The organism is Paenibacillus sp. UNC496MF, from assembly GCF_900113915.1.
Lineage (GTDB): Bacteria > Bacillota > Bacilli > Paenibacillales > Paenibacillaceae > Paenibacillus_Z > Paenibacillus_Z artemisiicola.
Genome location: NZ_FORE01000012.1, coordinates 1 through 57,671, shown reverse-complemented (window position 1 = coordinate 57,671; position 57,671 = coordinate 1). Strand labels below are relative to the sequence as shown.

The following is a 57,671-nucleotide window of genomic DNA, read 5'->3' as shown; positions in this document are numbered from 1 at the left end:
CACATGGACACCGCGACGGACTTCACCGGCGCCGGCGTCAAGCGCCAGATCGTCGAGAACTACGACGGCGGCGACATCGTGCTGAACCGCGGGCTGAACATCGTGCTGTCGCCGCGCGAGTTCCCGGAGCTGGTTACCTACAAAGGCCAGACGCTCGTCACGACCGACGGCACGACGCTGCTCGGCGCCGACGACAAGGCGGGCATCACCGAGATCGTCACCGCCATGGCGTATTTGGTCCAACACCCGGAGATCAAGCACGGCCGCATTCGCGTCGCGTTCACGCCGGACGAAGAGATCGGGCGCGGCCCGCATAAGTTCGACGTGCCCGCCTTCGGCGCGGACTTCGCCTACACGATGGACGGCGGCCCGCTCGGCGAGCTGGAGTACGAGAGCTTCAACGCCGCCCAGGCGGTCCTGACGTTCAAGGGCGTCAACGTGCATCCCGGCACGGCGAAGGGCAAGATGATCCATTCCGCCAAAATCGCCATGGCGTTCCACGACCGCCTGCCCGCGGGCGAAGCGCCGGAGTTTACCGAGGGCTACGAAGGGTTCTACCATCTGATCTCGCTTCAGGGCAACACGGAACAGACGAAGCTCGTCTACATCATCCGGGACCACGACAAGGAGCTCTTCGCGCACCGCAAGGCGACCGTCGAAGCGATCGCCGATGAGTTCCGCCAGACGTACGGCGAGGACCGCATCGTGCTCGACCTGAAGGACCAGTACTACAACATGCGCGAGAAAATCGAGCCGGTCAAATACATCGTCGACATTGCCCACGAAGCGATGACGAACCTCGGCATCGCGCCGATCGTGAAGGCGATCCGCGGCGGCACGGACGGCTCCCAGCTGTCGTACATGGGCCTGCCGACGCCGAATATTTTCGCCGGCGGGGAGAACTTCCACGGCAAGTTCGAATACGTCTCCCTCGAGACGATGCAGAAGGCGACGGAGGTCATCGTGGAAGTCGCGAAGCTGGTGGAGCAGCGCGGTCAATAGCGGAAACGGCACCGCCGGCGACGTATGGCGCGTCCGGCGAACGCGCAAGGCTGCGAACGGCGGACGCGAGGCGCAATCGGCGAGCGCGTAAGGCCGACCGGCGGACGCGCGTCAAGACCGCGGATCGGGCACCACACACGCCACACACGCCATACACGCCATACACGCCATACACGCAAAAAAGATGCCGGGTCGCCTCCGGCATCTTTTTGCGTTTCACGCCTGCCCTGCCGAATCGCCGCTTGCGGGCGGCTCTGCGTCTTCGCCTTCGCCGTCCGGCTCCAGGCGCTCGCTCTCGTACGCCAGCAGCGCCCCGCGGCCGTCGTCCGGCACCGCGTACAGCCGGAGCCGGTCCCCCGCGCGCTCCAGGAAGACCGGGTTGCGCGTCAGCACGTGGCCTCCGGGCGAATATAGCGCGACCGGCACTTCATGGACCGCCGAGAGCGTATCCAGGTCGATCAGCGCCAAGCCGCCCAGCTCGTACGGCGCGGCCCCGGCTCTCGCAAGTCCCGGCGCCGGCAGCTCGGCGATGCCGCTCAGGAGCAGCTGCCCGCCGCCCGCGTAATGGCCGTCCTGGTAGTCGACGAAGTGGCTGCCGTTGGCTTTCGCGCGCAGCAGCCGCCCCGTCCGGTCCCACTCGTAGAAGACGCGCGAGCCCCAGCTATAGCCTACGAGCCGGCCGCTTCGGCCGTCGCAGGCCACGCCGCCGACGTGATCCGGCACGCGGAACGCTTCCTCCGCCGCCAGCGTGCGCGGATCCACGCGGTAGACGATCGCCCGGCTGTTCGGCCGGTACTCGGCGACCGGCACCCACAGGCTTTCGCCGTCGTAATCGAGGCCGCCCGGATGGTACTGGTCGCCCTCGCCGAGCGTCGTCTCCCGCACGAGCCGCCCCGCGCCGTCGAAGACGAACAGGCGGCCGATCCCCTTGCCCGGCGAACGGTCGTGTCCGTCCGCCCGGTTCGCCTCGCGAACGGGGACCTCGGTCAGCTCGACCGAGGACAAGTAATACAGTTCTCCGATCCGGATCATGCCTTGGGCGTGGCCGTTGTCGAACTGCAGGCCGATCTCGGCCCGCGCCTCCCAAGCCGTGCCGCGCGTCAGCTTCCGGAACAACGCGGTCAGCCGCGGATCCTCCATAAGCGTCCGTCCTCCCGATGTCGTATGTGCATGCATGCCTCGTTCGCCACCATTATAACCCGGCCGCGGCCGCGCGCCTACGGCCGCGGATACGCCAATTCGTACCGCGCGCCCGCGATCCAGGCGCCCCGCTCGAAGTCCCGGCCGCGCACGATGACGCGGTCGCGGTACACCTCGACGTCGTAGCCTTGGCTGCCTTCCTTGCGCTCGTCCGCGTCCGTCCACAGGTACGCGACCGAAGCGGCGTTGAACATCGGCGGCAGCGCCTCGTCCCCCGCGAAATGGTTATGCGCCGCTTCCATCTCCCAGTGCGTGTGGCCCGAGAACAGGATCGCGCCGCCGCGATGCCGGGCGAGCACCGCCTTCAGCTCCGCGTCCTGCACGACGCCGTGCCAGTTTTGCCCCGTCCGGGAGCCGGCCACCGTGTCCAGCAAGGGCTGATGCAGGAAGACGAACGCGGGCAGCCGCGAAGACGCGCCCTCGTCCAGCTTCGCCGCGAGCCAGGCGAGCTGCTCGCCGGACAACGACGCGTGCAGCTCGTGGTTCGTCTCGGTGCCGAGGAAAATAAAATGTACCCCCTCGATCCAATGGTCGTGATACGGCGCGGGCATCTCCGTCGCGGACAAGAAGTTCGCGATGCGGGATTCCCTCTCGCCCAGGCCGACATCGTGGTTGCCCATGGTCAGCCGCAGCTCGGGCAGCCGCGCCCGGTGCGCGTCCCAGATATGCCGAAACGCAGCGTATTCGTCCGGGAACCCGTGATCGGTCACGTCCCCGACGTGCATGATGCCGGCGCTGTCCGGCGCCGTCTCGGCGATATCCGCCAGCGCCCGCGCCAGGCGGCGATTGTAGAGATGGCCCCCGTCCGCCCGGACATGCGTATCCGTGATGACTTGAAACCGGAGCAGCCGCTCCTCGGACCGCGCGTCTCCTTGCGCTTTCGGACCGTTCGCTTCCATCGTTTCGCTCGCTCCCTTCGTCAATGCCCGTTTTGACTTATATTCAAGCCGATGACCCCGGCGACGATCACGCCGATCCAGAGCAGCGAGGACATCGGCAGCTTTTCCCCGAACACGAAATACCCGGCGATCGCGATGAGCACGATCCCGACGCCCGACCACACCGCGTATACCAAGCTGACTTCCAAGTAGCCGAGCGCGAAATTGAGCAGCGTAAAGCTCGCTCCGTAAAACAAAAACATCAACACGGAAGGCACGACGCGGGTAAAGCTTTCCGATAGCTTCATGGACACGGTGCCGGACAGCTCAAGCGCGATCGCGAGGCCCAGCAGCAGCCACCCCATGCCGTTTCCCCCTCTCATGATTCGCCTTCCAGGACGGCAAGCTCGCCGTAGGCGACGATCATCGCGTCCGCGTCCGCCAGCAGCTCCGCGTCCGCGCCGGCCGGCCCGGCAATGCCGATTGCAAGCGCCGCGCCGGCCGCCTTGGCCATGCGCATGTCGCCGTTCGTATCGCCGATGACCGCGACCCGCGAGCAGGGCAGCCCCAGCTTCCCGCACGCCAGCTCGACCATATCCGGAAACGGCTTGCCGCGTTCCGTCTGGTCCGCCCCGACGCAGACGTCGAAATAATGCCCGAATCCCAGCCAATCGAGATGCTCGAGGGCCGTCTCCGTCTCGTCCGCCGTCACGACGCCGAGCGCCAGGCCGGCGCGGCGGCATTGCGCCAGGAACGCGGCGACGCCTTCCAACGGCTTCACCGTCCGGGCCTGCGCCAGCCGCTCATTGGCGTACGTGGCGCATTCCCGGGCGAGCACCTTCGCCTCGGCCCAAGAGAGCCCCGACCGGTAGCCCTGCCACGTCAGCACCGCCAGCAATTCGCCGACCGTCCCCATCGCGAGCGGTCCGTTGCGGTCGTAATCCCTAATCTCCCCGTCCGCCGAGCGGCGGGTTCCCCATAATGTGTCCGAATCCACTTCGATCGGCCGCAGTTTCCTCGCTTCAAGCTCATGAGAGAACCGGGCGAGCAGCTGCTCGCTCCAGTTCCCCCACGTGTACACAAAGTCCAGCAGCGTGCCGTCTTTGTCGAACAAAATCGCTTGAACCGGAACCTCTGCGCCCGCTGCGCGCAATAGCGCCATGCGCGGGCCCTCCTTTTACTTGTTCAGTTTGTCCAGCTCGCGCTGGGCCGTCGCTTTGGCTTCCTTCAGGACCTTCTCCGCCGGCTCGCCCGAGATTTGCAGCTTGTCCGCCGCGACCTTGAGCGCGTCGGTGATTTTGCCGCCGGTCGGATCCTGGAACGGCTTGGACGCGTGCGCCGCCTGCTTGAGCGGAATCGTGCTCTGCGGATTCGCCTTGCTGAACGCGACGAACGCCGGATCGTCCAGCGCCGACTGGCGAACCGCGATATACCCCGTGTTCATCGACCAGAACGCCGTGTTCTCCGGGCTCATGAAGAACGCGAACCATTCCAGCGCCGCCTTCTGCTGCTCCGGGCTCGCCTTCGCCGGAATGCCCGCGAGGATGGCCTGCGCGACCGGCTTGCCCGGGCCCGCGCCTTCCCAGCCCGGCTGCTCCATCGCCGCCAGCTGAATGAAGTCCAGGTCGCCTTGGTCGCCGCTCGAACCGGTATAGCCGGCCGCTTGGCCCTTCATGACGTCGTCGATCGTCTGGTACCAATATTCCCAACCTTGGCCGCCGGAGTGGATGCGCATCGTCTTGTCGTCGAAGATCGCCTTGCGGAAGAAATCCCACGTCGAGATCCATTCCGGCGAGTCGATCAGGACCGTCTTGCCGTCGTCGCTCAGGATCTTGCCGCCCTTGCTGTACGCGGCGTCGATCATGTTGTCCGCGCCCCACATCGGCTCCCAGCCGTAGAACGTCGTCTTGCCGCCGCTCTTGACCGCCGTCTTGTCCGCCGCCTTCGCCAGCGCTTCCCACGTGGTCAGCTCCTCGGGCTTGATGCCGCTCTTCTCGAGCGCGTCCTTGCGGTAGTACATGACCTGCGTCGTGCCGTACATCGGCAGGAAATACTGCTTGCCGTCGACCTGGCCCTGCTCGAGGAAGGTCGGGACGACGTCGTCCTTATTGAAGTCCGGCAGCGCGGCGAGCAGATCGTCGATCGGGGCGTAATAGCCCTTGCGCGCCCAGTCGACGTTCGAGGACAGGACGGCGGCGGGCACGTCGCCCGACGCGATCGCGGCCTGCAGCTTCTTCTCCGTCTCGCTGTAGTCGGCCTGCACGACCGGCTTCACGATGACGTCCTGCTGGGACGCGTTGAACTTGTCGATCAGCTTCTGCATGTTCTCGCCCAGCTTGCCGCCGAGTCCGTACCAGAATTCGATCGCGACCGGTTCCTTGGCCGGTTCGGCCGCGTTCCCGGCGGATGCGTCCGACGACTCGTTCGCCGGCTGCGCGTTCGCCGCGTTGTTCGCCGGCTCCTGGCCGTTCGAGCCGGCCGCGTTGCCGTTCCCGTTCCCGCTCCCGGCCGAGCCGCATGCCGTCAGCACCAGAAAAGACGTTAACAAAAGACCCGCCGCTGTTGATTTCATCGTCACCATGTTCATTTCCTCCACCTTTTCTTTTTTCGGGCGCGTTTCCGATTCCCTCTTGCTTGCCTCTCACGCTCTCGGGTTTGCCGCTTGTTCCCGCTTGCTTTCGAACCTATCCTTTGTTTTCCGATTCTAGCCTTTGCTTTCGATTCTAGCCTTTGCTTTCGATTCTAGCCTTTGCTGGCGCCCGCCGACAGGTTGACGCTCTGGATGATCGTCTTTTGCGTCAGCACGAAGATGACCAGGAGCGGCGCGATCGTGAACGCGCTGGCCGCCATGATGAGCGGCCATTTCAATCCGTACGCACCCCCTTCCACGAAGAAGCTCCGCAGTCCGGCCGACACGAGCTGCAAATTCGGGTCCTTCGTGATGAGCATCGGCCAGAAGTAGTTGTTGTACTGCTCGATGAACGTGATGAGCGCCAGGACGGCGAAGGACGCCCGGGTCAGCGGTATGAGCACCGTCCACAAGATGCGGACGTGCGACGCCCCGTCGATCTGGCCGGCCTCGACCATCTCGTGGGATACCTGCAGGAACGATTGCCGGACCAGGAAGATCGAGAAGATGCTCACGCAGTTCGACAGAATCAATCCGCCGTACGTGTTCAGCAGATGCAGCTTCCCGAGAATGATGTAGCCGGGCAAATACACCGCCGTCGCCGGAATCATGTAGCCGATCAGAATGAGCAAGGTGAACGCGCCCTTCAGGCGGAATTTCATGTGCGTGAGCGCGTACGCCATCATCCCCGAGTTGACGACTTGGATCGCGACGATCGCGGCGGCGACGAAAATGCTGTTGCCCATGTACCGGGCGAACGGCGCGGCGGTCCAGGCGTCGCGGAAGTTGCTCCACATCGGGTCGTGCGGCCACAGGGTCGGGGGAAATCGAAAGATTTCGTCGTTCGTTTTGAGCGCGCTCGTGACCATCCAGTAAAACGGAAACGCCATGAGCAGCGCCAGCGCGGCAACGATCAGATAATGCGCGGATGCGCCCAGCTTCCTCCAAGCTGACATGCGAATGCTCCTCTCCTGTCCGAAAGTCGGATTAATCCTAATAATGAACGGCTCTGCGGCCGACCAAGCCGGAAGCGAGCGACAGCAGCGCGCAGCCCGCGACCAGCGTGATCGCGACGGCGGACGCTTGTCCGATCTGGAACGACGTGAAAGCCGACTGGTAGTATAGATAGAGCAGCGTGCGCGTGGATCCGGCCGGGCCGCCCTGGGTCAGGACGTTGATCTGGTCGTACGCCTGCAGCGCCTGCACCATCTGCACGATGATCAGGAAGAACGTCGTCGGCGAGATCAGCGGCAGCGTCACGTGCGCGAATTTGCGCCAGGCGCCCGCGCCGTCCAGCTCCGCCGCTTCCTTCAGGTCGTTCGGCACATTGCGGATCGCCACCAGGTAGAACACCATGGCCCAGCCCGCCGATTTCCAGACGGTCACGAGCAGCACGCCGACGAGCGCCCAGTGCGAATCTTCCAGCCAGCGAAGGCCGCCGCCCCCGAACGCCTTCAGCACGCTGTTGGCCAGCCCGACCTCCGGCTCGAAAATCCAGGACCACACGATCGACACCGCGACCGTCGGCGTGACCCAGGGCGAGAAGATCAGCGTGCGGTACACGGCGCCTCCCTTCAGCTTGCTCGTGAGCAGCAGGGCGAGGCCGAGGCCGATCGCGATGATCGGCAGCACGCTGCCGAGACAGAACAGCACGGACACGCGGAGCGACTGGTAGAACGCCGGGTCGGCGAACAGCCCGCCGTAATTGTCCAGCCCCACGAACGTCTTGGCCGGGCTCATGAAGTCCCACTCCATGAAGCTTAGGTACACGACGTACGCGAGCGGGAAGAACCAGAACAGCGCGAGCGGAATCATCGCGGGCAGCGTGAACAGCAGGGCCTTGCCCTCGGAGATAAAATATTTTTTTCGCATACAAACCTCCTATCGTTCAATAAATATTTAATAATTTGCGGAATAATGGTGTTTTATCGAACTAATCGTCTTATTTTCAAAAATTATTGTACGTTAAGTTTTTTCAAGAAAGGTTATCCCAACGTGAAATCGGGTTGAATTTTATGTAAAATGCAGGGTAGAGACGAACGGCTGGAGGAGGAACGATGAAGAAAGATACGGCAGGCAGATTGAACGATCCGGCCTCGTCCCGCGAGCAGCTTCGGGCCAAAGTCGTCGACGCCATCGCGCAGACGATGGACTTGTACGGCGTCAACTACACCTTCGGGCAGCTGTACGGCATCATGTTTTTCGAAGACCGGCCCATGACCCTGGAGGAAATGCAGGCGGACATGAAGATGAGCAAGAGCAACATGAGCTACGCCGTCCGCTCGCTGATCGAATCCAAGATGGTGTCCAAGCTTAAGGAGAAAGACGCGCGGAAAGACCTCTACGTGGCGGAGACGAACTTCTTCAAGGCGTTCCAGTCCTTCTTCACGACGAAGCTGCAGCGCGAAATCGACGTCATGAAGCACGCGATCGAGGAGGTCATCCCCTCCTTGTCGGAAACGATCCTGGAGCTGAACACCTCGGACGAGGAACGGAAGCTCTGTCTGGAGGATCTGCACAAGCTGAAGCACGCGTTAAGCTACTACGAGTGGCTCCAGCAGTTCGTGAACGACCTGGAGACGGGCGTTTATTTCGACGGGCGCCAGGAGTCCCGGTAACCGCGTTCGCGCAGCGCGCGAATCGATCGGCATCCCATCCGCGCGATACGCGCCGCCATCCTTCAAAAAATAAACCAAGAGCCCTCGCCCGATCAACCAAGGCGAGGGCTCTTTGATTTGAGGACCGTGGCGAAGCTGCCCTCGGCCGAAGCGCCGGTCCGAAGTCCCCGCTCCGAATTGTTCTAGACCAATTTACGCCTCGCCTAGCCGCTGCGTTCAATGAATCCGCCTTATAATCCGGCGTTTCGGGCTTTTCGCCCAAGAAATCCGGTCTATTGATCTAGACCAATTAATCGAAGCTTAACCTGCCGTTAGCATTCGCCGCACGTTGTTTTATTCCCGACTAACATTCGCCGCCTATGCTGGTAGCAGGCCGAGCATCCTCGGTTGCGGCCACGACAAAGGAACGAATGGAGCCCGCGATGGTAAACCGTTACGCAGAGATTTGCGCGATCCTCGGCAAAGAAATCGACCAAGGACTCTTCATGGAAGGCGAACGGCTGCCCACGGAGAGGGAGCTGAGCGACCGCTTCGGCGTCAGCCGCGAGACGATCCGCAGATCGCTGAAGCAATTAATCGAGCTTGGACGCGTCCATGGCATCCAAGGCTCGGGTTATTACGTCCGCCGGCAGGGTCAGCACATGAAAAGCACCATCAATCGCTTTTCCAGCATTACCGAGCTGATCCGCAACGCCAATCTGACCGAAGGCGACCTGGAGGTGCAGATTTTCAAACGCAAGCCCGACGCGCAGGAGATCCAACTGCTCGATCTCGGCAGCCAAGACGTCGTCTTCGTCATCGACCGAATACGAACGGCCGACCGCGAGCCGGTGGTGTACTCCAAAAACATCTTGCCCCAACGCATCGTCGGGGTCGATTTCCCGGAGAAGTTCGAGCCGGGCTCCCTGACGAAATGCTTGAGCCAGAAGTACGGCATTACGGTCGCGGAAGCGCTGATGGAGCTCTGCGCCGTGACCGACGAGGACATGCTGCCCTATCGGCTGAAAGTAAGCAACTCCCCCCTGCTTAAATTCATCCAAGTGCATTATGACGCCAAGGGGGCGCCGATCTTTCTTTCGTACGATTTCATGCGCAACGACAAGATCCGGTTCTTCGTCAGGCGCACCTGAATCGTCCCGTTCGGACCGCTCCGGAAACCGCTCGCCCAAAATTTAACCGTCGAGGAGAATGCCACGTGAACATCCAACCCGCGCTTCATTGGAAACGCGCCGCCGCCGCCGCCGCGGTGACCTTGCTGCTGTCCGGCTGCGGACAGGCCGTCCAGAATACCGCCGCCGACAATGCCCGCCAAGCGGAAAGCACCCAGGATCCCAATGCCGCCTCGGATATCGATACGGGAGGCACGAAGGTGAACGTCGTTTCCGCGGCGGACGATGCGGAAGTCGTGCCGATCGAGGTCATGACGCCCGATTCCTCCGCCCCGGCCAGGGCGAACAATTTCGTCAAGGCCGCCGACATGCTCAATGCCCAGCTGGAGAAAGAAAACGCCAAGCAGCGGGTGAAGGTCAACGCCGTCGTCAAGCCGCTGGCCGATGACGATTTCAAGCAAAACTTCATCTTCGCCTCGAAATCCGGCAACGCCGCCGATATCTATGCGACCACGTTCTCCAATATCGGCTGGATGGCGGACGGGGATTATCTGCTGAATCTCGACGGCATCGAGAAGGAAGCGGTATTCCGAAACCAGATCCCGGGCTACTGGGACGCGGTGACCTGGGATAAGCATATCTGGGGCGTCATTCAAGACACGGAAGCCCGCCCGGTCTATTACTGGAAACCCGCGCTGAAGAAGCTCGGATGGACGGACGAACAGATCGCGGCGCTCCCGGACAAAGCCGAGAAAGGCGAAATCACGATCGCCGACATGGACAAGATCGCCAAGGACGCCGTCGATCGGAAGATCGTCCGTAACGGCTTCGTGCCGACCACCGGCCAGAGCGACCTGGCCCTCCTCTACTACAGCCACGGCGTGGAGATGTACGACAAGGACAAAGCCGAATACGTGCTGGATAAAGCCCATATGACGGATACGCTTAAGTGGATCAAGGGCCTGCTCGACGCCAAGGTTCTGCCCGCGGCCGCGCTCTCCGCGCCCAAGGACGACAACCTGAAGGCGATGATCAACGGCGAAACCATGTTCATGGTCGCCGGCGTCTGGGACGAAGCGAAGTGGCGAACGCGCGGCATGGAGAAGACGCAGGGGAACGTGAGCACGGACTTCATCATGCAGAATATCGGCGTCATGCTGATGCCTCCCGCCGAGAAAGGCGGCAAGCCCGTCACCGTATCCGGTCCGTGGACGTACGTCGTCAGCAAGCAAACGAAGCACCCGGAGCTGGCCAAGCGCCTGCTGACCTACGTCAGCGCGCCGGAGCTGCAGAAGGAGCACGACGAGCAAAGCTCGCATCTTCCGTTTACGAAGGAAGGCCAAGCGCTGATCAAGGACGACGCCTGGCTGAGCGCCAACAGCTACCTGATCAACTATTCCAGATTCATTCCGAACGATCCCGACCAGCCCAAGTTCGCGAAGATCTACACGGATGCCATCAAGAACATCGCGACGGGCAAGAGTCCCGAGGAAACGGTGAAGTGGATGGAGCAGCAAATGAAGCTGAATCTCGATAAATTCACGGTAAAGTGACGTGGCCCGCATGAACGCGAAGCATAACGATACCAACAAGCCCTTCCCCCGGCAGCAACCCGGGGGACTGCGGGACAAGCTGAGGGAACACGGCGCCTCGGGTTTGATGCTGAGCCCGTTCCTGTTCAACCAATTCGTCTTGTTTGCCGCGACGGCCGTCATCGTGACCTTGATCGCCTTTACGTCGATGGACGCCGCGCTGCGCTGGGATTTCAACGGACTGACGAATTTTCGCAAGGCGTTGATCGATCCCAAGGTCGGGCTCATTATCGCCAATACGGCCTTGTTCGTCGTATCGACGCTGGTCATCCAGATCGCCTGGGGGTTCGTCATCGCGGTGACGACCACCCACTACGTGCGCAATCGGACGGTCGGCTCCGTGTTCCGAACGATCTGGCTCCTCCCCCGCGTCTCGCCGGGGGTCGTCGAAGCGCTGCTTTGGACCTGGATTCTCAGTCCCAGCAAGTACGGCGTGCTGAATACGCTCATGCACGCCTGGTATGGCTCGGAGCCCGTGGCCTGGCTCGACAAATACCCGCTCTTGATCAACATTCTGCTGTCCGGGGTGATGGGCTCGACGCTGTCGATGATCGTCTTCTCGTCCGCGCTGCAAGCCGTGGACAAATCCTATTTCTACGTCGCTCGCGTGGACGGCGCGACCGAATGGAGCATGCTCTGGAAGCTCATCGTTCCTTTCCTTCGGTGGCCGCTGACCTTCCTGGCGGTATGGCAGGGACTCGGCCTGCTCACCAGCTACGAATCCATCCTGCTGCTGACCGACGGCGGACCGGACAACCGTTCGGAGACCTGGGCGCTGTACGCCTTCCATACGGCGTTCTTCACCCTCGATTTCGGCTACGGCTCGGCCATCTCGCTGTTTATCCTGCCGATCATCGTCATCGCCATGGTCGTGTCGTACCGGTTGTTCGGCTTCCGCAAATTAATGGGCGGGGCCCGCTGACGGGCCCGGAAGGGAGGCATACGCATCATGCATGACAATACGGTCCGGATCGACGCCCTGCCGGTTCGGTCGGAGGGTTTTACGCCGCCGGCAAGAGCCGGACGCTTCAAGGGACTGCCCAATCTCCTGTCGATCGCGGCGCTTACCCTCGTGACGGTTCCGCTGCTGTTCATTTACGTCTGGCTGATTCTGATCTCGTTCGGCGACAAGATGGTCAACGGCATCCTGCCGCAGGGCTTCACCTTCCGGAACTGGAGCTTCCTCTGGTCGGAACTGACGGTCGACGGCATGGTCTACCCGAGCATCTGGGGCATTTTCGCCAATACGCTGATTATTGCCGTCGGCTCCTCCGTGCTGGAGGTATCCGCCGGCCTCATGGCGGGCTACGTCATCTCCCGCAGCCGCTTCCCGGGGAGAAACGGCCTGCTGCATTCCACGATGCTCACCCATGCGTTCCCTGCCGTGACCTCGCTCATCGCTTCGTTCTACATCCTGAACGAGCTCGGGCTGATCAACACGCTCGGCGGCATCATTCTGCTGAAGGGCTTTGCCGGGCTCGGCATGTCGACCTGGATCATCAAGGGCTTCTTCGACGACGTGCCGAAGGAGCTCGAATGGGCGTCCAGCGTGGACGGCGGCAGCCGGATCAAGACGTTCGCGGCGGTCTATCTTCCGCTCGTCTGGCCGGGCATCGTCGCCGTCTCCCTGTTCGCCTTCCTGAGCGGATGGGGCGAATACATCATGGTGTCGGTGTTCTTGTTCGACGACGACATCAACACGCTCTCGCTGATCGTCCGCAGCCTGTTCTCGGAGACGTCCACGGCCAGCTACGGCGTCGTCATGGCGGTCGGCAGCTTCTACATGCTGCCGTGCCTGATTCTGTACTTTTTCTCCCAGCGCGCGCTGATGAGAATGAAAATGTGAAGGAGGCTGCGCCATGCGCATTGAACTGCGGCACGTATCCAAACGCTACGACGCGGAAGCGCCGTCCGTCAACGATTTGAGCCTGTCCGTCCGGGACGGGGAGCTGATGACGATCCTCGGCCCGAGCGGCTGCGGGAAGTCCACCACGCTGCTGATGATCGCGGGGATCTTCCCGCCTTCGCAGGGCGATATCCTGTTCGACGGACACCGGGTGAACGGCGTGCTGCCGAAGGACCGGCGAATCGGCATGGTGTTTCAGAATTCCGCGCTGTATCCGAATATGAACGTCCGGAAGAACATCGAATATCCGCTCAAAAACATGGGCGTGCCCCGCAAGGAACGGGCGCAGCGCGCCGAAGAGGCGGCCCGGATGGTGCAGATGAGCGACTATATGCGGCGCAAGCCCGGCCAGCTCTCCGGCGGGCAGCGCCAGCGGATCGCCATTGCCCGGGCGGTCGTGAAGCGGCCGGGGCTGCTGCTGCTCGACGAGCCGCTGTCCAGCCTCGACGCCAACCTGCGGGGATCCATGCGCGAGGAAATCAGGCGCCTGCAGAAGGAGCTCGGCATTACGACGATCATGGTCACCCACGATCAGGAGGAAGCGCTCTCCATGTCCGACAAGATCGCCGTGATGAACGCCGGCGAATTGCAGCAGATCGGCACGCCCTTGCAGCTGTACGGCGTGCCGGCCAATTGGTTCGTCGCGAGCTTCCTCGGCATGCCCGCCATGAATGAACTGGCCTGCGCTTGGCGCGCCGGCAGCCTGCAGCTGACGGCTGCCGGCCAGGCGATTCCCCTGCCCGGCGCAGCCGCGAATGAGCTCGGGGCGATAAGGGAGGGCCACGCGATGCGTCTGGCCTTCCGGCCTCACCAAGCGTCGCTGGTCACGGATCCCGGCCACCGCCTGGAAACCGATTTGCGAGGCCGTGTCGCCGCGGTCGAATTCACCGGGAGAGAACGCCTCGTGCACGTCCGTATCGGCGATGCGACCGTCAAGGCGTATGCCGGCACGGCCGAATCGCTTGACGAACATCAGGAAGTCGCGGTTCGGCTGGCCGCCGACTATTACCTGTTCGACCGGGAATCGGGCGAGAACCTGCGGCTGCCCGCCGCAAGCGGACGGACGGAAATAAGCGAAACGGGAGACATGACCTTTGCTAAACAAGCCGCCTATTCCCGCTAACCGACCAAGCATTCCGATTCGCTGGATCGTCTCGGATTTGGACGGCACGCTGCTGGACTCCCGGCAGCGGATCCCGCCCGGACTCGTTCGGCGCATCGCCCGCTTCACCGAAGCCGGCGGAGCTTTCACGTTCGCCACGGGGAGAACCTTGCGCTCCGCCATGCCGTACATGTCGCAGCTCGGGGTAACCGCGCCCGTGATCCTGTTCAACGGCGCCCGGATCTACGACCCGGTTTCGGGCGCGTATTTGACCGAGCATTTGCTCGACCCCGCGGATGTTCGCCGCGTCATGCGCCTGCATGAAGAGGACGGCGCGGTGCGGCAGCTCGACCTGCTGCTGTTTCATCAAGAACGCATCTTCTGCGCCGCGCTGTCCGAGCGGGTACGGAAACAGATGGACAAAGACGGCGTCGTCGCGGAGACCGCTTCGCCGCAGCGGATGGCGTCCCTCGCCGGGCAGGCGACCAAGCTCATGCTCCTTGGGCCGGAGAACGGGCTGATCCGCTTCCGGCAAGCCGAAACCGCCGCCAAGCTCAACACCGTGCGGTCCGAAAGCGGGCTGCTGGAGGTGCTCCCGTCCGGCATCAACAAGAGCGTCGCCCTGTCGGCGATGATTCGCATGCTTGGCGCGGAACCGGACGATTTCGCCGCCGTCGGCGATAATTTGAACGATCTGGAGATGGTCGGCTCGGTTCGCAACGGGTTTGCCGTCGCGAACGCCGACCCGGCCGTCAAGGATGCCGCCGCGCATGTGCTTGCCCGCAGCAACGAGACGTCGGCGCTGCTCGACGTGATCGAATTCGCGGAGTCCACTTGGGCTTCGGGGCTCGGATTGCCCCGCGCCGACTAATTTTGAGGAGATGAGACCACGATGACCGCCAATGCCAATCATGCGATTTTAGCCGACTACGAGCTGCCTCCGGGCACGCTCTTCCCCGATTCCGCGCCGCGCTATCCCAATTTGTGGGTGCTGGTGCACGAATCGCTGGCGGACAGCTACCGGGCGGCGATTACGCTCGTCATGGAGCAGCTGGAAGCATGCACCGACATGTACAACGACTTCGGCTACGCGCATGCCGGCGAGGGCTGCGACGCCTTCGCCCGCAGACGCGGCCTGCAGCCGGTTCGTCTCGGACCGGACGGCTCGAGAAGCCACGATCACTGCGTCCATCTGCGGTTTTACTTCGCTCCGCTTCGCGCCGGCAATCCGGTCGAGACCGCGGAGGGGCGCTATTACCAAGTCGCGGCCAGCGTGCACTACGAAGTCGACCGTCCCCAGCGGTTCCATCCGTATATCGACGAATGCCCGCATTGCGGATGCACGGGCGAATACGGAGCCTACATGGGCGGCACGATCCGGGAGAAGAACGAACGCGTGCACGATCCGCTCGGCCTGGAGCTGATCCTGTACGGCACCGTCCGAGGCGAAGACGTCATCGCCTTCGACGGTCTGAACCGCCTGGCCGACCGGTTCGAGGTGCGCATGGCCGAATTCGTGCCGGGCCCGGACCGAGCCGACGTGACGACCGGCAAGGTCGGCCTCGTGTTCCTCGGCGCGCGCGGCTGAGTCTGCCCATCCATCATGGAGACAGAGATCAAGCGTGCCGGGTCTTAGACAAATTCAAGCCGAGGAGCGAATGCCCATGAAACGAAACCAAATCGCCGCCCAACTCTATACGGTGCGCGGCTTTACGAAAACGGCGGAAGAGCTGGACGCGGCGCTGGGCAAAATCAAGGCGATCGGCTACGAAGCCGTGCAGGTGTCGGGAATCGGCCCCATCGCGCCGGAGACCGTACTAGAGCTGTGCCGGCGGCACGGATTGACGATTTGCGCGACGCATGTTCCGTTCGACCGGCTGCTTCGCGATTTGGAGCAGGTGATCGAGGTTCATCGGGCCTGGGACTGCCGCTATGCGGGCCTTGGATCGATGCCGGAAGCGTACCGTACCGGCTTGGAGGGCTACCGGGAGATGGCCCGCCTGCTGTCCGGGATCGGGGCGAAGCTTGCCGAAGCGGGAATCGAGCTGATCTACCACAACCATAAATTCGAATTCGAGAAGATGGCGGGCAAACCCGGTCTCGAGTGGCTGCTGGAGCTGACGGACGCGCGGGTCGGCTTCGAACTGGACACGTACTGGATTCAGGCCGGAGGCGCCGACCCCGTGAAATGGATCCGCAAGGCCGCCGGACGGATGAAGGTCGTGCACCTGAAGGACATGGCCATCGTCGGCGACGCGCAGCGGTTCGCGGAGATCGGCGAAGGAAATCTGGACTGGCCGGCGATTCTCGAAGCCTGCCGCGACGCCGGGGTCGAGTGGTACGTGGCGGAGCAGGACGTCTGCCCGGGGGATCCGTTCGAAAGCTTGGCGATCAGCTATCGCGCGCTCCGCGAATGGGCGGAATGACGCGCGCGGGCGAAGGCCTGCCCCACGGCCGAGGGACGGGAATCGTCCGGAGAACGGACATGCCAAAAAACGGGACGAAGCCGGCATATGCCGGCTTCGTCCCGTTTTGATTCCCAGCGGTTCCGACCGTTAAGCTTGGAGAAGCCTTGACGCCTCCGCCGACCGGGCCGAGCAGGGCCAGTCTCGCCGGGGGAGCCGAGAGCCTCGAAGGCTCAGCCGATAAGACTGGGCGGGGCGGGGGTCTGTCAACCATTCGCGGACACACGTGCGCTTATTTATGCGAATACCTGCGTTTTTGCGATTTCGCGGCCACACGATCCGCTATTAGCCCCGCAGCCCCCGCTTTGGCGTCTGTTTTCGGCAAATTGCGTCGCTGGCGGCCGCTTCACTCGCGAAACCTGCTGAATCGCAATAATAGCGGAATCGTGCGGCCGCAGACGATAGCGAGAGCCGGCTCGGTTGCAGCCCCTGCCGCACGCCCCCGCTTTAACCCCGTCCGTCTTCCACCGCGGGACGAGCTATTCCCACCCCTTCACGATGCTCGACAGCTCCGCCGGCGAATAGCACAAATAATCCGGGCCCGCTTCGGCCAGCAGCTTCGCGGAGTCCCAGCCCCACGTCACGGCCGCGACCGGCACGTCGATCTTGCGGCAGGCCTCCACGTCACGAAATTCGTCGCCGACATAGAGCAGCTGCGATAGCTCGAGCCCCAAAGTGCGCGCCAGGCTGCGAATCGCCTTGTCCTTGCCGAATAGATTGGAGGCGGAATGGACGGCCTCGAAGAAATCCAGGCCGTTCGCCTCCAAATAATGACGGATGTTCTCGTTCGTATTCGAGGACAAAATCCCCAGCCGGCACCCCTGCTCCCGCAGCGCCCCCAGCGTCTCGCGCATCCCCTCCGCCAGCCGCAGATGCACGGACTCCTTGCGATAGGCGCGTTTGCCTTCCAGCGCCAAAGCGGGCAGCTTATACAACGGCACGTTCAGCGCCCGCAGGCGGTCGGGGATGGACAGGTCGGACAGGCGCCCGATTTCTTCCTCCGCGATCCGCCTGCCGCCGTATTTTCCCGCCAGATCGTTAAACAGCCGGACGGCCAGCAGTTTGGACTGCACGAGCGTGCCGTCGAAATCGAACAATACAAACGGCTTCAATGCGACTCCCCCGTCTCCGTTTTTGGAATAGTTTAAGCATGGCCCGTCCGCGCGAATCCCGCAAGCCGTAGCGGCGCCGTGGGAGGACGGGCCATCGCCTGCCGGTCACCTGCCGATCGCGCCTGCGCCTGCCGGTCGCGCCTGCCTCCCTCCCGCCCGCAAAAGAGCCCGAACCCGCCGTGTCCGGCAGCCTCGGGCTTCTCCATCCTTCGCGTCAAGCCAGCCCGTCGGCCCACCGGTACCGCGGCCGCCAGCCGAGCGTCTCCTTCGCCAGCGCGTTGCTGAACAGCGGCGCCCGGCCTTCGAACGGCTGCCGCAGCTCCGCCACCTCGGGATAGCACGCGCGCAGCAGATCCGCGGTCTCGATCTCGCTCAAGGTGTCGTCGCCGGTAATGTTCAGCGCCACCGCGCCGTCCACGTCCGCGCGCAGGGAGGCAACGCAGGCGTCGGCGGCGTCGCGGATGTCGACGTAGCTCCACAGGATCTTGGCGAACTCCTCCGCCTTGCCGGCGCCCCGCTTCAGCCGCGCGTATTCCTCGGGCGCCGCGATCAGCGAGAAGCGCAGGCTGACGACCGACATGCCGTTCCGGCGATGATACATCTCGGCGATCAGCTCGCCCACCGTCTTCGACAAGCCGTAGCCCTCCTGCGTCAGCTGCGGATGCGCCTCGTCCACGGGAAAATACCGCGGCGCGAACGGCTTGACCGCCCACGCGAAGCCGTAGCACGACGTGCTCGAGCTCATGACGACCCGGCGGATGCCGAGCAGCGACGCCGCCTCCAGCACGTTATAGCTGCCCATGACGTTGTTGGCGAAAATATCCGGCACCGGAAATCCGGTCGGCGACGGCACCGCCGCCAAATGAATGACGGCGTCCGCGCCCTGCATCGCGCTCGCCACCTGGCCGAGGTCGCTCGTATCCACGACGATTTGCCGGCAGGGCAGGCCGGCGGCGTGCGTCCGGTCGAGCGAGACGACCTTGTACTGCTGGCGGACCAGCTCCCGGACGACGTATTGCCCCAGCTTGCCGCCGCCTCCCGTTACCGCGATCGTTTGCATGTCGATTCTCCTCCTTCGGTTATCCGCGCGCCGTTACGGCCGCACCAGCGTGCCGTCCGCCTTGCGGTCGAGCTTGTACGGCTGATGGTAGCTCGCCTTGTTCCAATCTTCGCCCGGGAGCAGCAGCGCCTTCTCTTCGTCGAACTCGATCCCGAGGCCGGGCTTGCCTGAGACGTACAGATAGCCGCCTCTGCGCTCGACGAGTCCCGGGAACAGCTCCTGCTCCTCCGGCCGGAAATGATTGATCTCCTGAATGCCGAAATTCCATACCGCCATGTCCAGATGAACGGCCGCCGCCTGGTTGATCGGGTCGTTCTCCCCGCCTTCCTGCCACGCGGTCCGGACGCCGAACGCCTCCGCGAGGCCGGCGATTTTGCGCGCCGCGCTGATGCCGCCGACCTTGGAGACCCGCACCCGGATAAAATCGATCAGCCGCTCCGTGATGAGCGGCGTCCACTCCTGCGGGTTGGTGAACAGCTCGCCGACCGCCTGCGGGGTCGCGCTTTGCTGCCGCAGCTGGCGGTACCAGCCGACGTGCTCGGGCGGCAGCGCGTCCTCGAGGAAGAACAAATCGTACGGCTCGAGCCGCTTGGCCAGCCGGACCGCGCCGATCGGCGAGACATGCTCGTGCACGTCGTGCGTGAACTGCACCCCGCCGCCGAACTCCGTCCGCAGCTGCTCGAACATCGCCGGAATCGCCTGCAAATACGCATGCTCGTCGAAGACGGCTTCCTTCGCCCACGCGCTGTCGGGCACGTTCGCCTCGCCCGCGGGAATGAAGCCGCCGCCGCCGTAGCCGCCGAGCTGCGCGCGGATGACCGTATAGCCCTCTTCCTTAAAGCGGTGCACGTCCTCTTTCAGCTCGGCGATGTCGCGGCCGCCGGCATGGCCGTAGCACGGCACGGCCGCCCGGCACGCGCCGCCGAGCAGCTGGTAGATCGGCAGGCCCGCTTCCTTGCCCTTGATGTCCCACAGGGCGACGTCGATGCCGCCGATCGCCGTCTGCAGCACCGAGCCGTTCCGCCAGTACGAGCTGAGCTGCATCGTCTGCCAGATGTCCTCGACGTTCCCGGCGTCCCGGCCGATCAGCTGCGGCGCGAGCAGCTGCTCGATCACCTGCACGACCGCCTCGGGATTGTACAGATCGTTGGCGGAGCCGATGCCGTGGAGGCCGTCCTGGTCCGTCAGTACTTTCACGACCGTCCACGTGCCGTTCCTTCTCGTCCGGATGCACTTGATGCCCGTGATTTTCGCCATGCTTGAAGCACGCTCCTTCTTCATGGGATGGCCTCCCGTCCATAGCGGACGGGAGGCGCGGGTGGTACGATATGCCATAACCTCCGATGCCGAATCCAGGTTAGCTCATGTAAAGCCGGTAGAGCAGGACGGCGCTTTCGGCGCGGGTCAAGCTTCCCTTCGGGTTGAGCTTGCCGCCGCTGCCCTGCAGCAGCCCTGCCGCAATAAGCGCTTCGACGCTCGAACGGGCATATCCTGCCACGTCCGCGGCATCTTTGAAACCGGCGAGCGCGTCGTCCGAGCCGGCCGGAAGCGTCCGGCCCGCGGCGCGGAACGCCCGCTCGGCCAAAGCCGCCGCGTCCTGGCGGCCGATCGGCGCGTCCGGCCGGAAGCGTCCGTCGCCCGTGCCGTCCGCGATGCCGAGCGCGCTCGCGATCCGCGCCGCGTCCGCGTAATACGCGCCGGCCGGAACGTCCGCGAACGCCGCGCTTTGCGGGCCGCCGCCCGGCGCCTTCAGCTCCAGCGTCCGGACGAGCAGAAGCAGGAAGTCCGCCCGCGAGACCGCGCGGCCCGGCGCGAACGCGTCCGCGGACACGCCCTGCGCGATGCCTCTCGCCGCCAGCGCGTCGACCGCTTCGCGCGCCCACGGCGCGCCGGCCAAATCGCCGAACGCAGCCGGTTTCGCATAGGCCGCCGCGTACGTGCTGAAGTGCGTCGCGCGGAACGTCATCGCCTTCGCGGCCGCGTCGTACTTGCCGCCCGGAACCGGCACGGCGCTGCCGCTGCCGTCGATGTACCAGACCACGAGCCGTCCCGGCGCTTCCTGCGCCGCCGGTTCGTACGGCACGGAGACGGTCGCCGGCGCCGCGTCGTTGGCCCACGGCGACGGCTCGCCCCCGGAGAGAACGTACAGCTCGACGGCCGGGCGTTCGCCGATCGCGCCCTTGACCGCATCGCTCCACGCGCTGCCGTCCGCCGCCTTCAGCACGAACGTGATCGTGTCGCCCTGCGGCTTATCCGCGCCGAACATATCCGCGGATACCGTGATCGTGCCTTGCGGCGTCTTCATCTCGAGGATGCGGTTCGCGTCGCCGTCGAAGGCCGAGCCGGGCCATGCGACCGCATAGCCCGCCGCGCCCTGCACCGCGGACGCCTCGGCGCGCACCCGCTTCTTGCCGTCCTTGCCCGGCTCCGCGTCCGCGAGCGCCTGCTTCAGCGCCGCCGCGTCGACGGCCGCCGTCGCGAGCTTGCTCGCCGCGTCCAGCGACGGGGTCACCGGGAGCACGACGGCGTTGTTTCCGTTACCGCCACCATTGCCATTTCCGTTGCCATTACCATTGCCGTTACCGTTGCCGTTACCATTGCCGTTACCATTGCCGTTGCCGTTGCCATTGCCGTTACCGTTGCCATTATCGTCGCCAATCGCGTCCAGCTGCGCGCTCAGCGCCGTCCGGTCCGCCCCTGCCGGCAGCAGGTTGACGAAATTCCGCGCCGCGTCGATCGACGTCGCGTCCCGATCCGCCTTCGCCTTGTTCACGGCCGCCTTGGCCGCCGGCACTGCCCAGTCGGCAAACGGCGCGTTCAGCAGGTACAGGTCGCCGTACAGCGTGAAATCCTTGCTCGTGCCGATGCCTTGGTTGAATTCCATGTAGCCCGCGCGGCCCGCGCCGTCGTTCTCGTTCAGCAGCAGCGAGAAGCCGAGCGGACCCGAGCCCGGATCGAACGGCGCGTCCGGCCCATGCAGAATCGCGAACGGAAGCGCAATCGCGTAATGCGTCACGTGCGCCTCGTCGTCGCGCGTGATTGTCGTCTCCGCCGACGCGTCGAGCGCGCCCGCCGTCAGACCGTCCGGCGCCTTCCAGCGCCACTGCTGCATGGAGCCGTCGTCGTTCAGCGCGAAGCCGAGCTCGCTGACGTTACGGCTGGCCGCGCCGTCCTGCCGCGACAGGTCGAGGCCGATCTGAATGCTGTCGCCCTGCCAAATATCGCCGCCCTTGAAGGACTGCGCCTGTACGTCGTCGGTGACGTCCACGTTCACGTACAGCTTCTCGTCGTCCCACGCGACGTTCGCCTTGGCGCTCAGCCCGTTCGGGCCGCCCCACACGCCGCCGCCGAATTCGTCGAGCGCGGAGACGTCGACCGCCGGCGCGTCCGCCGCGCCCGCGTCCTTGCGGCTTGCGTAGGCCTGCCCGGACTTCACCGACGCCACGTACGACGCGCCGTTGTCCAGCGTCACCTTGTACTTGAGCGAATCCGCCGCCATCGCAGGCAGATCGATGATCGTCTCCTCGCCGTAGGCGATGCCGGAGAAGCGGATCGGCACCGCGGCCGCCGCGTACGGCGCCGGCTGCAGCAGCTCCAGCTTGCCGCTCAGCGGCTCCGGATCGGAGACGTTCATGAGCGAGAGCTTCGCGCCCGCCCGGTCCGCGTGCGCCGGATCCGGCGGCAGCGTCTCGAGCGAGAGCGCCACCGGCACCAGGTTCGTGCCGCTTACCTTCGTGCCCGCTTCGTTCACGAGCTGCAGCCCGCCTTTGAACAGGTTGTTCGTCAGGATGAGCTTGTCGATGCCCGCCGCGGCGTAGACATGCGTCGTCCGCGGCTGCTGGAAGTACGAATCGTAGAGCGCGGTGTCGCCGCCGAGGGCGTTCAGCCCTTTCTCCCCGACGTTCGTCAGGTTGGCCTGCTGGACGTTCAGCTTGCCGCCGTAGACGTCGAAGGAGCGCGTCGTGTCGCCCCACATGGAGCTGTTGTACAGCGTCGCCTTCGAGTCGAAGTCCTCGCCGAGCGTGACGTACACCTTATCCGTCGTGCTGAGCGAGACGAGCTCGGTGTTGATCAGCGACAGGCCGGCTTCGCCCGCGCCCTCGAGGTACGCGCCTTTCTTGCTGCCGTCCGTGCCGTGGCCGATGACGACCGCTTCCGGGCCGCTCTCGCCCTGCTTCACGAAATGAATGCCGTACTGCGAGCCGTACACGAACGTGTTGAACACCGTTTCGTCCTTGACGCCGCCGAGGCGGAACGCGTCCAGGTGATCTTTCTGGTACGTCCAGACCGCGTTGAAATCCGCGTCCGTGGACGGGTGGTTGACGTAGTTGTTGCGGCCGTAATAGTGCGGGTTGAACTGCACGTTGCGCATGAAGCCGCCGGACGCGCCGCCCCCGAGGAAGATGCCTTCCTTCAGCGGCGAGCCCGCCACGTAATCGATATAGTGGCCGCTCGTGTCGTACGTGCCGAAATCGATGCCCTGGTACGCATTAATGAGCGTCGTGTCGATCGCGTACACGCCATGCCCTTGGCCCTGGATCGTCCAGGCGTACGGCTTGACGTCGTTCCAATCCTGCTCGTCGTAGTAGACCGACAAGCCGCGCGTGCCCGCGTTCGCCTTCAGCGTAATGAGCGCCGGCGCATCGTCCTCCGGGTTCTCCCCGTAGGTCGTGAACAGCACCGTGCCGCCGCCGATCGTATGATGCGGCACGTCCCACGAGCCGCGCAGCTCGACGCCGGACGGCACGATCAGCGGCGCATTCACGCGGTACGTGCCCGCCGGCAGGTACACCGTGCCCCCGCCCGCCGCCGAAGCCGCGTCCAGCGCCTGCTGAATCGCCGCCGACGCGTCGCTGCCCCCATTGCGGTCCGCCTTGTACGGCTCCGCGGTGACGTCGAACAACTCAACCGTCGCCGGCTTCGGCCGGACCGCCGCGTCCGTGGCGCCGACGTCCGGCAGCGTCTCGAGGGCGTACCGGTCGTCCTGCGTCACGTTTACTTCCGCGCCGTCGCTCTCGTCCTTGACGTTCAGGCTGCCTTGGTAGCCCGAATTAACGGCGTTGACCGTCTGCACCGCGCCGGTCAGCTTGACTTGGTTCTCCGCCTTGGCGAAGTCGGATAGCCCCAGGGTCAGCGAGCCGCTCGACAGGTCGATCGCGTAGCCGCCGCTTGCCGCGTCCCAGTTCTCGAACGTGCTGTTCTCGAACGACAGGACGCCGTTGCCTTCGCTCTTCACCGCCGTCAGCGGCGCGCCGCCGACCGTGACCGTGTTGAACTGCACGATCGAATGGAAGCCGGGCGTCGCGTAGATCGCGACCGGCGCCTCGCCGGCGCTCGCCTTGAAGCTGCTGTCCGTGATCAGCAGGCCGAAATCGTTGACGCCCTCGATCTTCAGCGCCACGTTGCAGTCTTCGATCCGAATGCGGTACAGCTGCGCGTTCGCCGTCTCGAGCGAATCCGTCCGCGTCGTGACGCGCATGCCGGTCTTGTAGCCCGAGATCTGAATGTCGGACATGTATTCCCAGTCGGAGCGTCCCATGACGATGCCTTCCGCGTTCGCCGTGGAATACGCGTGCAGCGCGTCGGCCGCCGGCGCGCCGGCCAGTCCGGAGCCCGACCAGTACGAAGGCGACAGATGGATGCCCTCCAGCCGGCCGATGTCGGTCGTGTAATCGAGGAAGATGCCCGTGTGCAGCGCCGTGCCGTACAGGTTCTTCACGTAGTGGAGCTCGTTCCAGACCGGCCCGATCTTGATGCCGTTATAGGCGTTGACGAGCGTGATGTTCGCCATCGTCGCGCTGTCCCCGGACAGCTGCTCGAACGTCCACGGATACGCGGCCGGGCTGTCGAGCGTCTGCTCCGGATACCAGACGGACAGATTCGTCGCGCCGCTGACGGGCTGAAGCTGGATGAAGCTCGGGCCGTCCGCCTGCCCCTTGCCGCCGTACGCGTCCAGCACCGTGCCGGTGACCGCGCCGCCCTTGTCGTCCGGGCTCGCCCAGTCGCCGCGCAGCGTGACGCCGGTCGGCACGGTCAGGCTGCCGTTCACCCGGTAATGGCCCGCCGGCGCGAACACGACCCCGCCGCCGTTATTGCCGGCCGCGGCCAGCGCCGACTGGATGGCCGCCGTGTCGTCGGTCGTCCCGTCGCCCTTCGCGCCGAAATCCTTCACGCTAAAGTCCGCGATGACGACGTCGTCCGTAGGGTTCTCCGTCGCGTACACCTTTGTCTGCGCGTCGGTCGGCAGCCGCTCCTGCTTGCTGATCGTGACGGACGCGACCGCGAGATCCGGGTTGTTGTCCGGGTTGCCGCCGCCGCTGATCCCGATGCGCAGGTCGGCGCCGTTCGCGCGGTTGGCGAATTTGGCGTCGCTCAGCTTGAACGTGTGCGTCTTCCACTGTCCCGAATCCTTGTACGCGAACAGCGGGCTGTCCTTGAACGGCGCGGACTGCGCGTCGTACTGGAGCACGAAGCTGCCGTTGCCCCGGTCCAAATATTCCACCGTCACGTAGACGTCCTGGTCCCGCACGTCGTACAGGTAGCCGTCGTCCGCGTTCAGGTACAGGTACAGCGTGCGGTCGCCGGGCGCGGCCTTGTTCGTCTGCCAATAGCCCTTGCCGTTCAGCGAGCCCGTCACGAGGCCGTCCGGGTTGTCCCCGGCATGGGCCGTGATGCCCTGCTCGATCGGCGTCGCGCCGAACGTAATGCCGATCCGGTCGGCCGGCGCCGCCCTCAGCGTCTTGGTGACGGTCACCTTCGCGACCGCCAGGTCGGCGTTGGTCGACCAGCTCGCGGCGCCGCCCTCGATGCCGAGCCGGAAATCGCCGCCCCCGGTCCGGTTGGCGAAGTTCGCGTCGCTCAGCCGGTATACGTGCGTCTGCCACGACCCGGTATCGCCGTACGTATACAGCGGCGCGTCCTTGAAGCCGTTGTTCGCGCCTTGGGCGTCGTACTGCAGCACCATTTTGCCGCTGCCCGCGTCATAGTAGTCGACCGCGACGTCCACGTCGTAGTTCGCGATGTTCTCGGTGAAGCCGTCATCCACGTCGAAATAGAAATAAATGATGCGCGCGTTCTCGTCCTGCGATTTGTTCGTCTTCCAGTACGTCCGGCCGTCCAGCTCGCCGGTCTGCAGGCCGGTCGCGCCGTCGCCCGCGCGGGCCGCGACGCCCGCTTCGGCCGGCGTCGCGCCGAGCTCGATGCTGACGCTCTCCGGATCGCCCGCCGCGGCGTTCGCCGGAGCCGGCGCCCACGCAAAGGTCCATGCCACCAACGACAGAGCCAACAGGCTCGCCACCCAAAACTGTAACCGCTTTCGAATTCGATTGGCCATCAAACTCAATTCCCTCCTCGTGTCTTCGATACCGACAGCAAAGCCGCCCCGCTTCGGCGAAACTCCGAAGCTTGCTTGTCGGCGGGGCGGCTTGCTCTCTGGATGGGTATGCGGGATTGCGGCACGGGCCGCCGGGTTACCGGCGGCGCCGGCTTATTTCGCTTGCGATGCCAGGTACGCGTCGATTTGCTTCTGCGTTTCGGTCAGGATTTTATCGAGGCCGTTCGCCTTCTGTTTCTCCGCGTACGCGGCGACTTCCTTCTCCGGATCCTTCACGATGCCGAATTCGAGCGGCTTGCCCGTCTCGTCGGCCGTCTGGTCGCGCTTGGCGAGCTCGTTCTTCATGGCGTCCTCGGCGATGAACAGGCCGTCGATCGGCGAGTTGACGTTCTCCGGCTCCGCCGCGAACTCGGCTTCGTGCACCCAGAAGTCCTTCGGATACGTCGACGTCGGCCGCATGAATTGCGGCTTCCAAAACGCCCACTGGCCGCCCCATTCCATGTAGTTGCTCGTCGTCGTGTTCATGCCGTCCGGGTAGACGGCCGTCTCGCCGTCGAGCTTGTAGGTCTTGCCTTCGATGCCGTACTGCACGAGGTCGTACAGCTTCTGGTCGGTCTCGATCATGTCGAGGAAGCGCAGGACGCGGTCGGCGTGCTTGGAGTTGCGGTTGATCGCGACCACGTTCGCGAGCGGCGTCCGGTTGACCTGCTTCTTGTCCGGGTAGAGCAGCGACATCTGCTGCTTGAAGGACGGATCGGAGAAGCCCGGATCCGCGTTCGCCCATTCATGCGACGTCAGCGTGAACAGCGTCTTGCCGTTGCGCCATTCGGCGGCGCCGTCTTCCTTGTCGATCATCGCGTCGCGGTTGATCAGCTTGTCGTCGTACCAGCTTTTCGCCGTCTTGATCGCTTCCTGGTAGAACGGCTGCTGCTCGACCGGCTGCACCGTCACCTTCGGGTCGCTCAGGTAGAAGCCGAGGCCGTGGAAGTTCAGGTCGACCCATTCGTCGCGGATCATGTAGATCGGCAGCGGCGTCGAACGCGACAGCTTCTCGTTCGGGTACGCCTGCTTCATCTGGCGCAGCAGGGCGTCGACGTCCTCGATCGTCTTGACGGCGTCCGGCGCGACCGTGATGCCCGCCTTGTCGGCGAGGTCGGAGCGCCAACCGGCGAACAGCCGCTGGTTCATCTTCATCGTCCACGGCAGGCCGACGATCTGGCCGTTGACCGTCGCCGCGGACAGCGTACCCTGCTCCTGGTACTTCTTGTACAGGTTCGGCGCGTATTCCGGCAGCAGCTCGTTCAGCGCCATGTAGGAGCCCTTCGCCGCCATCTGCTTATACGACAGCCAGTCGCCGTCGAAGTTCATATCCCAGCTGTCGCCGGACGCGGCCATGACGAGCATCTTGTCTTTGAAGTCGGTGAACGGGATGAAGTTGATGGTGAACTTGACGTTCAGCCCCTTGCTCTTGACGTAATCGCTGATCGCGGACCAGACTTCGTCCGTGGCCGCCTTCTTGTCGCCGCCGAAGTAGAACTTCAGCGTCACTTCCTCCTCCTGCTTGCCCGCGTTGCCGCCGTCTCCGGACGTGCCGGCGTTGCCGCCCGCGTCGCCCGAACCGCCGTTGCTGCCGGCCGCGTTCCCCCCGTTGTTGCCGTTGCCGCCGTTATCGCCGCCGCACGCCGCGAGCAGCGCGGCGAACAGCATCATGACGGCGAGCAGCATCGGGATGCTTGCTTTTCGCTTTCTCATGCGATCCTCTCCCCTGATTGTTTGATTATATCGCTATACGGCCGAGGCCGGTATAGACTAGCCTTTGACCGCGCCCACCATGAGCCCCTTGACGAAATACCGCTGCAGGAACGGGTACAGGAAGACGATCGGGCCGATCGTGACGACGGTCAGCGCCATCTTCATCGATTCGGACGGAATTTGCGGCATGATCCGCTGCATCGCCGCCGCGTTGCTGGAGTTGCGCAGGAAATCGACGTTGGAGACGAGCGTGCGGAGCAGCAATTGCAGCGGCTGCAGCTCCTGCTTGTCGATGAACATCAGCCCGAGGAACCAGTCGTTCCAGTAGGACAGGGCCACGAACAAGCCGATCGTCGCCAGCACGGGCACGGACAGCGGAATGATGAGCCGGCCGAAAATGCGGTACTCGCTCGCGCCGTCCATTTTGGCGGATTCGTAGATGTCCTCCGGCACCGACTGCATGAAGTTGCGGATCAGGAACATGTTGAACGCGTTCGCCATCGGCGGGAGAATCATCGCCCAGATCGTGTCCTTCAGCTCCAGGTAGCGGACGCAGATGATGTACCACGGCACGAGGCCGCCGCTGAACAGCATCGTCAGGATGACGTAGATGGACAGGATGTTCCGGTATTTGAACGACCGGCGCGCCATGACGTACGCCCCCATGCTGTTGACGATCAGGGACAGCACCGTGCCGGCGGCGGTGACGAGGATGCTGATGCCGTACGCGTCCACGATCCGGTTGGAGCCGAGGAAGAGGATCCGGTACGAATCGAACGTGATGTGGCGCGGGATGAGCGAATAGCCGTAGTTCACGATGTCGTTCTCGATGCTGAGCGAGCCCGAGATGACCATCAGGAACGGCAGCAGGCAGGCCAGGCTGAACAGCGAGATGACGAGCATGATGATCGCTTGGCTGACGGAAAATCGTTTGGCAACCATTCGGGCGATACCTCCTTGGGTGGGGATGCCACGTTGGCGAACCGCGACCTGCGGTCGGCAGGGGTTACGGGTTTTCGCAAGAAAACCAGCTTCGGAAGCATAATCTCAATCGCTGTTGTAGTCGGATATCCTTGAATTTATTTCCAAATGGTCAATATCCGACTACAACGGCGAACGCTATCGCTTTTCCAACTCCATACCGACTCTCCGGTCGCTTCTTCACCGTGGCTCTTTTTGCGAACCGTTAGAAAATCGCCGAATCGCGGTCGATTTTGCGGGCGGCGTAGTTGCTCGCCAGGACGAGGACGAACGCGACCACCGACTGCAGGAAGCCGGCCGCCGAGGCCATGCCGATGTCGCCGGATTTGCGCAGGCTGCGGTAGACCAGCGTGTCGATGACGTCCGTCGTCGGGAACAGAAGCGACGCGTCGCCGACCATGGCGTAGAACATTCCGAAGTCCGCGTTCATGATGCGCCCGATCGCGAGCAGCGTGAGGATCATGATCGTCGGTTTCAGCATCGGGATGCTGATGTAGCGCATCTGCTGCCAGCGGGAGGCGCCGTCGATGGAAGCGGCCTCGTAGTACGAGTTGTCGATCGAGGTGAGCGCCGCCAGGTAGACGATCGTGCCGTAGCCGGTGACCTTCCAGCGGACCGCGATCGTCAGGATGAGCGGCCACCAGCTCGCTTTGCTGTAGAAGTCGACGCTCTGGAGCCCGAACCATTCCAGCACGCGGTTCAGCGCGCCGTTCTCGAAGTTGAGCAGGCTGTACGTGAAGACGCCGACGACGATCCAGGAGATGAAGAACGGGAGGAAGGTCAGCGATTGGGTGATCCGCTTGAAATATTTGCCGCGCAGCTCGTTCAGCATGAGCGCGAAGCCGACCTCGAACGCCAGGCCGACGGCGATGAACAGCGCGTTCAGCAGGATCGTGTTGCGGATCGCCCGGAACGCCACGTCCGAGGACAGCAGGTAATCGAAGTTGTTCAGCAGCGGATGCATCCAGTCGCTGCCCCAAATTCCCTTGCTGAAGTCGAAGTTTTTGAACGGAATGACGAGTCCCGACAGCGGCAAATAGTTGAACAGGAACAACAGCGCCGCGACCGGGAGAAACATCAGCAGCAGCTGGCGGTTGCGCGCGAGTTCGCGGATGACGCCGTTTCGTTTCATGGGCCGAGCCCCCTTCTCTTGCGGTGATAGCTTCATGATACCGGAGGGGGCCGGGCGCTTCCATGAGCGGATCTTATCCTTTGCAGGGCGGTATTGGCTTGTTTGCGATCGGCCTTCAAAACGGTTCCCCGCCCGCCGCCGGTTCCGCTGGTTCGGACGTGCAGGCACGACAAAAAGCCCGCGCGGCGAACCTACGCGGGCTTAACGGGGGGATCGGCGAGCGGCGACGGCAAGTCAGTAGGTCCACCGGCAAGCCTCCGGGCTCTTGTCGAACAGGAAGCCCCGGAACACCGTCTCGCGCAGCTGGTGGCGGTCGGTGCGCTCCAAGTATTGAACGCGGCAGCAGAGCTTCGGCTCGATCCACTGCGTCTTCCGGTCGGAGGCGGTATGCAGCTGCCGCGCGATCTCGAGAAACGCCTGCTTCTCGTGGGGCGCGAAGCCGAACTCGACGGTGCCGACCGGCTTGAAGCGGATCGTCCGGAAGTGCAGGCCGAGCACCAGCGCGAACCGCGGCTTGGTGCGGTAGCCGAGCACGATGGCGTCGAGCGTCTGGACGTTTTTCACTTTGATCCAGTCCTTGGCGACGACGCCCGGGCGGTAGGCGCCGTCCAGGCGCTTGGCCACGGTGCCCTCGAGGTTCCGCTCCGCCGTCCACGCCTGCAGCACCCGTCCGCGCCCCTCGACGTACATCGAGAGCGCGAGCGCGGCATTCGGGGCGACGAGCTCCGCAAGCCGCGCCTTGCGGGCCGCGAGCGGTTCGCGCAGGTGCGGCTCCGCCGTCCGCAGCACGTCGAAGGCGACGAACGTCGCGGGATGCGTCTGCGCGGCGGCGGCGATACGCTTCGGGTCGGCCAGGCGCCCGCGGTAGGCGAAGTCGTCGAACACCGTGCGCTCCCCGCGCAGGCAGACGCCTTCGCAGTCCAGGATCGCCTCGGGCGCCTTGATCGCGGCCGCGGCTTCGGCAAGCTCCGGGAACTTGTCCGTCACGGCGAGGCCGCTGCGCGTATACGCCTCGATCCGGCCGCCTTGCTTATGCAGCTGGATGCGCCAGCCGTCCCACTTGGGCTCGAACAGATAGCCGTCGTCGTCGAACGCTTCCCGGCCCATGGACACGATCATCGGCGGCACGGGCTCGAACAGCATGCGGGGTTCCTCCTCTCCGTCGCGGCGTTGGCGATGGTTGCTCTATTCGCCAGTATTGCCGCGCCGATGGGCGGCGAAACGACGTTTTCGGCAAAGGCGGCGATTTCGCTTGCTGCGGTCGCTTGCTGCGGGGACGCCCGGACACGGCCTGACGCCGCGCGAAAGAGCCGTCCATGCGTCATCCGCGATGACGATGGACGGCTCTTGGCCGCGGTTATGGCTCGCTGCCGGAGTCGCTAGCGGCGATCGAGCGTGCCCGAAAGCCGCTCACGCCGCGTGCCGGCTGGGCACTTATCCGCTGATAATCGCGTAAATAGCCGCAGCCGCGGCACGTATGCGACGACAGTCATAGCCCTACGCCTGCCCGTACGCCAACTCGCCGCCGACCATCGTCCAGCGCACGCCGAAATCGTCGCCAAGCAGCACGAGATCGGCGTCGGCTCCGGGTGCCAGACGGCCCTTGTTCGGCAGGCCGAGCACGTCCGCCGGCGTGCGGGTCGCCATGGCGACGGCGTCGGCAAGCGGGATCCCGGCCTTCGCCGTCTTGGCCAGCGCCTCGTTCATCGTGACCGTGCTCGACGCCAGCGTGCCGTCCCGCAGCGTGGCCACGCCTTGCGCGACGGTGACGTCATGCCCGCCGAACCGGTACTCGCCGTCGCCGAGTCCCATCGCCTGCAGGGCGTCGGTGATGAGCACCATGCGGTCCGCGCCTTTCTCCCGATACAGCAGCCGCACGATGGCGGGATGCAGGTGGACGTCGTCGACGATCGCCTGCACGCTGACATGCGCCTCCTCCATCGCGGCGACCACGACGCCCGGGTCCCGGTGGTGAATCGGCCGCATGCCGTTGAAGCAGTGCGTCACGTGGCTCGCGCCGCCGCGGAAAGCCACCTTGGCTTCCTCGTACGTGGCGTCCGAATGGGCCACCGCGACGACGATGCCGCGCTCCCGCAGCCGGCCGGCCATCTCGAGGCCGCCGGGCAGCTCCGGCGCCAGCGTGACCATGCGGACGAGCGGATCGGCCTCCCGCAGGATCCAGGCCATCTCTTCCTCGTCGGGATGGCGCAGGAACCGCTCGTTCTGCATCCCCTTGCGCTTCGCGTTCAAGTACGGGCCTTCGAGATGCAGCCCCGCGATGCGCGCGCCCGGCTCCCGGCCGACCGTCCGCTTCACGCTGCGGATCATGGCCGCGAGGTCGTCGAGCGAGGAGCTGACGGACGTCGCCAGGAAGGACGTGCAGCCCGTCCGCGCGCAGGCGACCGAGACGGCTTCGACGCTTTCCGGACGCCCGTCCATCATGTCGAAGCCGTCCGCCCCGTGAATGTGGACGTCGATCATTCCCGGGATGAGCAGCTGTCCGCCGCCGTCGAGGACGCGATCCGCGGGTTCTTGTACGGGGACGGCGCCGTCCAGGACGGCCGCGATCGTGCCGCCGCGCACGAGAATGGCCGCCGGCGCCGGTTCGGGTCCGCCGGAGAAGATACGTACGTTATGAATGAGGCAGGTCGACATCGTGCATGCACCCTTTCCTTGCGGACGAGACGGCGGTCGCGCGGATGGACGCGGATGGATGCGTAAGGCCCCGAACGTCGGCAAACCGCCGTTCCATCCTTCCGCCCGCGCCGGCCGTCTTCGTCCGATGTGTCTCCATGTTACCTGCCCGGGCGGATTCCGACAAGCCGCCCGGGGCGCATTTTGCGGGACGCCGCGCCGGCGGACCCGAAACGCCGGCGACCGGAAACGCGGGGCAAAGAACGTCCATCCTCACCCGCCGTCCACTTACGCCGCGGCACGAAGCCGCGCTGGCCCGAACGCCAAGCGGGCCCGCGCATCGCTGCGCGGGCCCGCCGTTCCATGCGCCTGCCGCTTCATCGGACAGGAAATGTCTATGCCTGCTTCATCCCGTCAAGCTTCCCGCTCACGCGAACACGGATGCCCGGATGCTCCGTTCAAGCGGCGATTCGTCCTCCCGCGCGGCCCGGTCGAGCGCCAGCTTCTCCTTCAGCGGCGACGTCCGGTTGCACATGAACCGCACGCTGCCGCTATGGTTCGGCGACGCGGCGTGGATGAGGAACGGATGGCACAGAATGACGTCGCCCGCTTCGCCGGTCGTTTCCGCGACCCGGAGCCGCGTGCCGTCCTCGTCGACGTACGCCTGCTCCAGGAAGGCGGCGTTCCGCGCCTCCGGGCTCATCGGCTCGCCCCGTCCCGCCAGCGCGGCGAAATACGGATGCTCCGCGAACAAGCCGCGGATGCCGTCGCCGAGCTCGATCCCTTCCGGATACCGCGCCAGGTAGCGCGCGACCGGACGGTGCGAGCCTTCGACGACCAGCGTCCCGCCGCCGCGCGGACCGATGTCCGAGAAGAGGCACAGGCAGAGCAGCCCCTGGTCCGGCGAATCGACGTAATGCCGGAAGTGGATGCCGTCCCAGTGCCAGCCGCTCGTCGGCACGGTCCACGGCTCGCCGCGGCCGACGTGGAAGTTGACGGGCCACCAGCCCCAGCCCGGCAGCAGGCCGGCATCGGTCTCGCCGGCGACATGGCGCCGGGCGACGCGGTCCGCGCCCGCCAAATCTTCGATCGCGTCGGCGAAGCGCGCCGTATTGCAGGCGTCGAAGGCGGGCGTCCGGTAATTGTCCCGCAAATTCACCATCGGCTCGTTCCAGGTGGACGGATCGCCGCGCAGCACGCCGGCCTTCTGCTCCAGCTTCTCCCATAGGAACGACTGCGCCTCCATCGCCAGCTCCCTTGGAAACGCCCCCTTCACGACGACGTATCCCTTGACCATGAATTGTTCGATCTGTTCCGTTGTCAGCACGCGCAGCGTCATGCCTTCCTCAGCTCCTTGCCTTGTATTGTACGTCCGGCGGCTCCTCCGCCACTTTCCGCCATCCTATGCCTTCCCCAAACGAGCGAACCGGCGCCAACGCATCCGGTCGCCTCGAAGGACGTCCGCCGCAAACGCGCCGATTCGAAAACCGCTATTCCTTCACGCTGCCGAGCTGCAGGCCGTGCACGAAATATTTCTGCAGGAACGGATAGACGACGAGAATCGGCAGCGACGCCGCGATCGTGACGGACGCCCGGATCGACATCGGCGTCACGAGGTTGCGCGCGGCCCCGAGGTCCGCGCCGTTCGTGACGGCCGCGCTGCTGTTGGAATTCATCGACGAAGACAGCAGCTTCATCAGCTCGTACTGCAGCGTGCTCAAGCTCTGCTTCGACGACGCGAACAGGAACGTATCGAACCAAGAGTTCCACTGCCCGACCGCGACGAACAACGCCACCGTGGCGAGCACCGGCTGGCAGAGCGGCAGGATGATCGAGAAGAAGGTCCGGAAATCGCCGGCGCCGTCCACCTTGGCCGATTCGATCAGCCCTTCCGGCAGCGTCTGCATGTAGGTGCGGATGACGATCATGTTGAACGCGCTGATCAGCCCCGGCACGACGTACACGAGAAAATGGTTCAGCAAATGCAGATCCTTGATCAGAAAATAAAACGGAATCAGCCCGGCGTTGAAATACATCGTCAGCACGATGACGATCGTGATCGGCTTGCGGAGGACGTATTCCCGCCGGCTGACCGTATAGGCGAGCATGGACGTCAGGAAAAGGCTGAGCACGGTCGACAGCACCGTCCGCGCCACCGAGACCCAGAAGGCGTGGAAGATCGTCCCGCCCGCGAAGATCGCCCGGTAATTCTGCTCCGTCCAGACGCGCGGCCAGAGGTAGATGCCGCCGCGGATCGTGTCGTTGCCGGCGTTGAACGAGACCGCCAGCGTGTTCAGGAAGGGATACAGCGTGACGACGGCCAGCGCGATCATGACGACGGCGTTGAACGTATGGAAGACGACCGGCTCCAGCCGCGGCGCTTTCGTTCTCATCGGATGCCCCTCCTCATATCAGTCTGTCGTCGCCGAAGCGCTTGGCGATCGTGTTGGCGGCGAAGATCAGGGTGATGCTGACGACCGACTTGAAGATGCCGGCGGCGGTCGCGAGCGAGTAGTTGCCGATCTGCAGCCCGTATTTCAGCACGAAGATGTCGATCGTCTGCGACCAGTCGACGACGACGCCGTTGCCGAGCAGGTACTGCACCTCGAAGCCCGCTTCCAGAATCCAGCCGATGTTCATGATCAGCAGGATGATGACGATCGACTTGATCCCCGGCAGCGTCACGTACAGCATTTTCTGGTACCGGTTCGCGCCGTCGATCTCCGCGGCTTCGTACAGCGACGGGTCGATCGACGTGATGGCGGCCAGATAGATGATCGCGTTCCAGCCCACTTCCTTCCAGACATGGGAGGCGCCGACGATGCCCCAGAAGTAATGCGGCAGGCTGAGCCACATGATCGGCTCGTGGATGAAGCCGAGCTTCATGAGCAGGACGTTGACGATCCCGCCGTCGACGGACAGCGAATTCGCGACGATGCCCGTGACGATGATCCACGAGAGGAAATGCGGCAGGTACGAGATCGTCTGGATCGCCCGTTTGTACAGCCGGTGCTTGATCTCGTTCAACAGGATCGCGAACGCGATGGCCGTGACGAAGCCGAGCACCATGTTGATGAAGCTCATGGCGATCGTGTTGCGCAGCACGTTCAGGAACATGTCGTCGCTGAACAGAAACCGGAATTGCTTGAGGCCGACCCATTCCTGCTCGGCGAACGCCTTCGCCGGCTTGTAGTTCTGGAACGCCATCGTCCATCCCCAGACGGGATAGTAGGAAAACAGGACGACGTAGGCCAGAATCGGCAGCGACATGAGCATCAGCTGCTTCTGGCCGCGCATCCGCTTGAAGACGGACGCTTTCGGCACGGACGTTTCCGCGCGGACGGCCGCGCGGGTCCGCACGGCTTTCTCGGCGCTCGCCATGCGATTTTCCCCCTCTCTTCGTTTAAAATGCGGCGCGCGGGAGCGAGCGGCGGAAAGCGCCGGCGATCCGCCGGCGCCTTCCGCCCGGATACGCTCCGCGGGCGCGCGGTTATTGGCTGGCCCAGTTCTCGATGCGCCATTTCAGCTGGTCGTTGATGCGGTCCTCGTACGCCTTCACGTTGATCTTCTTGTACGCGTTCACGTAATCGGTCCACACCGCGTCGAACTGGTCCGGCTTCGACATGATCGCTTTGGGCAAATATTTCAGCGAGGCGTCGGACATCTGCTTGTTCGCGACGGAAGCGTCGGAGCCGTCGATCAGGTCGACCTGCCAAGCCGGATAATAAACCGGGTTCTCCGGCGCCGGCGAGAAGAAGTCCGTCCACGTCTTGTGGCCGTAGGCCGTCAGCAGCTCCTTATCCTCCGGCTTGAGCGAATCGAAGAACTCCTGCGGCTGGGAGCCCGCCGACGTCGCGTTGCCGTCGCTGTAGGTGCCTTCCATCTTCGGCGCGGCGCCGTAAAAGGCGTCCGCCTTGTTGGCCAGCTTCCAGGTCGGATCCTCCTGCTGCTTGCGCTGCTCCGGCGTGCGGGCGTACTTGCCGTCCGTGCCGACGATGTAGTCGACGCCCTCTTCGCCCCACGACAGCAGCTTCTGGTACTTCTCGTCCATGAGCGCGTCGAGGAACTTGATGATGCGGACCGGATCCTTCGCGTCCTTGCTGATGCCGAAGCCGTTGTTCAAGTTGATGACCGGGCGGTCGAGGTAGTAGTCCTTGATGCTCGTATCGTAGACGAGCGGGAAGCCGACGTACGTCTGGCCGATTTTGTTCTGCGAGACGAGCGTGTCTTCGCCCTGCTGAAAGTTCCAGTGCTGGTCGAACATGCCGAGCACGCGGCCCGTGGAAATCTTCGCCAGGTACTGGTCGTAGTTCTGCACGAACGCTTCCTTGTCCATGAGCCCTTCGTTGAACAAACCGTTCAGCGTCTTGTAGTACTGCTTGGCGATGTCCTTGTCCGCGAAGACCGATGCGACCCCGTCGTCCACGACGACGCCGCCGTCGTTCGGGTGGCCCGTCAGGTGCTCCGGCGCGTTCAGCAGCGGGAACGTCCGCCAGTCGTACGCGAGCGACGTGAAGCCGATCGTCGGCTGGCCGTCGATCGTCGGATGCTTCGCCGCGTAATCGCGGATCAGCTTCGTGTAATCGTCGAGCGTCTTCGGCGTCGGATAGCCCGCCTCCTTCAGCACGTCCTTCTGAATCCAGAACGCCGGTCCGGAATAGTTGGTCGCGTGGTATTCGCCGGTGTAGGCGCCGTAATTGGGCAGCCAGTAGATATGGCCGTCGCTGGAGTCCTTCATCCGGTTCCAGTAGGCCGCGTAATGCGCCTTCAGATTCGGCGCGTACTTCTCGATCAAGTCCTCGAGCGGAATGACCGCGCCCGCCGAGACGAGCTTCGGATCGGCCGTGATGAGGTCCGGATAGTCGCCGCCGGCGATCATGACGCCGAGCTTCTGCTGCAGGTCGCCGACGAGAAACTCCATGTTGAGCGTCACGCCGAGCTCGTCCTTGATCTTCTTGTAAATCCGGTTGTCCGGCGTCGGCGCCTGGTTCGGCGTGCCGATGAAAGCCGAGATCGTGACCGGCTTCAGATCGTCCGAGGTTGCGGCGGCGTTCCCGCCGTCGCCCGCGGCGTTCGCCGGCTGATCCGCGTTCGCCGTTCCCGGGTCCGCCGCGGCCCCGTTGCCGCTGCCGCCCGCGTTATTGCCGTTGCCGCCGTTGCTGCACCCGGCGATCGCCAAGCTCAGCGCCAGGACAAGCGACAGCGACCCCCATAGCTTTTTGCTTTTGTTAACCCCCATTCGTGCTCCTCCTTCGGTTATCGGTGGTTGGCTTTGCCTCCTCATTATGCGCGAATGTATGCGCTTGCAACATAATCAGATTTAAGCACTTGGCCCCCCTAATTTAAGGTGGGCGAGCCGGAATCGCGCACGCTTACGCGTTGGGCGAAAGCTTGTATTCGGCGGGCTTCATGCCGAGCCGCTTCTCGAACTGCTTCAGGAACTGCTGGTACACCCGGTAGCCGACCGCCTCGGCGACCGCCCCCGCGGAGGCGTCCGTCTCCCGCAGCAGCCGCTTCGCTTCCGCGATGCGCAGGTCGTGCGCGAAATCGAGGATGCCCGTGCCGAATTTGCGCGAGAACGACTGCCCCAGGTAGACGGGATGGACGTAGAAGCGCTCCGCGAGCTCCTTGATCGTCAGCGGCTCCCGATAATGCGCCCGCAAGTAGTCGGCGACCTTCGAAGGCGTGCCGCCGGCCCGCTTCGCCTGCAGCCCGGCGATGACGGCCTGGCTCCGCAGGCAGAATTCGGCGAGCTCCCGCTCGACGTCCGCCAACCGCGCGCCGCCCGGGCCGCGGGCGACGGACGCCGGGACGCCGGGCAGCTCGTCCGGATCGCCCCCGAGCTCCTTGCACAAGACGGCGCAGCGCATGACCGCTTGGGCGGCGAAGATGCCGACCAGCTCCGGCAGCGGCAGCAGCGCCTCGAAGGCGCGGAACGCGCTCCCGACGGCGGCCGAGAGCTCGCTTGGATCGCCGCCCTCCACCGCGTCCAGGATGGCGTCCGCCGCGCGCAGCATCCCCGGGTCGCGCGAGAGCGTGCGGCCGCGGATATCCGCGTAATGGACGACGGCCGCGCCGCCGAAGAACAGGAAGCGGCGCGCCTCCGCCGCGCTCCCGTACGACGCGGCGAGCCCTGCCGGGCGGTCTTCCGCGGAGCCGGCCGCGATGCCGATCTGGCCGCGCGCCTCGGCCCGCAGCGCCGCGAGCAGCCGATCCGCGAACGCGCGAATCTCCCGCTCGCCTTCGGCCTCGCCGTCCGCCGCGAGGCCAAGGGCGAGGCCGAAGGCGCCCGGCCCGCCGTCGATCGCGTGGCAGGCGCCGCAATCGGCGGCCAGCCGCTGCGCCGCTTCGAAGGCGCGGCCCGTCTCTTCGGGCTCCGTCTCGACGTGTACGTAGACCCAGCGGCCCGCCTCGCCGGACAGGCGGGCCAGCGCCGGGTCCGCCTCGGGCCGCTCGCCGTCGCCCGCGCCGCCGGCGAGCAGGCGCGACAGCGCCTCCCGCAGCGCGTGCCGGTCCGCGCCGTCGCGGATCGCCCGGCTCCGCTCCCGGCCGCGCAGCTCCGCCCGCAGCCGGGACAGCACGTCGTCCGCCTCGGCGGGGATGACGGGCTTGGTCAAGTAATGCGACACGCCGAGGCGCATCGCGCGCCGGGCGTAATCGAAATCGTCGTAGCCGCTCGTGATGACGAACCGCGTGGACCGGTCGCCCGAACGGCGCGCCTCCTCGATCAGCCCGAGCCCGTCGAGCGCCGGCATGCGGATATCGGTGACGACCAGATCGGGCGCGATGCCGCGCATGAGCCGAAGCGCCTCCTCGCCGTCCTCGCACGTCGCGCAAACGCGAAAGCCGTGCTTCTCCCAATCGACCAGCAGCTCCAGCCCTTGAATGGCGAGCGGCTCGTCGTCGACCAGCAGCACCTTGTACATGGTCACGCCTCCTTCTTCCATTCCTCCGCCTCCAGCCGGGCGAGCGGGATCTGAAACCCCGCCTCCGTCCCCGTCGCCGGGTCGCTCGTCATCCGAAAGCGGACGGCCCCGCCGTAAAACAGCTCCAGCCGCCGCAGCACGTTGCGGATGCCGACATGCTGGCCGTCCGGCTGCTGCTCGGACCGCACGTCCGTCAGCAGCTGCCGCAGCCGCGCTTCCTCCATGCCGACGCCGTTGTCGGCGATGCGGATGTCGAGCGCGCCGTCCGCCGCGGCCGCCGTCACGCGGATCGTCCGGCTGCCCTTGCGCGCCTGCAGCCCGTGCTTGCACGCGTTCTCGACGAGCGGCTGGATGCTCATGCGCGGAATGCGCAGCGGCAGCGCCCGGGGGTCGACGTCGAACGCGTACTCGAACTGCTGCCCGAAGCGGAACTTCTCGATCTGCAGGTACATCGCGGTGAACTGCAGCTCCTCCTGCAGCGGCACCAGGCCGTCCGCGCGGCTGAGCAGCTGCCGCATGAGCACCGACAGGTTCCGGATGATCTCCGTCACGTCCGAATAGCCGTTCTTCGTGCAGACGACGAGCAGCGCGTTCAGCGTATTGAACAGAAAATGCGGGTTCATCTGGCTTTGCAGCATGGACAGCTCGGTGCGCACCCGTTCCAGCTCCAGGCTCTTTTGGCGGATTTCGAGCTTGTAGACGTCGTTGATCAGCGACGTGATTTTCTCGGTCATGACGTTGAAGGTGCGGATGAGGCCGCCGATCTCGTCGCGCCCCTCGTGCATGTCGATGGGGTCGAACCGCTCGTTGCGCACCTTCAGCATGTGCCGGGACAGCTTCTTTACCCGGTAGTGGTACGAGCGGAGAATGACGTAGATGAGCAGGGACGGAATGAACGTGCTGACGACCGCCAGCCAAATAATCGAGCGCCGCGCGTCGTTCATCAGGCCGTCGACCCGGCGGGTATCCGCGATGCCGACGAGCTTCCAGCCCTTCACGTACCCGAAATCCCCGAGCGGCCGCTCCATGGCGTAGCCGGGCCGGGCATGCGCGACGGCCTCGTCCGCGCCGGCACCCGCGGCGGCGTCCGGATTCGCCGGCGTTTGCGGCGTCGCGGGCTGCGTCATGGGCTGCGCCGGTTGCGGCACCGGCGCGCCGTCGCCGATTGCCACGACTTGATTCCCGTCGTCGATGAGCCGCAGCCGGAGGCTGTCGATTTCCCGGTTCAGGATGGCCTGGATCTTCTCGGTGTTCAGGTCGATCCGCAAATATTTCGTATAGGCGGCGTACGACGCGTACGTGTTCAGCCTGCTGACGACGCTGATCCGGTTTCCTGGACTGAAGCCGCCGCTTTCGTAATAGGACACCACCGTCATGTTGCTCGCCGAACGCTTCAGTTCGCCGAGCCACGGCAAGTCGAGCGCGGGGTCGCCGATGACGTGGTAGTTCGCGCCGGTCTGGATCGTCGGATTGTCGGTGTAGACGCGGATCTCCACGATATTCGGGTAGGACGACATGTACCGCTTCAGCTTGTCGCGCAGGAAGCCGTCGTACGCGGCGTAATAGTCCACCGGGCTGGCGTAAGCGCGGTCGAGCGCCGCGTAGATCGAATCGTCGCTCGCGATCGAATGGCTGAGCGCGACGCTTTCGTCGATCATGCCGAGCAGCTCGCCGGACGCGCGCTCGATCGATTTGCGCAGGTTATCCTGCTCGCGGACCCGGATGTTCTCCGAGTTCTGGTGGAAGAAGAAGAGATTGATCGTCATGATGGGCAGCAGCACGCAAAGCAGGTAGATCAGGAGGAACTTGATGTTGAGAGGGATGTCGTTCACTCGATGGATAAAAGGTTTACCGGTCCGCATGGCTTTCACCCTTGGTTTTGTTTTTGTAGGCGGACGGCAGCTCGCCCGTGAACGCCTTGAATTTGCCGGTGAAATAATCGGTGTCGTGATACCCGAGCGCGCTCGCGATCGCGGACATCTTCATGTCCGTCCGGCGCAGCAGCTTCCGCGCTTCGTCGATCCGCAGCCGGTGCACGTAATCGTGGAACGGATAGCCCGTCGCCTTCTTGAACTGCTGGCCGAAATAGACGGGGCTGAGGCGGAAGCGCTCCGCGAGCTCCTGCAGCAGAACCTTCTCGCGGAAATGCCCGTTCAAGTACGCGACCGCTTCCGCCACGGCGCCCCCGCAGTCCCGGGCCGACCGGCGCGCCGCGAACGACGCCGCGGCCCGGACGCAGAGCGCCTCGATCGCCTCGCGGCTCCACGCGGCGCCGTCCGCGCCGTCCGCGCCGTCCGCGGGCAGCAAGGCCGAGATCTCGGGCGCTTCGCCGCTCGCGTCGTCCGCGGCGCCGGCGCCGTCCGCGAAGCGGCGGAGCAGCTCGCCGCGGATATGGCACGCGGCGAGCCGGGCCCAGTCGTCCTTCGCGCCGGCCCCGGCGAACAGGCCGAACAGCGGGTCGAGCGCCGCGCGCACGGCCGCCTCGTCGCCCGCCTCGACCGCGCGGAGCAGCCGTTCGGTGCAGGCCGCGACGTCGGGCAGGCGGCAATCGCCGTCCGGCGTCCGTCCGCGCCGGTACGGGTGCAAGCCGGCCCGGCGCCCCAGCAGGGCGCGCCGGCGCGCCTCGAGCGCCTGCCCGTGCAGCGCGGGCAGGACGGCCAGTCCTTGGCCGCGCTCGCTGGCGTACACGGCCAGCCCGTCGAGCGCATCCTGCAGGCGCGCGGCGGTCTCGGCGAGCCGCGCCTCGAAGCTCGCGCCGGCTTCGCGCTCGTCGAGCACGAGCACGCCGCACCGGCCGGGCGCTTCCGCGAACGCGACCGCCCGGAGCCCCTCCGGGAAGGCGGCCTCGAGCAGCCGCCGCAGCCGGACGTGCGCGGCTCCGCCGGGGGAGCCGGAGCCGGCGAGCGTCTCGGCGAGCAGCAGCCGGCAACGGGTTCGCTCCGTCGCGCCGAGCAGCCGCCCGGCCGCTTCGAGCGCGGCCGGCCCGCCGTGCCGCAGCGCGGCCACTACCGCTTCCGCGGCGGCGGCGTCCCGCTCCGCGCCGGCGGCGGCTTCCGCCCGGCGCCGCTCCGCGAGCGGGCCGGCCAGCTCGCGCAGCACCTTGTGCACTTCTTCCGGCACGAGCGGCTTGAGCAAGTAGTGATCCACCTGGTAACGCAGCGCCTCTTGCGCGTAGCCGAATTCGGAGTAGCCGCTGACGATGACGGTCTTGGCGGTCAGCCCGAGCTCCTCCTTCATCGCGCGGATGAGGCCGAGTCCGTCCAGGACGGGCATGCGGATGTCCGTCATCACCAGATCTGGCGGGCAAGCCCGGATCGCGGCGATCGCTTCCTCGCCGTCCGTCGCCGTACCGCATAATTCGTAGCCGCAGCCCTGCCAGTCCACCATCGTTTTCCAGCCTTCGATCATCAGCGGTTCGTCGTCGGCCACCAGCACCTTGTACATGCGCTTCACCTGCCCGGGAAGGTTTTACGTTCAGTATGTCATGCGTCTTCGGGAGCGACAATGGACGGAACTACGATTTCTTGCCGTTTTCTACAGTCATGTTGAAAGCGCTTTTATAAATAAGCGCCGCCTTCCGCTTCGCGGGTTGCGGCGGCGGGTTGCTGTATAGAGAAAATAAAGTATTAGACTCGATGTATTGAAACCGCGTGGTTCTTCGATTTACAAACCTTCACATTCCGAAATACAAGTATTAGACTAACCCCAAAAAAGGAACAGCAGCAGCCACGAACTGAGAAAATAAAGTCTGAACTGCACCCCGTCAAGTAGACAGTACAAAAAATAAAGTCTATTAGGCGGCCTTAGTCCTGTACTCCATCGGACTGAGGCCGTTTAGTTGTGCTTGTAATCGTTCATGGTTGTAGAAGTGGATATAAGCCTGAATATCTCTCTCAAGCTTTTCAAAAGTAGGGTACGGTTGCAGATAATACTTCTCACATTTGAGAGTCCCCCAGAAAGATTCCATTGGACCATTATCGATGCACCGCCCTACACGAGACATGCTCTGGATCATGTGACTGTCGTCCAAGAGTTTCTTAAAGCCCAAAGAAGTGTATTGGTATCCTCGGTCGCTGTGAAGCATGGGGCTGCTTCCTGATAGGACACGATGGATTTATCATGAAGATCGAGAATAGCGCTCAAATACGCTTTTTGGCCATGACCGTATTTAAATGCTGTTACATCGGTGAGCCATTTTTCATTCGGCGTATTAGCATGGAATTTACGGTTTAGCAGGTTCTCTGCCACTTGCTGCGGCGTGGCGTTCGCATACTTCTTTTTCTTTCTCCGAATAACAGACTGGATCCCCATTACCTTCATTAACCGTTCAACGCGCTTATGGTTAATGGTTTTTCCGGTTTGTTTACGCATATGCAGGGTCAATTGGCGGTATCCAAATGTACGTTCCACTTTCTCATAGATCGTCATCATCACTTGGGTCAATTGCTCATTCTCCAACTCTCGAGGACTAGATTTGCGATTTAACCACTTGTAGTAACTCGAGCGCGGAATTCCAGCAGTTTGGCATAGAAGCTGAATACTTAATGCATCCTTTTGAAGTGCCTGGATGGCAAGATAAATGGTTTCCTGTCGCGTTTGTTTTAGCGTCGCCTTCTTTCGAGTTCCTCTAACTTTTTTAAAAATGCATTTTCAGCCCGAAGTCGCTCCATCTCGTGCTCCACCTGTTTCATCTTGAGTTTCTGTTGATCGGCCTCTGTTAACTCTTCCGGGGCTTTCCTTCTCCCTCGGCCATCCTTTAACGCATCCTGACCGCCATCTTCGAACTTCTTCACCCACTGGTACACTTGTTCCCCTTTATAGGCTTTTAAGCTGCTATGACCATTATACTTGTTCACCCAATTAAAGAGCTGCCGCGTACTCGCAATCTTGTATTTAGCAATGACTTGATACTGCGACAATCCCCTCTCAAGGTAATCCTTCACCGCTCGGAGTTTGAGTTCAGCACTATAGCTTTGGAGATGCGTACGGCGCTCCAAGCCTTCATACCCACACGTCTGGTACCTACGCTGCCATCTCATTAAAGTGGTCTTATTAATTTCATATTTCTTCGCAGCTGCCAGAAAACCAATTTCCCCATTTGATACTTCTTCGAGAATAGCAAGTTTATCCAAAGCACTATACTTTCCTAGAGACATGAAAAAAACTCCCTTACGATAACAGGTTTTATTATTTCACCTGTCTACCGTATGGGGAGCATATCAGTCATAGACAGCTGCTGTTTTATTGAACTATCGTTACCCGTTAGTTTAGCCTACCCTGAGATGGTCTTAATTTAATTAGGCCCACGCTCAATAAAATCATGCTTGCCGCCCAACTGAGACCAAGTTTTCCGTAACCTCTTCTTCTATAATCTGAGTGCGTTACAACATTCTCAATTAATCCGTAGGAACGGGCACTTCTTGTTAAATTCTTGATTATTACTAAAACACAAGAGGAAACAATCTTACCATCTACCTCGACTACAATGTAATGCATATTTGGGTCATTGTAGATTTCATCCCAGTGGTACTTTAAGATTATCATCATAAATCAGTTCAGGGTCATCATGATTTAAGTGCTTATATAGTGACAACAGTTGGTTTATTTCATTATATTGAATTTTCCTAACTATAGTACGTTCCACCATACACTCCACCCTTAAGCGATAATTTTTGGCAGTCGCCAATTAAAATAATTTTACTCTACATATATTAAGTTTAATTATTGTGATATGACTTTTTTACTGTGAATTACTTCACCTCGTGATTTGTGTGGTCATTAAGCATAACTGCCCGTCCCTCGGTTTTAAGGGTTTATCTCACATATGCTCACTCATTCGCAGGATTTCATCACCTTGAAATAGATATGGAGGTGGAGAAAGCTATGGGCGGATGCCGTTAGCCCAGTAACTGGGTATGCGGGAACAAAGGAATTGCTTCAGCCATTCCTTTCTGCCTAACTCTACTGCACGCAAACTCCACAAGTGCCCTGGTGTTTACCATCCCATGGCTCGACGGGTCTAGGCCCTCACATTCCATCGTCATACTGATCCAAGGTGTGGAGACCGATTGCGTTTAGCGGACGGGTCTGAGCCCTTTTCGGGCAGTGACTCGGTTTTCTGTGCTTTCTTTTTCAAAATCCCGCGAATGAGTCAATATACGTGATCGATCAGTGCTCTATGCTGCTTGTGAAACGAGATGGCTGGCCTTTTCGGGAGAGAATGTTTCTACGCGCTGGACCATACCGATCAAAATTCGCGCTACTTTACCCACGAGTTTAAAGACAGACTGTTGCTTTTTCATGTGCTTTACTTGAATATTGTGTCGATGTAATTCTTGAAAGACCGGATTAATTCCAATGAGCTGGATTGTTGCTAAATACAGATATTTTCTTAAACTGGAGTCCCCTCGTTTGGAGACAACGATCTGACCTTTCCTCTTCCCCGATGTGCTTTCAGCCAAATTCAGACCGGCTTTGCGCAGTAACTGACGTCCATGTGCGTACTGCCTTAGGTCACCTGCACCTGCTAAGATAGCCGCAACGAAGATGGGTCCAAGGCCTTTTATGGAACGCATCTGAATGGCCATGGGAATCTCACCTAATTCTGGTACTGACCGATTTGCGAGATCCACTGGCGCAGGGAATTCCTTCAGAGTAGCCATTGAACGTTTAACGGTCCAATCCTTAAATACCGAACTGTACTCAGGAAACCGGATATCCAGCCACCGAATAATGCGATTTTGTAACCAGACGCTATTAGCAACCCAAAAGTCTCGATCGCTCATCAGTGTTTTCAAGCGTTGAAATACTTGAGTCTGTTTCGTATGTTCATAGTAGTAGCCTCGGCTTACTACATCTGCAATGACAAGTGCATCTTTTGGGTCACTCTTCGATTGGCAGTCGTCACGGTTTTCTTTATTGCGTTTTGTCGTTGCTGGATTAACTAAGACCACTTGCAATCCTTTATGTGTAAGCCAGTTGGCTAGGTTCCACCAATAGTGGCCTGTCGGCTCCATGCCTATGATTACCTGGCTTAAACGGTGCTTTTGCTGAATACCATCCATCCAACGCTGCAGCTTTTCAAACCCCTCTATGGTGTTGCTGAATGCTATATGCCGATTCGTCAGTACAATCCCACGATAATTTGTAACCTGTGCCACATGAGTCTCTTTTGCCATGTCGATCCCTACAATTAAATGCGAGGGTGTAATTCGTTCGACTCGTTGATTTTGTGCTTTTGATTGTTTAAACTTCATGATAAGAGCGCTTCCTTGATGGTGTTGGGTAATTAACCCTTGGACAAACCCATCATACCGAGGCGCTCCTTTTTTGACAAAGGCCATTTCTTAGCCCTAACAGGAATGTTTAGCGCAACGACGGCAGCCGAGCGATTCGAGGCCGGCTGCCGTCGTGTCTTAATTGAGCTATCGTTCCCCGTTAGTCGAGCGACCAGGGACGGCGAATTGCTGAGAATAGGCGCCGCATGCCAACCACGTGCCCACCCGTACCAATGACGATCCCTCGGTAGAGGTAGCCGGCCAGGCCGGGAAAGGCAGCTCGACTTTCGGCACGTAACCGTAATCGATCCGGACTAAGGTGTTCGAGGCGAAAAATCAGGGCGTAGGATGAGAAACGATGGCACCCTTCGAGGACCAGCTCACGTCCCGGGATAGCAGCGATTACCCGAAAACCAGGAAAAGTCGAGCCCACGGAAAGGGGCCGTGGCCCAGACGCTGTGCAGTCTGCGGATCCAACCAGTCTCGTGTAGATGGCCATACCAGGACGCGAGAAGGATCGGTCCAGTGTTTCGCCCAGATTGCGCCAGACGTCGTCAGCCCCCGCTGCAATGACCGTCGCGTGCTCATCGACATACGGCAACGAAGCGATGTGCATTAAAGTCTCAGTGAGGTCCGATTGCGGTTGGCTAGGTGTAATATGCCTTGTTCTTCTGCCCCGGGAGTTTAGTCCTCTTCCTCTTCCTAAGCCGACAACGAGTAGAAAAATTACGACAAGAATAAAAATGCTCACTAAAATTTGCATATCGTGGCTCCCCTGTACTTTTGACTTGCATTCCCAATCTTTAAATACCGTTTGAAACTCTGGAAAGTATCGATCTAGCCAGTTATGGACCAAGGTTTAGCAAGTAATGACCGGTTGGTTCCATACCTACTATGATGTCTTGGAAGCTATGCTCCATTAAGATCTTTCGAAACCAGCTCACAAACATCTCAAAACCTGCCATGGTGTTTCATACGTAATTGCTTCCCGAACTCAACTCCGAGGTAGTCTTGTGCACGTGCCACATGTTTGAATTTGGCAATGTCTACACCGACAATTAAGGTAGAAGATTCTGTTCCGCAAGGATTTCTTCATCGTTCCGCACAGATTCCTAAGATCTGGGTTCAACTCTTTCTCAGTGTCAATTTGGCTAATGAGAAGCAGTCCATCGGTTGAAAAGGGATCTACTTGAAGGTTATCCAACATGTAATTTGTAGCCTTTTACATCTGCTGTTATTGATTCTTATATCTCGTCCGCTTCCCGTATACCTAGATCTCATGACTCAGGTAGTATCTCATCGAACAATTCGATTAGCTTCTCGTCTGGATCACGCAAATGTGCTGTACGAATTCCCCCAGCCATTTCTGTGCGTGGGGAAATAGCAACATATCCTTTAAGGGCTCTATAAAGATCACAAATCCTTATATAACTTTCGCTTTAGTATAAGGAGTGTTAGTAAACATGTAGTAGCCGGAAGCTCAACTTCACCCTAACTTTGCGTTGCTTTCAGCCTGATCGAAAGTGTTGTCCCTTCGCTCGGCTTGCTGTGGATGACTAAATCTCCGTCATGGGCTTCTATAAATTTGTTGGCGATGGATAATCCCAAGCCCGAACGTGTGGAGGATGTTCGATCTTCGCTTTGACCAAGCGTCTCGCTGAATCCGACCCCATTATCTTCGACCCGGATCTCCGTCGTCCGATCATGAAGCTGCGCGATTCGAACCGCAATCTTGGTACCCTCAGGATTATGGACGACGGCATTGACGAGCAAATTGCGGATAGCGCGCGTCATCAGCTTCGGATCGCAAGTTACCCAAATGCGATCTGGCTCCGAATCCATCGTAAATAAATAACCGGTCGCCCAAGGTGCGCTGCTGATATCCGCGACCGTTCTGCGCACGAGTTCCACGATATCCACTTCCTCGGCTTTTAAAGGAAATTGTCCATGAGGCGATTCATTAAGATCCTGTACCAGTTCTTGCAGATGAACCGCCTTTTGATGAATGATTGATAGAAATTCCCTTTGTTCCTCTACACTCCACCGATACTCCGAATTCATCAACATGGCGGAATATCCGGATATATAGGTTAACGGCGTTTTTAAATCGTGTGAAATCCCCCGAATCCATTCTCGTTTCATTTGTTCCGACTCTTGAAGCGCCTCCTCGTTTCGTCGAAGCGTACTCGTAAGCATCCGTAAATGCTCAAACAATTCCTTGTAGACCGCATACGGTAATTTCAACATTCCTCTTTTGCGAGAGTGAAGCTCGTTCCAGAGATGGGGAGCATGATATTGTCCGCTTGCCAGAAGTCTGATCCAAACCATCATGAAATAAACCGGCTTCCCGAGATACCAGCCAATAAGGAGCAAGGTCAGAAGAAAAAGCAGTGCGCACAAGGTCACCACAAAGATTTCGTAATGAGTCGAACGATTCCCGAACAATAACAAGTGCGGCCAAAACAACCAGGCCGTTACGATCGCAATCGTTTGAATGCAAACAAACAAAACAAAAAAAGCCGTCAGGAGCTGCATCGCTATGCGAAGCATCATGTTCACAGACTTAACCTCCAGTGGGCGGAACGAACTTGTACCCGATTCCTCGCAGCGTGACGATCAGTTTGGGGCGGGTCGGATCGACCTCAAGCTTCTTTCGGAGTCTGGAAATATGGATAACGACCGTTTTCTCATCCCCTTGCACCAAGGTACCCCAAACTTGCTCATATAGTTGCTGAGCGGTGAACACCCGGTTCGGATGTTTGCAAAAATAAAGCAGCAGTTCAAGTTCCTTGGCCGGACAAGGCGTATCCACATTGCCCACGATAAGCTGTCCGGTCGTCCGATTAACGGTAAACGCATCGTATCGATACACATTCTCCACACTTACGACATCAGTTGCATACAGAGCGCTCCGTCTCAAATGAGCTTGAATCCGCGCAACAACTTCCAGCGGGTTAAACGGTTTGGTTACATAATCGTCTCCGCCCAAGAATAGCCCTTGCAGCTTATCCATATCGCTGGATCGGGCGGTAAGAAACAGAATAGGGGTTGTAATGGTCTTGCGTATTTCCGTGCATAGGGTAAATCCATCCATATCCGGAAGCATGACATCCAGAACGATCATGTTAAAACGCGTCGTTCTCACGGCCATAAGCGCCTCGGCGGCGGAACTGGCTTTCGTAATCCGGGTGTATCCTTCTTTGCGAAAAAGATTCTCAAGCATAATTAGAATGCCTGCCTCATCGTCGACCACTAATATCGATTCATTCCGCACTCCGACGTCTCCTTATTTTAGCTCAATATTTGAGGAAATCGAATATAATCGCACTAACAAATAACGCCGTGAGAAGTACTATCAGGCATAGATAAAGGTTAGCAGATCGCCTCAGAAAAGGTTGCAAAATTTTGGTGTCTTTCGCATAGTTCCATGCCGCCATGCCCGCCAGTATGCCCATGACGATAAACCACGGCTCGTAAAACAGAAGATCCCATAGAATTAATCCGCGGACATCGAGCTCGATCCAACCGGGAATTTGGATGGTAATGATCCCTGCCAAATAGAGAATTTTGGTGATGACCCCACTGACCCCGTGAGCAATCGAGAAGGCGCAGCCAATGAGCGCGGGAACCAATAAGAGAAGAGGATGGACGTTTTTCCCGCCAATCAAGGGCAACCATGACGGAACGGTTCTCCCCCATGGTTTGACGAGTCCTAACAAATAGAAGCCAGCGAGCAAGACCACGACGCCGGCGAAATAACTTGCCATTTGAAATCCTTCGAGTTCGGCGAGTCTGCCCGGCAGACCGACCGGTCCACCCGCAGCTTGATAGAATCGAACGAAAACCGCATATATAACCGCCCAGAAGCACCCAATGTAGCCGGGACAAACCTTAAAGTCGATCTTGCTCATGTTCCATGCCACCTCGTTCGATCAATTTTCCCGTCACACGTCCGAACGGGCGTAATGGCCTGTTCTAATCCCAAAAGAAAAGGCTGCCATGCTGATTGCAATTCCCCAAGCGAAAAATCCTCCGTATACAGGGAGCAGCACCCAGGGGTCAAACTCCGGCGTATCAGTCATGCGAATGGTGCCGACAGCCATTTTGTAGAAGGTTGCGAGGCAGATACTTATAAAGAACGTGCCGCCCACGCCCGCCGGTATGATCAGCATCCAGCGGGGAATCCTGCGTCCCCAATCTTTGACCAGAGCGACCGCAAGCGTAGAAGCGATGAGAGCCAACACGACGGTTATATCGATACCCTTGGCGTATAGAAATGCGCTGATCGGATCTGCGCTGGTTTTCATAGAGGCATGCAATTGCTCGATTCCTTTCCCTGAAGCGAGAATGACGACTCCATTCGCCCAAAGCGTCTTTAATACCGCGTATGGAAGTAAGGCAACAGACGCTGCATATCCCCATTTCTTTGACAACCACCATGTTCTCTGCTTCGTCATGGCTAAACACCTCCAGTTCTATCGTTATCCTTATTTTACGAAATGCAGGTAAACAGGAGGTAAACGGGAGTTCAACTTCAGCCTAACTTTACAGCCCACCTTCTTAAACCGATCCCGTATGAAGGGCACCGTAGCTTTACCCCAAATATATTTGAACGCCCGCAAGCGGTTGCTTCATTTTTTGCTTATTCTAAAGGGCAACCCTATGAAAGCTATGAAACTTAAACAGCCGACATCCTCTATGGTGTCGGCTGTTTAAGTAAATTTGAGTCACTTTTGATAAGGTTCTCCGCGCTGAAACGGCAAGTTAAAGGGCTATTCTTTGCGGGATAGCCCTTTCTTTGATATCGTTATTCTAAGGCCGGTTACCGTTTATCATGAACTATCGTTTCCCGTTAGTTGAACAATATCACAAGGAATCGCCTCAGCCATTCTTGTTGTAAAACCAGCATCAAGGACTAACCCTGGCTAGCTATTTCAAAGTAAACGCATCGCTCACTAAATCAATTTGCGGGCTTTCCGCCTCTGTGCCAAGACGAATTCGCTTCACAACTCGGTACTCGCCCGCAGGCAGATATTTTAGAATGACGGGGTAATCACTAGAATGAGTGCCAGGTTTCAATTCAGTTCCAACATCACCAATTGCAAAATTGTTTAAAATGATGGTATTCCACTCATTTTTTTTCAGCTTCTGGATTGTAAAATCAGTGCCAAAAGACAACAGTTTACCGGAATTGTTCTTACACATTCGGTTTACAAATATACCCACTTCTAAGACGCGAATGATCAAGCTAAAGTTGCGCTATTCTGCCCTTTAGCTTAATGAAGGCTGCCAAATTATTAGTTCGGCAGCCTTCAAGTTGTTTATTGAGCTTTTGTTCCCCGTTAGAGGAATAAACCAATAATTATGTTCTGAGCGTTGGAATGAGCCGATGATGCATTAACAACAAATCCAATCCATCAATTATGTCTGTAACGACTATGTTACTACTCATTAGTGTCGCCGTTGCACAGCCTTCTTTCCCTATCACAGCGATTGAAAGATCAGCTTCACGAAACATCAGTTCATCATTTACTCCGTTGCCCAAAACAACAACACCTGGTGCAATTGTACGAACATAATTTTGACCCTGCCCCGAATAGATAGACACATAGAAAACCTCTATAATATACGTGGAGGGATTTACTATGGGGCAGCAGAAGAAATTTGATAAGGCGTTTAAAGAGCAGGTTGTGTTGCGAATCTTAGCTGAGGAATCAACGGTAGCGGATGCGGCTAAGGAACTGGATGTACATTACACCACAGTCCGTGACTGGGTGAAGGTTTATAAGCGTGATGGAGACAGTTCGTTTCCAGGCAGTGGCCACCTTAAAGCTGAGGATGATGAAATACGCAAGCTGCGAAAGCAGTTAGCGGATCTGAAAGAAGAGAATGACATCCTATAAAAGGCGGCGGCCTACTTCGCGAAGAATCAGAAATAATGAGGTTCAAATTTATCTTTGAACACCGCTTCGAGTTTCGGATTGCGAAGATGTGCCAGGCCCTTAGGGTCTCAAGAAGCGGCTATTATGCTCATATTAAACGACCAGAAAGCAAACGCAGTAAAGCGAACCGCGAGCTGCTTGATACCATAAAAGACATCCACATAAACAGTCGCAGAATCTATGGATCTCCGCAGATTACAAAGAATTTGCCACCGGAGAAGAAAGCCAGTCGCGGCCGTGTAGCACGGTTAATGCGAGCTAACGGGATTCGATCGAAAGTGGTAAAGAAATACAAGGCGACAACAAATTCAAGCCGCAACTTGCCTGTTGCGGATAATATCGTGAATCAAAACTTTACAACTAGCAAGCCTAATGAGAAATGGTTGAGTGACATTACCTACATCGCGACAGGTGAAGGCTGGCTCTACCTTGCCGGTGTGCTAGATTTACATGGCCGAAGACTCGTTGGCTGGGCGATGGATAGTCGTATGAAAACAGAGCTTGTCTGTGCTGCTCTAAAGCAAGCCATTGGCCGTACCGGTGCATCTAAAGGACTCATCGTACATTCTGATCGCGGTGTTCAATACGCTAGTAAAGGCTACCAGAAGCTTCTGAAGAAGCATGAATTTATCTGTAGCATGAGTCGTAAAGGCAACTGTTATGACAATTCACCCATGGAGTCCTTTTGGGGGAAGTTAAAGATGGAATGGCTTAATGATTACACATTCAAGACGCGAGCTGAGGCAAAAAAGGCTGTCTTTGAATACATCGAGCTGTTTTACAACCGTCGGAGAACGCATTCCTCCAACGATTATGTCCCGCCGTTCCTTGTCGGAGACGTGAAGAACACACCTGAAGCCATGCGAAAGCTCATGAAGAAAATAGAAATACCGGAGCAACTGCATGTCTGCTACGAAGCCGCACCAACGTATAAGGTCTCAGTTTGAGCTCTCAGTGTTCGCCGCTTATCATTATCGCCGATTAAACATATACCCGTAGCAAGCATTCCAGTAATAGTTCCGATTTTTGTTCCTTCATGTTCAAAATCCAATACAATATGCTCATACCAAGACCGCGGGGCAATCATTAGTTGAAATTCACGGCCTTTAAAAACAATGCTTTCCCGATGGAAAACCGAAGAAACGTTAACCATCAACGGTTCCAAACGACGGCATATCGCGCCTGATCGCAGTAACGCGCTGTTTATCTTTTGATTTTTGCCAGCTCCGCCATCATGGCTCGATACTCCTCGGAAGCGGTAAGCGTTGCTGCATACTGCTCCCTAGCGGCGCCGTGCGCCTTCAACAACAAAAAAGGATAGCCGAAAGAGCATTTTCCAGCGACCGCAAGGGGTTATCCGCCATTTCCGAGCTCCTATAGCCCACAATCCCGTCGGGTCTTACTAGAATAACCCCAGTTGCATCGATGCCATAAGAGCTGCAGAACGTCCCATTCGAATCAGTCAGATCAGCTCCAATATGATGGACGGATAAAGAAAGATTAAGCTTCTCCGCCGCTTCATTTGCCGCTTGAATCCATTCTTTCCCTTCAGGGCCCACAATCAGGACAAAATGAGTACCGAATAAATCGAGGGTTGACATGCGGTTCGCGTTTTGACCTAAAACAACATGCGGCGCGCGCGTTCCTGGCAGCCCCCTCCATTCGTTGGGAAGGTTTATTGGTTTGGTATCTTGAACGTCCTCTATCGCAAATGCGCCTTTTAAGTAACGATAACCCATATTGACCATCAGCGTATTGACTGTTATTTGTTTCGTGTCCTCCGTAGCACGCTGTTGCGATAAAGCGGTAACTCGCTCGACCGTCAGGTCCGCGATTGGCAAACGCTCCGTTTCATAGGTGTCGAGCAGACCAAGGCCTGCATGACCGTGAAGAACGGCTGCCAGTTTCCATGCCAGATTGTGTGCCTCGGAAATCCCCGTATTCCCCCCGAGGGCACCTGCCGGAGGCTGTACCCGGGCAGCATCGCCGACCAGAAACACTCGCTCTTGGCGAAGGCGATCCGATACGCGAGCGGCCATTTCCCAGGAAAGGACCGTCTTTACCCTCACCGGAATATCCGGTATCCCTATCGCAGCGCGAATCAACGGAATACAACGCGACTCGGGATAATCCGCGACCGATTCCTTATTAGGATCGTACCAAATATCCAATCTATAGAGATCCGAACGAATAAAGGTGCCGGGATAAGGGACAAGCGCTCCCATCACGGTCTCATTTCGCACGAATCCCATAACGGCATTGCGGTTAGTGAATAGCTCTGCAATATCAGCCTCGAAAACCATGCTCATATTGTTCATGATCGTGCCCGCTCCGTGCTGTTCAATACCCAGCTTCTTCCTGACCGCGCTCTTACTGCCATCGGCTGCGGCCATGAAGCCGGCCCTAATTCGTCGTGAAGTGCCATCGGACCGATTGCGAATAATAGCGGAGACGCCATCCTGATCTTGTTCGAACGTAACCATCTCCGTGTCGTATCGCAGGTCCACTCCATTCCGCTTTGCATGGTTTCGCAAAATGGGCTCCAATATATCCTGCGCAATGAAGCTGCCTTCGGCAGGACTTTCATCCGTAAAGAAAGCGCTCATATCTTCGACCGTGTCATTAAACGTTTGCCCCGCAAGACTCTCCGCCTGAAAAACCTTGCTGTTCTTCGAGAACGGCGGTGCTATGCTTCGGATATCCTGTTCAAGTCCCAATGAACGATAAATTTCCATTGTTCGGGCGGTTAACCCTGCGACGCGCGGATGGATCGCCGTAGTTGGATGACGTTCGACCACCATTGAAGAAATCCCCTGCCTGGCAAGAAGAAGAGAAAGAGAAAGCCCGACCAAGCTGCCTCCGACGATAAGAACGGGAACCGTTTCATCAAACGCCTGATACTGATCGACTTGTTTATCCATTCCCTTATTCATCCTTTCTTAGTTCAACGATTCTCTTCATAGTTATAATATTACTATTCATGATTAAACTATGTCAATGGGTTCCAGCCAGTTTATTTTCCTTCTTGTCCGTACTAAAAAGACCCCTATGCATCAATCGCATACGGGTCCGTATCTAAGGATATTTATCGTCTTCCAGCTATTACCGGCTCGTTATTGGGAGAGGCGAATCGTTGCGCGATTTCGCGTAGCCACTCCTCATCCCATACAAGATCGCCGGATCGAATATCGCCGATAAGGCAGCTCACCCACTTCAGTTCGGCCTCAATCACCGTACGCTTATACTCCATTTCGAGCATGAACAGCCTAGGGATCGCGGCTTTGGCAGTTATTCGCGCGAGCTCCTCCTTAAGGGCGATCGTTCTTTTCTCAAGCAGCTGCTCGACCTCCTGAATTCGCAACAGGCCCAGGAAAGGGAGGGCCGCGGGAAACTCCGGGAACTCCTGCGGCAGAGCGGACAACATGTCCCGAAGCCATTCCAGGAGCAGCGCCTTCCCTTCCTCGGTCGCTTCGTACACGGTCCTGTCAGGACGCCCCGTCTCCCGCGAGGTCCCTCGGACTGCGATAAGCCCATCCCGCAGCAGACGCTCAATGGTCTGATAAATACTGGTGCGCTGCCGAACGTTAATCACTTCATCCTTTCCTCGTTTTTTGATGAGTTGCTGCATTCGGTACGGATGCATAGGTTCTTCTGCAAGAAGCGCAAGCACAGCTATTGTTAGTGGGGAGCGTTGGATTTTTTATTTTTCGTCATGGTCTGAAGTGGCTGCGCTTTTCACAAGAAGCTGAGTGACGGAATTGAGAAGGCTCGCCGAGACCTTCATTCCATAACAAGGCAAACCAATTCCTTACATGGTGAAAAGGTGGTCCTCTTCTCAGACGCTGGATCGGTGGCTCGACAGCTATTACGAATTGAAAGGCGTTCTTCAGGAGCAACAACAATATTCTGCTTAATGCAGAGTGCTTTTTTTGTGTCCTCCAATTCATGCACTATGTATCCAAAAAGGTTTACATATATGCCAAAAGGAAAAGCCGAGGACTACCTCCCCGGTCTCGTCTCAGGCTGCCTGCGTAGGTTCAGATGTCGTTATGTCCGGTACGGCTTTGACCAGTTGAGCAATGACGCGTGCGTCTTTTACGTCATTCTTCGTCGGTGAATTGTCGTCGAGTTCTTTCGTTCTCTTTACGTGCAGCGGATTCACTACGCCGCACGTAATATTTTGCTGTCCCAAATGATACACGAGATTCAGCCAGTAATGACCTGTCGGTTCCATACCGACAATGACGTCTTGATATCCTTGCTCAGCCATGAGCTTATGAAACCAATGGGTAAAGTGCTTAAACCCATTTAAACTATTCTCGAAGGTTACCGGCTTCCCTACTTCCACTCCCCGGAAATTCTGGGCCCGAGCCACATGCTTAAACTGGCGATGTCCACTCCGACGATGAGAGTCGTAGATGTAATTTGGGTTATTCGCTCATTTTGGGTAGAATTCATGTTGTAGTCTCCTGATTTTGTTTTCGGATCCGTTCACTGGCCAGCTACCGGGATCCCCAAACAATCTTACCAAGGAGTCTTTTTCTTTCTCAAACCTGATTTCTCTGCATTATAGGAATGCTGCCCGTTAACGCAAAGACGGCAGCCGATCGTTCTGTGGCCGGCTGCCGTCGTGTAATGATTGAACTATCGTTCCCCGTTAGAATTCCTGTAAAACGAATAATTTGGCGTTTGAACAAAAACGAGCGCCTCAGTACGATGGGGTTACGCACGAGGTCAAAAGCCTCGAAAAGCCCATCAGGAGGTCGCTCTACTATGAATTTTAAAGCACAGGATAAGCAAAATCAACGCCTTGAAAACATTACCGTTTCTCACCTTGTCGTGGGCGTAGACATTGCACAGGAAGTTCATGTAGCCCGCGCCGTCAGCTTTCGCGGCATTGCTTTGGGTACACCGCTCGAGTTTGGCAACGATCGCGAAGGCTTTATGCTGTTTAAGCGTTGGATCCAGGATCTACTTCACTCCTACAAACTGAGCAGCGTCATTGTTGGCATGGAACCCAC

The 57,671-nt window shown here is 60.3% G+C and carries 47 protein-coding genes and 2 pseudogenes (1 of these 49 running past the window's edge); 12 read left to right on the top strand and 37 right to left on the bottom strand.

What is annotated here, in order from left to right; translation table 11 throughout:
• A protein-coding gene (gene pepT, locus BMZ79_RS21615; protein WP_090643739.1) for a peptidase T crosses the window boundary here: on the top strand, window positions 1–1,002 show its 3' portion. The gene continues 237 nt to the left of window position 1, outside the view; 1,002 of the gene's 1,239 nt are visible here — the last part of the coding sequence; its start codon lies off the left edge, out of view; the stop codon is at window positions 1,000–1,002.
• 216 nt (window positions 1,003–1,218) lie between these two features.
• On the opposite strand, the gene BMZ79_RS21610 is transcribed toward pepT, so the two are convergent.
• The 7 genes from BMZ79_RS21610 to BMZ79_RS21580 form a co-directional block, all read right to left on the bottom strand.
• Entirely contained in the window at window positions 1,219–2,142 is a 924-nt protein-coding gene (locus BMZ79_RS21610; RefSeq protein ID WP_177222260.1) for a DUF6454 family protein, read from the bottom strand.
• Window positions 2,143–2,219: 77 nt separating this feature from the next.
• The gene (locus BMZ79_RS21605) at window positions 2,220–3,101 is read right to left on the bottom strand and encodes a metallophosphoesterase family protein (RefSeq protein WP_090643737.1); all 882 of its coding nucleotides are present in this window, start codon (window positions 3,099–3,101) and stop codon (window positions 2,220–2,222) included.
• Window positions 3,102–3,121: 20 nt separating this feature from the next.
• Entirely contained in the window at window positions 3,122–3,463 is a 342-nt protein-coding gene (locus BMZ79_RS21600; RefSeq protein ID WP_090643734.1) for a DMT family transporter, read from the bottom strand.
• Window positions 3,460–4,242, bottom strand: coding sequence for an HAD family hydrolase (locus BMZ79_RS21595; RefSeq protein WP_090643732.1), 783 nt, complete (start codon window positions 4,240–4,242; stop codon window positions 3,460–3,462). Before BMZ79_RS21595 ends, BMZ79_RS21600 begins: the two co-directional genes overlap by 4 nt.
• A 15-nt stretch (window positions 4,243–4,257) precedes the next feature.
• Entirely contained in the window at window positions 4,258–5,628 is a 1,371-nt protein-coding gene (locus BMZ79_RS21590; protein WP_371263769.1) for an ABC transporter substrate-binding protein, read from the bottom strand.
• Between the two features lie 194 nt (window positions 5,629–5,822).
• Complete coding sequence (locus BMZ79_RS21585; RefSeq protein WP_090643729.1) at window positions 5,823–6,665, bottom strand: carbohydrate ABC transporter permease; 843 nt, start codon at window positions 6,663–6,665, stop codon at window positions 5,823–5,825.
• A 37-nt stretch (window positions 6,666–6,702) separates the two neighbouring features.
• Window positions 6,703–7,581: a carbohydrate ABC transporter permease gene (locus BMZ79_RS21580; protein ID WP_090643727.1), complete on the bottom strand. Its 879-nt coding sequence runs from the start codon at window positions 7,579–7,581 to the stop codon at window positions 6,703–6,705.
• Window positions 7,582–7,766: 185 nt separating this feature from the next.
• On the opposite strand from BMZ79_RS21580, the gene BMZ79_RS21575 reads away from it, so the two are divergent.
• The 9 genes from BMZ79_RS21575 to BMZ79_RS21535 all read left to right on the top strand — a co-directional run bounded on the left by BMZ79_RS21575 (window position 7,767) and on the right by BMZ79_RS21535 (window position 16,462).
• Entirely contained in the window at window positions 7,767–8,327 is a 561-nt protein-coding gene (locus BMZ79_RS21575) for a GbsR/MarR family transcriptional regulator (RefSeq protein WP_090643724.1), read from the top strand.
• 422 nt (window positions 8,328–8,749) lie between these two features.
• A complete protein-coding gene (locus tag BMZ79_RS21570; protein WP_177222259.1) occupies window positions 8,750–9,457 on the top strand; it encodes a GntR family transcriptional regulator in 708 nt (235 codons plus the stop codon).
• Between the two features lie 65 nt (window positions 9,458–9,522).
• The gene (locus tag BMZ79_RS21565; RefSeq protein WP_090643719.1) at window positions 9,523–10,989 is read left to right on the top strand and encodes an extracellular solute-binding protein; all 1,467 of its coding nucleotides are present in this window, start codon (window positions 9,523–9,525) and stop codon (window positions 10,987–10,989) included.
• Between the two features lie 10 nt (window positions 10,990–10,999).
• Window positions 11,000–11,950 (top strand): carbohydrate ABC transporter permease, encoded by a 951-nt coding sequence (locus BMZ79_RS21560; protein ID WP_143089029.1) that lies wholly within the window; start codon window positions 11,000–11,002, stop codon window positions 11,948–11,950.
• Between the two features lie 27 nt (window positions 11,951–11,977).
• Window positions 11,978–12,874 carry a carbohydrate ABC transporter permease gene (locus tag BMZ79_RS21555; protein ID WP_090643714.1) on the top strand — a complete coding sequence of 299 codons (897 nt, stop codon included), beginning with the start codon at window positions 11,978–11,980 and terminating at the stop codon, window positions 12,872–12,874.
• 13 nt (window positions 12,875–12,887) lie between these two features.
• Window positions 12,888–14,057, top strand: a complete 1,170-nt coding sequence (locus BMZ79_RS21550) for an ABC transporter ATP-binding protein (RefSeq protein WP_090643711.1) — start codon at window positions 12,888–12,890, stop codon at window positions 14,055–14,057.
• Window positions 14,029–14,907 (top strand): HAD family hydrolase, encoded by an 879-nt coding sequence (locus BMZ79_RS21545; RefSeq protein WP_090643708.1) that lies wholly within the window; start codon window positions 14,029–14,031, stop codon window positions 14,905–14,907. The genes BMZ79_RS21550 and BMZ79_RS21545 overlap by 29 nt, the downstream gene beginning before the upstream one ends.
• A 21-nt stretch (window positions 14,908–14,928) precedes the next feature.
• A complete protein-coding gene (locus BMZ79_RS21540) occupies window positions 14,929–15,624 on the top strand; it encodes a hypothetical protein (protein ID WP_090643704.1) in 696 nt (231 codons plus the stop codon).
• Window positions 15,625–15,700: 76 nt separating this feature from the next.
• Window positions 15,701–16,462, top strand: a complete 762-nt coding sequence (locus BMZ79_RS21535; RefSeq protein WP_090643702.1) for a sugar phosphate isomerase/epimerase family protein — start codon at window positions 15,701–15,703, stop codon at window positions 16,460–16,462.
• A 518-nt stretch (window positions 16,463–16,980) separates the two neighbouring features.
• On the opposite strand, the gene BMZ79_RS21530 is transcribed toward BMZ79_RS21535, so the two are convergent.
• From BMZ79_RS21530 to BMZ79_RS33700, 27 genes are all read right to left on the bottom strand, one after another.
• Window positions 16,981–17,613, bottom strand: a complete 633-nt coding sequence (locus tag BMZ79_RS21530; RefSeq protein ID WP_090643699.1) for an HAD-IA family hydrolase — start codon at window positions 17,611–17,613, stop codon at window positions 16,981–16,983.
• 214 nt (window positions 17,614–17,827) lie between these two features.
• A complete protein-coding gene (locus BMZ79_RS21525) occupies window positions 17,828–18,673 on the bottom strand; it encodes an NAD-dependent epimerase/dehydratase family protein (RefSeq protein ID WP_090643697.1) in 846 nt (281 codons plus the stop codon).
• A 33-nt stretch (window positions 18,674–18,706) separates the two neighbouring features.
• On the bottom strand, window positions 18,707–19,954 hold the full coding sequence (locus BMZ79_RS21520) for an enolase C-terminal domain-like protein (RefSeq protein WP_256252952.1): 1,248 nt from the start codon (window positions 19,952–19,954) through the stop codon (window positions 18,707–18,709).
• A gap of 76 nt (window positions 19,955–20,030) precedes the next feature.
• Window positions 20,031–25,943 (bottom strand): glycosyl hydrolase family 28-related protein, encoded by a 5,913-nt coding sequence (locus BMZ79_RS21515; RefSeq protein WP_305728354.1) that lies wholly within the window; start codon window positions 25,941–25,943, stop codon window positions 20,031–20,033.
• A 216-nt stretch (window positions 25,944–26,159) separates the two neighbouring features.
• Window positions 26,160–27,758, bottom strand: a complete 1,599-nt coding sequence (locus tag BMZ79_RS21510) for an extracellular solute-binding protein (protein ID WP_256252951.1) — start codon at window positions 27,756–27,758, stop codon at window positions 26,160–26,162.
• A gap of 57 nt (window positions 27,759–27,815) precedes the next feature.
• Window positions 27,816–28,700 carry a carbohydrate ABC transporter permease gene (locus tag BMZ79_RS21505; protein WP_090643687.1) on the bottom strand — a complete coding sequence of 295 codons (885 nt, stop codon included), beginning with the start codon at window positions 28,698–28,700 and terminating at the stop codon, window positions 27,816–27,818.
• Between the two features lie 244 nt (window positions 28,701–28,944).
• Entirely contained in the window at window positions 28,945–29,871 is a 927-nt protein-coding gene (locus BMZ79_RS21500) for an ABC transporter permease (RefSeq protein WP_090643684.1), read from the bottom strand.
• 234 nt (window positions 29,872–30,105) lie between these two features.
• Window positions 30,106–31,014, bottom strand: a complete 909-nt coding sequence (locus BMZ79_RS21495) for an ATP-dependent DNA ligase (RefSeq protein ID WP_090643682.1) — start codon at window positions 31,012–31,014, stop codon at window positions 30,106–30,108.
• A 354-nt stretch (window positions 31,015–31,368) separates the two neighbouring features.
• Window positions 31,369–32,526 carry an N-acetylglucosamine-6-phosphate deacetylase gene (gene nagA / locus BMZ79_RS21490; protein WP_090643679.1) on the bottom strand — a complete coding sequence of 386 codons (1,158 nt, stop codon included), beginning with the start codon at window positions 32,524–32,526 and terminating at the stop codon, window positions 31,369–31,371.
• A 406-nt stretch (window positions 32,527–32,932) separates the two neighbouring features.
• A complete protein-coding gene (locus BMZ79_RS21485) occupies window positions 32,933–33,844 on the bottom strand; it encodes a phytanoyl-CoA dioxygenase family protein (protein ID WP_090643677.1) in 912 nt (303 codons plus the stop codon).
• A gap of 151 nt (window positions 33,845–33,995) precedes the next feature.
• Window positions 33,996–34,898 carry a carbohydrate ABC transporter permease gene (locus BMZ79_RS21480; protein ID WP_090643674.1) on the bottom strand — a complete coding sequence of 301 codons (903 nt, stop codon included), beginning with the start codon at window positions 34,896–34,898 and terminating at the stop codon, window positions 33,996–33,998.
• 13 nt (window positions 34,899–34,911) lie between these two features.
• Window positions 34,912–35,886 carry an ABC transporter permease gene (locus BMZ79_RS21475; protein WP_090643671.1) on the bottom strand — a complete coding sequence of 325 codons (975 nt, stop codon included), beginning with the start codon at window positions 35,884–35,886 and terminating at the stop codon, window positions 34,912–34,914.
• Window positions 35,887–35,995: 109 nt separating this feature from the next.
• Window positions 35,996–37,744: an ABC transporter substrate-binding protein gene (locus tag BMZ79_RS21470; protein WP_090643669.1), complete on the bottom strand. Its 1,749-nt coding sequence runs from the start codon at window positions 37,742–37,744 to the stop codon at window positions 35,996–35,998.
• A gap of 133 nt (window positions 37,745–37,877) precedes the next feature.
• The gene (locus BMZ79_RS21465) at window positions 37,878–39,452 is read right to left on the bottom strand and encodes a response regulator (protein ID WP_256252949.1); all 1,575 of its coding nucleotides are present in this window, start codon (window positions 39,450–39,452) and stop codon (window positions 37,878–37,880) included.
• Window positions 39,434–41,263, bottom strand: a complete 1,830-nt coding sequence (locus BMZ79_RS21460; RefSeq protein WP_256252948.1) for a sensor histidine kinase — start codon at window positions 41,261–41,263, stop codon at window positions 39,434–39,436. Before BMZ79_RS21460 ends, BMZ79_RS21465 begins: the two co-directional genes overlap by 19 nt.
• A gap of 16 nt (window positions 41,264–41,279) precedes the next feature.
• Window positions 41,280–42,875 (bottom strand): response regulator transcription factor, encoded by a 1,596-nt coding sequence (locus BMZ79_RS21455; protein ID WP_090643661.1) that lies wholly within the window; start codon window positions 42,873–42,875, stop codon window positions 41,280–41,282.
• A gap of 349 nt (window positions 42,876–43,224) precedes the next feature.
• A complete protein-coding gene (locus BMZ79_RS35630) occupies window positions 43,225–43,398 on the bottom strand; it encodes an IS3 family transposase (protein WP_371263776.1) in 174 nt (57 codons plus the stop codon).
• A 44-nt stretch (window positions 43,399–43,442) separates the two neighbouring features.
• Complete coding sequence (locus BMZ79_RS21445; protein WP_371263775.1) at window positions 43,443–43,865, bottom strand: IS3 family transposase; 423 nt, start codon at window positions 43,863–43,865, stop codon at window positions 43,443–43,445.
• A gap of 167 nt (window positions 43,866–44,032) precedes the next feature.
• Entirely contained in the window at window positions 44,033–44,587 is a 555-nt protein-coding gene (locus BMZ79_RS21440; protein WP_090643656.1) for a helix-turn-helix domain-containing protein, read from the bottom strand.
• Window positions 44,588–44,693: 106 nt separating this feature from the next.
• A complete protein-coding gene (locus tag BMZ79_RS35230; RefSeq protein ID WP_256253039.1) occupies window positions 44,694–44,927 on the bottom strand; it encodes a GNAT family N-acetyltransferase in 234 nt (77 codons plus the stop codon).
• 680 nt (window positions 44,928–45,607) lie between these two features.
• Window positions 45,608–46,687, bottom strand: a complete 1,080-nt coding sequence (locus BMZ79_RS21430) for an IS110 family RNA-guided transposase (protein WP_090643653.1) — start codon at window positions 46,685–46,687, stop codon at window positions 45,608–45,610.
• Between the two features lie 1,512 nt (window positions 46,688–48,199).
• Window positions 48,200–49,261 carry a sensor histidine kinase gene (locus tag BMZ79_RS21415; protein WP_256253038.1) on the bottom strand — a complete coding sequence of 354 codons (1,062 nt, stop codon included), beginning with the start codon at window positions 49,259–49,261 and terminating at the stop codon, window positions 48,200–48,202.
• Between the two features lie 10 nt (window positions 49,262–49,271).
• Complete coding sequence (locus tag BMZ79_RS21410) at window positions 49,272–49,982, bottom strand: response regulator transcription factor (RefSeq protein ID WP_090643648.1); 711 nt, start codon at window positions 49,980–49,982, stop codon at window positions 49,272–49,274.
• A 22-nt stretch (window positions 49,983–50,004) separates the two neighbouring features.
• A complete protein-coding gene (locus BMZ79_RS21405) occupies window positions 50,005–50,619 on the bottom strand; it encodes a DUF3995 domain-containing protein (protein WP_090643645.1) in 615 nt (204 codons plus the stop codon).
• A 33-nt stretch (window positions 50,620–50,652) separates the two neighbouring features.
• Entirely contained in the window at window positions 50,653–51,165 is a 513-nt protein-coding gene (locus BMZ79_RS21400) for a hypothetical protein (RefSeq protein WP_143089026.1), read from the bottom strand.
• Between the two features lie 472 nt (window positions 51,166–51,637).
• On the bottom strand, window positions 51,638–51,913 hold the full coding sequence (locus BMZ79_RS33705) for an immunoglobulin-like domain-containing protein (RefSeq protein ID WP_218154750.1): 276 nt from the start codon (window positions 51,911–51,913) through the stop codon (window positions 51,638–51,640).
• Window positions 51,914–52,070: 157 nt separating this feature from the next.
• Window positions 52,071–52,316 (bottom strand): HAD family hydrolase, encoded by a 246-nt coding sequence (locus BMZ79_RS33700; RefSeq protein ID WP_143089024.1) that lies wholly within the window; start codon window positions 52,314–52,316, stop codon window positions 52,071–52,073.
• A gap of 37 nt (window positions 52,317–52,353) precedes the next feature.
• On the opposite strand from BMZ79_RS33700, the pseudogene BMZ79_RS21395 reads away from it, so the two are divergent.
• A pseudogene (locus tag BMZ79_RS21395) lies at window positions 52,354–53,474 on the top strand (IS3 family transposase); the annotation flags it as partial.
• Window positions 53,475–53,951: 477 nt separating this feature from the next.
• Here the strand turns inward: BMZ79_RS21395 and BMZ79_RS21390 are convergent.
• The 3 genes from BMZ79_RS21390 to BMZ79_RS21380 all read right to left on the bottom strand — a co-directional run bounded on the left by BMZ79_RS21390 (window position 53,952) and on the right by BMZ79_RS21380 (window position 56,998).
• The gene (locus BMZ79_RS21390) at window positions 53,952–55,571 is read right to left on the bottom strand and encodes an FAD-dependent monooxygenase (protein WP_177222257.1); all 1,620 of its coding nucleotides are present in this window, start codon (window positions 55,569–55,571) and stop codon (window positions 53,952–53,954) included.
• Between the two features lie 164 nt (window positions 55,572–55,735).
• Entirely contained in the window at window positions 55,736–56,320 is a 585-nt protein-coding gene (locus BMZ79_RS21385) for a PadR family transcriptional regulator (RefSeq protein WP_256252944.1), read from the bottom strand.
• 348 nt (window positions 56,321–56,668) lie between these two features.
• Window positions 56,669–56,998 (bottom strand): IS110 family transposase, encoded by a 330-nt coding sequence (locus tag BMZ79_RS21380; RefSeq protein WP_371263768.1) that lies wholly within the window; start codon window positions 56,996–56,998, stop codon window positions 56,669–56,671.
• Between the two features lie 425 nt (window positions 56,999–57,423).
• Between BMZ79_RS21380 and BMZ79_RS21375 the strand changes: the two are divergent.
• Window positions 57,424–57,671: pseudogene (locus BMZ79_RS21375) on the top strand (IS110 family transposase); the annotation flags it as partial.

Coding starts and splice junctions, on each gene's coding strand:
- BMZ79_RS33705 (WP_218154750.1), bottom strand. CDS start 51,913: ATGTGTAAGAACAATTCCGGTAAACTGTTGTCTTTTGGCACTGATTTT.
- BMZ79_RS21595 (WP_090643732.1), bottom strand. CDS start 4,242: ATGGCGCTATTGCGCGCAGCGGGCGCAGAGGTTCCGGTTCAAGCGATT.
- BMZ79_RS21495 (WP_090643682.1), bottom strand. CDS start 31,014: ATGCTGTTCGAGCCCGTGCCGCCGATGATCGTGTCCATGGGCCGGGAA.
- BMZ79_RS21475 (WP_090643671.1), bottom strand. CDS start 35,886: ATGGCGAGCGCCGAGAAAGCCGTGCGGACCCGCGCGGCCGTCCGCGCG.
- BMZ79_RS21465 (WP_256252949.1), bottom strand. CDS start 39,452: ATGGAAGAAGGAGGCGTGACCATGTACAAGGTGCTGCTGGTCGACGAC.
- BMZ79_RS21405 (WP_090643645.1), bottom strand. CDS start 50,619: ATGAGCAAGATCGACTTTAAGGTTTGTCCCGGCTACATTGGGTGCTTC.
- BMZ79_RS21430 (WP_090643653.1), bottom strand. CDS start 46,687: ATGAAGTTTAAACAATCAAAAGCACAAAATCAACGAGTCGAACGAATT.
- BMZ79_RS21580 (WP_090643727.1), bottom strand. CDS start 7,581: ATGCGAAAAAAATATTTTATCTCCGAGGGCAAGGCCCTGCTGTTCACG.
- BMZ79_RS21525 (WP_090643697.1), bottom strand. CDS start 18,673: ATGCAAACGATCGCGGTAACGGGAGGCGGCGGCAAGCTGGGGCAATAC.
- BMZ79_RS35630 (WP_371263776.1), bottom strand. CDS start 43,398: ATGGAATCTTTCTGGGGGACTCTCAAATGTGAGAAGTATTATCTGCAA.
- BMZ79_RS21585 (WP_090643729.1), bottom strand. CDS start 6,665: ATGTCAGCTTGGAGGAAGCTGGGCGCATCCGCGCATTATCTGATCGTT.
- BMZ79_RS21575 (WP_090643724.1), top strand. CDS start 7,767: ATGAAGAAAGATACGGCAGGCAGATTGAACGATCCGGCCTCGTCCCGC.
- BMZ79_RS21605 (WP_090643737.1), bottom strand. CDS start 3,101: ATGGAAGCGAACGGTCCGAAAGCGCAAGGAGACGCGCGGTCCGAGGAG.
- BMZ79_RS21390 (WP_177222257.1), bottom strand. CDS start 55,571: ATGGATAAACAAGTCGATCAGTATCAGGCGTTTGATGAAACGGTTCCC.
- BMZ79_RS35230 (WP_256253039.1), bottom strand. CDS start 44,927: ATGCATTACATTGTAGTCGAGGTAGATGGTAAGATTGTTTCCTCTTGT.
- BMZ79_RS21610 (WP_177222260.1), bottom strand. CDS start 2,142: ATGGAGGATCCGCGGCTGACCGCGTTGTTCCGGAAGCTGACGCGCGGC.
- BMZ79_RS21415 (WP_256253038.1), bottom strand. CDS start 49,261: ATGATGCTTCGCATAGCGATGCAGCTCCTGACGGCTTTTTTTGTTTTG.
- nagA (WP_090643679.1), bottom strand. CDS start 32,526: ATGTCGACCTGCCTCATTCATAACGTACGTATCTTCTCCGGCGGACCC.
- BMZ79_RS21600 (WP_090643734.1), bottom strand. CDS start 3,463: ATGAGAGGGGGAAACGGCATGGGGTGGCTGCTGCTGGGCCTCGCGATC.
- BMZ79_RS21510 (WP_256252951.1), bottom strand. CDS start 27,758: ATGAGAAAGCGAAAAGCAAGCATCCCGATGCTGCTCGCCGTCATGATG.
- BMZ79_RS21470 (WP_090643669.1), bottom strand. CDS start 37,744: ATGGGGGTTAACAAAAGCAAAAAGCTATGGGGGTCGCTGTCGCTTGTC.
- BMZ79_RS21560 (WP_143089029.1), top strand. CDS start 11,000: ATGAACGCGAAGCATAACGATACCAACAAGCCCTTCCCCCGGCAGCAA.
- BMZ79_RS21555 (WP_090643714.1), top strand. CDS start 11,978: ATGCATGACAATACGGTCCGGATCGACGCCCTGCCGGTTCGGTCGGAG.
- BMZ79_RS21400 (WP_143089026.1), bottom strand. CDS start 51,165: ATGACGAAGCAGAGAACATGGTGGTTGTCAAAGAAATGGGGATATGCA.
- BMZ79_RS21520 (WP_256252952.1), bottom strand. CDS start 19,954: ATGAAGAAGGAGCGTGCTTCAAGCATGGCGAAAATCACGGGCATCAAG.
- BMZ79_RS21440 (WP_090643656.1), bottom strand. CDS start 44,587: ATGTCTCTAGGAAAGTATAGTGCTTTGGATAAACTTGCTATTCTCGAA.
- BMZ79_RS21485 (WP_090643677.1), bottom strand. CDS start 33,844: ATGACGCTGCGCGTGCTGACAACGGAACAGATCGAACAATTCATGGTC.
- BMZ79_RS21535 (WP_090643702.1), top strand. CDS start 15,701: ATGAAACGAAACCAAATCGCCGCCCAACTCTATACGGTGCGCGGCTTT.
- BMZ79_RS21455 (WP_090643661.1), bottom strand. CDS start 42,875: ATGTACAAGGTGCTGGTGGCCGACGACGAACCGCTGATGATCGAAGGC.
- BMZ79_RS21500 (WP_090643684.1), bottom strand. CDS start 29,871: ATGAAACGAAACGGCGTCATCCGCGAACTCGCGCGCAACCGCCAGCTG.
- BMZ79_RS21505 (WP_090643687.1), bottom strand. CDS start 28,700: ATGGTTGCCAAACGATTTTCCGTCAGCCAAGCGATCATCATGCTCGTC.
- BMZ79_RS21570 (WP_177222259.1), top strand. CDS start 8,750: ATGGTAAACCGTTACGCAGAGATTTGCGCGATCCTCGGCAAAGAAATC.
- BMZ79_RS21550 (WP_090643711.1), top strand. CDS start 12,888: ATGCGCATTGAACTGCGGCACGTATCCAAACGCTACGACGCGGAAGCG.
- BMZ79_RS21540 (WP_090643704.1), top strand. CDS start 14,929: ATGACCGCCAATGCCAATCATGCGATTTTAGCCGACTACGAGCTGCCT.
- BMZ79_RS21480 (WP_090643674.1), bottom strand. CDS start 34,898: ATGAGAACGAAAGCGCCGCGGCTGGAGCCGGTCGTCTTCCATACGTTC.